The organism is Bradyrhizobium genomosp. III (genome assembly GCF_000261705.1).
Taxonomy (GTDB): Bacteria; Pseudomonadota; Alphaproteobacteria; order Rhizobiales; family Xanthobacteraceae; genus Bradyrhizobium; species Bradyrhizobium ottawaense.
Window position 1 is genome coordinate 1 of the sequence record NZ_AJQF01000403.1, and the last position, 57,671, is coordinate 57,671.

38 protein-coding genes, 1 tRNA gene and 5 pseudogenes (1 of these 44 running past the window's edge) are annotated in these 57,671 nt (G+C 59.9%); 26 read left to right on the forward strand and 18 right to left on the reverse strand.

Features of this window, described 5'->3' with window-relative positions; translation table 11 throughout:
* The coding region (locus IC66_RS42800) for a hypothetical protein (protein WP_157158134.1) at positions 1-248 on the reverse strand (248 nt) is incomplete at its 3' end.
* Between the two features lie 14 nt (positions 249-262).
* Positions 263-12,568, reverse strand: a complete 12,306-nt coding sequence (locus tag IC66_RS0132575) for a hypothetical protein (protein ID WP_038950471.1) — start codon at positions 12,566-12,568, stop codon at positions 263-265.
* A 148-nt stretch (positions 12,569-12,716) separates the two neighbouring features.
* Between IC66_RS0132575 and IC66_RS0132580 the strand changes: the two genes are divergently transcribed.
* On the forward strand, positions 12,717-14,555 hold the full coding sequence (locus tag IC66_RS0132580; RefSeq protein WP_011084387.1) for a hypothetical protein: 1,839 nt from the start codon (positions 12,717-12,719) through the stop codon (positions 14,553-14,555).
* Here IC66_RS0132580 and IC66_RS43820 read toward each other — a convergent pair.
* Positions 14,466-15,923, reverse strand: a complete 1,458-nt coding sequence (locus IC66_RS43820; protein WP_014498110.1) for a hypothetical protein — start codon at positions 15,921-15,923, stop codon at positions 14,466-14,468. The genes IC66_RS0132580 and IC66_RS43820 overlap by 90 nt on opposite strands.
* A 233-nt stretch (positions 15,924-16,156) precedes the next feature.
* On the opposite strand from IC66_RS43820, the gene tnpA reads away from it, so the two are divergent.
* The 4 genes from tnpA (at position 16,157) to IC66_RS49275 (ending at position 17,641) form a co-directional block, all read left to right on the forward strand.
* A complete protein-coding gene (gene tnpA, locus IC66_RS0132585; RefSeq protein WP_011084389.1) occupies positions 16,157-16,588 on the forward strand; it encodes an IS66-like element accessory protein TnpA in 432 nt (143 codons plus the stop codon).
* Positions 16,589-16,614: 26 nt separating this feature from the next.
* Positions 16,615-16,836, forward strand: a complete 222-nt coding sequence (gene tnpB / locus IC66_RS0132590) for an IS66 family insertion sequence element accessory protein TnpB (RefSeq protein WP_370141156.1) — start codon at positions 16,615-16,617, stop codon at positions 16,834-16,836.
* 181 nt (positions 16,837-17,017) lie between these two features.
* Complete coding sequence (locus IC66_RS0132595; protein ID WP_011084391.1) at positions 17,018-17,449, forward strand: IS66 family transposase zinc-finger binding domain-containing protein; 432 nt, start codon at positions 17,018-17,020, stop codon at positions 17,447-17,449.
* A 27-nt stretch (positions 17,450-17,476) separates the two neighbouring features.
* Positions 17,477-17,641 (forward strand): IS66 family transposase, encoded by a 165-nt coding sequence (locus IC66_RS49275; protein WP_014498108.1) that lies wholly within the window; start codon positions 17,477-17,479, stop codon positions 17,639-17,641.
* 39 nt (positions 17,642-17,680) lie between these two features.
* Here the strand turns inward: IC66_RS49275 and IC66_RS0132600 are convergent.
* Positions 17,681-18,335: pseudogene (locus IC66_RS0132600) on the reverse strand (IS66 family transposase); the annotation flags it as partial.
* Here IC66_RS0132600 and IC66_RS0132605 point away from each other — a divergent pair.
* Together IC66_RS0132605 and IC66_RS0132610 are read left to right on the forward strand one after the other, a co-directional pair.
* Positions 18,237-18,554 (forward strand): annotated as a pseudogene (locus IC66_RS0132605) (transposase domain-containing protein); the annotation flags it as partial. The pseudogenes IC66_RS0132600 and IC66_RS0132605 overlap by 99 nt on opposite strands.
* Before the next feature lie 40 nt (positions 18,555-18,594).
* A complete protein-coding gene (locus tag IC66_RS0132610) occupies positions 18,595-18,942 on the forward strand; it encodes an HAD hydrolase-like protein (protein ID WP_011084395.1) in 348 nt (115 codons plus the stop codon).
* A gap of 165 nt (positions 18,943-19,107) precedes the next feature.
* Here IC66_RS0132610 and IC66_RS0132615 read toward each other — a convergent pair whose 3' ends face one another.
* The 6 genes from IC66_RS0132615 to IC66_RS48535 all read right to left on the reverse strand — a co-directional run bounded on the left by IC66_RS0132615 (position 19,108) and on the right by IC66_RS48535 (position 25,408).
* On the reverse strand, positions 19,108-19,713 hold the full coding sequence (locus tag IC66_RS0132615; protein ID WP_011084396.1) for a hypothetical protein: 606 nt from the start codon (positions 19,711-19,713) through the stop codon (positions 19,108-19,110).
* Between the two features lie 290 nt (positions 19,714-20,003).
* Positions 20,004-21,125 (reverse strand): hypothetical protein, encoded by a 1,122-nt coding sequence (locus tag IC66_RS0132620; protein ID WP_014498105.1) that lies wholly within the window; start codon positions 21,123-21,125, stop codon positions 20,004-20,006.
* An 11-nt stretch (positions 21,126-21,136) separates the two neighbouring features.
* A complete protein-coding gene (locus IC66_RS0132625; protein ID WP_014498104.1) occupies positions 21,137-21,940 on the reverse strand; it encodes a hypothetical protein in 804 nt (267 codons plus the stop codon).
* The gene (locus IC66_RS0132630) at positions 21,937-23,670 is read right to left on the reverse strand and encodes an ankyrin repeat domain-containing protein (RefSeq protein WP_011084399.1); all 1,734 of its coding nucleotides are present in this window, start codon (positions 23,668-23,670) and stop codon (positions 21,937-21,939) included. Before IC66_RS0132630 ends, IC66_RS0132625 begins: the two co-directional genes overlap by 4 nt.
* A 510-nt stretch (positions 23,671-24,180) precedes the next feature.
* Positions 24,181-25,035 (reverse strand): site-specific integrase, encoded by an 855-nt coding sequence (locus IC66_RS0132635; RefSeq protein ID WP_011084400.1) that lies wholly within the window; start codon positions 25,033-25,035, stop codon positions 24,181-24,183.
* Positions 25,013-25,408, reverse strand: a complete 396-nt coding sequence (locus IC66_RS48535; RefSeq protein WP_011084401.1) for a hypothetical protein — start codon at positions 25,406-25,408, stop codon at positions 25,013-25,015. Before IC66_RS48535 ends, IC66_RS0132635 begins: the two co-directional genes overlap by 23 nt.
* Before the next feature lie 161 nt (positions 25,409-25,569).
* On the opposite strand from IC66_RS48535, the gene IC66_RS47250 reads away from it, so the two are divergent.
* On the forward strand, positions 25,570-25,758 hold the full coding sequence (locus IC66_RS47250; RefSeq protein ID WP_028170338.1) for a hypothetical protein: 189 nt from the start codon (positions 25,570-25,572) through the stop codon (positions 25,756-25,758).
* Between the two features lie 414 nt (positions 25,759-26,172).
* On the opposite strand, the gene IC66_RS0132650 is transcribed toward IC66_RS47250, so the two are convergent.
* A complete protein-coding gene (locus tag IC66_RS0132650; protein WP_161170732.1) occupies positions 26,173-26,577 on the reverse strand; it encodes a hypothetical protein in 405 nt (134 codons plus the stop codon).
* Between the two features lie 123 nt (positions 26,578-26,700).
* Here IC66_RS0132650 and ku point away from each other — a divergent pair, with 123 nt between their 5' ends.
* The gene (gene ku / locus IC66_RS0132655; protein WP_038950473.1) at positions 26,701-27,672 is read left to right on the forward strand and encodes a non-homologous end joining protein Ku; all 972 of its coding nucleotides are present in this window, start codon (positions 26,701-26,703) and stop codon (positions 27,670-27,672) included.
* Here ku and IC66_RS0132660 read toward each other — a convergent pair.
* The gene (locus tag IC66_RS0132660) at positions 27,659-27,895 is read right to left on the reverse strand and encodes a helix-turn-helix domain-containing protein (protein ID WP_011084405.1); all 237 of its coding nucleotides are present in this window, start codon (positions 27,893-27,895) and stop codon (positions 27,659-27,661) included. The genes ku and IC66_RS0132660 overlap by 14 nt on opposite strands.
* Before the next feature lie 98 nt (positions 27,896-27,993).
* On the opposite strand from IC66_RS0132660, the gene IC66_RS47255 reads away from it, so the two are divergent.
* Positions 27,994-28,437, forward strand: coding sequence for a hypothetical protein (locus IC66_RS47255; protein WP_014498101.1), 444 nt, complete (start codon positions 27,994-27,996; stop codon positions 28,435-28,437).
* A 288-nt stretch (positions 28,438-28,725) separates the two neighbouring features.
* Here IC66_RS47255 and IC66_RS0132665 read toward each other — a convergent pair whose 3' ends face one another.
* The 6 genes from IC66_RS0132665 to IC66_RS0132690 form a co-directional block, all read right to left on the reverse strand.
* Positions 28,726-29,325, reverse strand: coding sequence for a hypothetical protein (locus tag IC66_RS0132665; RefSeq protein ID WP_011084407.1), 600 nt, complete (start codon positions 29,323-29,325; stop codon positions 28,726-28,728).
* A gap of 72 nt (positions 29,326-29,397) precedes the next feature.
* On the reverse strand, positions 29,398-30,483 hold the full coding sequence (locus IC66_RS0132670; RefSeq protein ID WP_038950474.1) for a hypothetical protein: 1,086 nt from the start codon (positions 30,481-30,483) through the stop codon (positions 29,398-29,400).
* A gap of 944 nt (positions 30,484-31,427) precedes the next feature.
* Positions 31,428-33,848 (reverse strand): AAA family ATPase, encoded by a 2,421-nt coding sequence (locus tag IC66_RS0132675; protein ID WP_202557266.1) that lies wholly within the window; start codon positions 33,846-33,848, stop codon positions 31,428-31,430.
* Positions 33,849-33,860: 12 nt separating this feature from the next.
* Positions 33,861-34,430 carry a hypothetical protein gene (locus IC66_RS0132680; RefSeq protein WP_011084410.1) on the reverse strand — a complete coding sequence of 190 codons (570 nt, stop codon included), beginning with the start codon at positions 34,428-34,430 and terminating at the stop codon, positions 33,861-33,863.
* The gene (locus tag IC66_RS0132685) at positions 34,427-36,139 is read right to left on the reverse strand and encodes an SIR2 family protein (RefSeq protein WP_014498099.1); all 1,713 of its coding nucleotides are present in this window, start codon (positions 36,137-36,139) and stop codon (positions 34,427-34,429) included. Before IC66_RS0132685 ends, IC66_RS0132680 begins: the two co-directional genes overlap by 4 nt.
* 873 nt (positions 36,140-37,012) lie before the next feature.
* Positions 37,013-37,088 (reverse strand) — tRNA-Ile (locus IC66_RS0132690).
* A 647-nt stretch (positions 37,089-37,735) separates the two neighbouring features.
* Here IC66_RS0132690 and IC66_RS0132695 point away from each other — a divergent pair.
* The 16 genes and pseudogenes from IC66_RS0132695 to IC66_RS0132775 form a co-directional block, all read left to right on the forward strand.
* Positions 37,736-39,103, forward strand: coding sequence for an NtaA/DmoA family FMN-dependent monooxygenase (locus tag IC66_RS0132695; RefSeq protein WP_011084416.1), 1,368 nt, complete (start codon positions 37,736-37,738; stop codon positions 39,101-39,103).
* A gap of 32 nt (positions 39,104-39,135) precedes the next feature.
* A complete protein-coding gene (locus IC66_RS0132700) occupies positions 39,136-40,824 on the forward strand; it encodes an ABC transporter substrate-binding protein (RefSeq protein ID WP_011084417.1) in 1,689 nt (562 codons plus the stop codon).
* Complete coding sequence (locus IC66_RS0132705; RefSeq protein ID WP_014498067.1) at positions 40,821-41,783, forward strand: ABC transporter permease; 963 nt, start codon at positions 40,821-40,823, stop codon at positions 41,781-41,783. Before IC66_RS0132700 ends, IC66_RS0132705 begins: the two co-directional genes overlap by 4 nt.
* Entirely contained in the window at positions 41,780-42,661 is an 882-nt protein-coding gene (locus IC66_RS0132710; protein ID WP_011084419.1) for an ABC transporter permease, read from the forward strand. The genes IC66_RS0132705 and IC66_RS0132710 overlap by 4 nt, the downstream gene beginning before the upstream one ends.
* Positions 42,658-44,385 carry a dipeptide ABC transporter ATP-binding protein gene (locus IC66_RS0132715; RefSeq protein ID WP_014498066.1) on the forward strand — a complete coding sequence of 576 codons (1,728 nt, stop codon included), beginning with the start codon at positions 42,658-42,660 and terminating at the stop codon, positions 44,383-44,385. The genes IC66_RS0132710 and IC66_RS0132715 overlap by 4 nt, the downstream gene beginning before the upstream one ends.
* 288 nt (positions 44,386-44,673) lie before the next feature.
* Positions 44,674-44,856, forward strand: coding sequence for a hypothetical protein (locus tag IC66_RS47260; RefSeq protein WP_014498065.1), 183 nt, complete (start codon positions 44,674-44,676; stop codon positions 44,854-44,856).
* 751 nt (positions 44,857-45,607) lie between these two features.
* Positions 45,608-45,757, forward strand: a pseudogene (locus IC66_RS47865) (TrbI/VirB10 family protein); the annotation flags it as partial.
* Between the two features lie 821 nt (positions 45,758-46,578).
* Complete coding sequence (locus IC66_RS0132725; RefSeq protein WP_014498064.1) at positions 46,579-47,415, forward strand: HAMP domain-containing protein; 837 nt, start codon at positions 46,579-46,581, stop codon at positions 47,413-47,415.
* The gene (locus tag IC66_RS0132730) at positions 47,399-48,265 is read left to right on the forward strand and encodes a PAS-domain containing protein (RefSeq protein ID WP_011084426.1); all 867 of its coding nucleotides are present in this window, start codon (positions 47,399-47,401) and stop codon (positions 48,263-48,265) included. Before IC66_RS0132725 ends, IC66_RS0132730 begins: the two co-directional genes overlap by 17 nt.
* A gap of 1,070 nt (positions 48,266-49,335) precedes the next feature.
* Complete coding sequence (locus IC66_RS0132740) at positions 49,336-50,298, forward strand: ArdC family protein (protein WP_014498063.1); 963 nt, start codon at positions 49,336-49,338, stop codon at positions 50,296-50,298.
* A 105-nt stretch (positions 50,299-50,403) separates the two neighbouring features.
* Positions 50,404-52,518: pseudogene (locus IC66_RS0132745) on the forward strand (ParB/RepB/Spo0J family partition protein).
* A gap of 184 nt (positions 52,519-52,702) precedes the next feature.
* A pseudogene (locus IC66_RS42810) lies at positions 52,703-53,980 on the forward strand (SAM-dependent methyltransferase); the annotation flags it as partial.
* The gene (gene trbL, locus IC66_RS0132760; RefSeq protein ID WP_080593932.1) at positions 53,935-54,990 is read left to right on the forward strand and encodes a P-type conjugative transfer protein TrbL; all 1,056 of its coding nucleotides are present in this window, start codon (positions 53,935-53,937) and stop codon (positions 54,988-54,990) included. The pseudogene IC66_RS42810 and the gene trbL, both read left to right, overlap by 46 nt.
* A gap of 92 nt (positions 54,991-55,082) precedes the next feature.
* Positions 55,083-55,766 (forward strand): conjugal transfer protein TrbF, encoded by a 684-nt coding sequence (gene trbF, locus IC66_RS0132765; protein ID WP_011084433.1) that lies wholly within the window; start codon positions 55,083-55,085, stop codon positions 55,764-55,766.
* On the forward strand, positions 55,763-56,797 hold the full coding sequence (gene trbG / locus IC66_RS0132770; protein WP_038950477.1) for a P-type conjugative transfer protein TrbG: 1,035 nt from the start codon (positions 55,763-55,765) through the stop codon (positions 56,795-56,797). Before trbF ends, trbG begins: the two co-directional genes overlap by 4 nt.
* A protein-coding gene (locus IC66_RS0132775) for a TrbI/VirB10 family protein (RefSeq protein ID WP_011084435.1) crosses the window boundary here: on the forward strand, positions 56,794-57,671 show its 5' portion. The gene runs 325 nt beyond the window's last position; only the first 878 of its 1,203 coding nucleotides appear in the window; the start codon lies at positions 56,794-56,796; its stop codon lies off the right edge, out of view. The genes trbG and IC66_RS0132775 overlap by 4 nt, the downstream gene beginning before the upstream one ends.

Below are 57,671 nucleotides of genomic sequence, written 5' to 3' on the forward strand. Positions count from 1 at the left end.
TCGTTGCGGAAGTCGACGGTTGTTGCCGCCATCGCCAGCAACATCGGTTCCTGGAACAGGACGTCGGCCTGATCCTGGATGGGTACCTGATCGGCGCGCGCGGCCTGCAAGATCACTCGGATCGAACTATTTCGCGGCGGTTGGTCGGCCGCTTTGGGTTGCGAGCCGAGATCGAGCCAGGCCTGCCACAGCGCTCCGTTGCTGCCATAGTCAGGCCCGTCGATGCCTACCCGGCGAAATGCGGTCATGCGACCAGCCATCGCTACGCCCCTGCTCTTGCGATTGGATCAAACAACGGTACGGCTGTGCCGCGGTAGACTTTCACGCGCGGCGATCGCCCACTGCCGAAAATCTGGTCGGCAAGGCAGCGGTCCACAAATTTCACTAGGCCGGCCTTGTCCTCTTGCGGATCAGACGCGAGTTGATTGATCGCATCCATGATCGACTTGCGCTCTCCGTCGTCAGGTGGCTGCCGCAGCAATAGCGAGCAGACGCGGAGCCTTGCCATGGCGTTGCCATCGAGATCCCCCAGTGCTGCGACAATGCTCGGGTCGGACAGTGCTTGACAGGGCAGATGCATCTCCAGCACGGCGGCAACCCCGTCCTCAAAGGCGCCGAGATCGAGAATGGCGGTTGCCGTGAAATCCCTGGCTTCAACCGCCAGGATCAGTGCGTTGATCTTGGCGTACGTACCTGCCGCGCGGGTATCGACAGTGATCGGGATCGCGACAATCACATCGACAGAACTTGGCAGCGTCTTGGTGGTGGCGAGGCGATAGGCCGCCTTTGCGATGGAGCCGGACGCCGGCAGGACGGCTGGATCGGCCGGCAACACGGTGTTGAGCGGCGAATAGTTCGCAAAGCGGCTCTTGGCCTCCTTGCGCGCGGCAACGACGCGACGCATTTCGGCGCAAATGGGTCCGCTGATCATGGTCTTGAAATCTGCCGCGTTGTAACCGGTCCTTGGGATGAGAGCACGGACACTTTGGCGCTGCGTGATGCCGCCGGCGCTACTGGCGAGCGTCGGCCATGTCCATCCGCCAGTCTGGGTGGTGCTGACGTCGGCCGGCAGGGTCGATGGCCACGGAAGACCCGCGGCGAACGCGGCGGTGGTGAATTGTCTCGGCTGGTCTGCCGGCGGAGGCCAATTGGTGCGGGCCCAAAGATCAAGGAATTCCCAAATGTCCTTGGCTCCCACAATGGCCCGGTAGTCTTGATAGACATCGCGCCACGCCGCGACGGCTGCGGTAAAGGCCGGCCAGCCAGTGTTGACGGCGGGGACATGCACTTCGAAGGTGAGTGTCGTGGTCGGCGCAACGACCGGCCAGATTCCGGCCGCGCCAAAATCTTCCGGCGCAAGCACGAATTTGCGCAACGGGTCGCCGCCACCGCTTGTAGGATCCGTCGTGGCGATCGATGGCGCGAATTTTTCCGATGGCAGCGTCGCGTCGCCCTTTACCAGCACCGACGGATAGAGTTTCCAACATATCCCGTTGACGGCGGGCGGCTCGACGGGGGGAGACGTCGGCGACGACGGGTCGAACAAGGGGCCGACCAGGTTCATCCGGTAGCCGGATGCTGCGGCCGGCTGCCCGGGCACTGGTATGACTGGCCGCTGCTGTCCGATGATGTCGAGTTCAGCCGATGCGGCCGACAGCCCGGCGTCATCAGTCGCGACAACGCCGATCTCATAGCGCGCCACTGGATCGGGCAACATGAAGACGTCGGGAATATTGTTGGCTTGCAACCAGACTTTCCGCGAGTCCTGCGGCATCGAATCGAACAACCGCGCAAGGGGAAGACGGAAGGTTACCCAGACGCGATCGGGATTGTTCAGCCTTTTGACACACCAGTCAGGCGGCGGAGTGGGAGCATTGATGTCACCAGGCTTGGGCGGGACGCTCGGCCTCCACGGCAACGCGAGTTCGTAGTGCCCTTCCTCGATCGTCGCGACGACCGGCTCCGACACCACCACGCCGGCCGAGGCAAATGCTGCGACATGGGTGCGGAAGAAGAACGGAAGCGCTTCGGTGCGTAGCGCTAGAGCACCACGCCAGCCATCAGTGTAGCGGCCGGGGACAAAGTCGGTCTTGCCCTGCGGCGGAGGCAATTGCGCAAGTCCGCCGAACTCGTCGCTGCTGTCGATCAGCTTGAACGGGGCAGGGCGATGGTCCCAGCCGCCAAACGCCTCCGTGGTGTCGATATTCGCTTGCAGGTCGTTGGCCCAGCTCTGCATCGGGAATTCACGCCAGAAGCCGAACGAGACGGTCTCGAACGACAACGCGCCCTCGACGGTGACGTTGGCCTCGGAAAGAACTTCTTCCGGATGTCGTGAGTAAAGAAACTCGAGCACCTTGCGCGGCGCGGGATCGGTGGCGGCGGTCGGTGGCAGAATCTCGATGCGCCGGGCATCGACGAGGACCGGAGGCGCCAAAGGTTCGCTTCGCGGGATCACAACGTCGAAGAATCGCTGGCTCCAATTGTTCTCGAACTTTTGTTGTGCGTCGGTGCTGTCAGCCAGCACGTCGACCCAAGCGCCGCCGAGTCGCGGCGGCTTTGGCGGAACGTCGGGGTCAGTCGCGTGGGTCAGCGCATCGGTGAAAGCCTCGTACCTTCCGTATGGGCGTACCGCGTACCGCTTCAAGCGCCGCTTGCGGTCGTCATGCGTGAACAATACCTCCATCGTGCCGTCACCGGCCACGCCGACGCGCCAAGGATCCGGGCGTGTGACTTCGGCGATCGCGAACAACGGCATCTTCGTCCGCTCCGGCCGCGACGCAGGCCCGTGTTCGATGAAGCGCCGCGTCCATTCGGGAATACGCGCCACCACGGTCGGCTCGTCGGTTGCGTTTGGCCACCCATCCGGCAGGCGGCGCAGCGCGTAGCTGCGGAAGCGCTTGATTGCGTCCAGCAAGGACTTGTGCCCCCCCGGCCCGGCCAGTGCGCTGTACCGCCGTGCCGTCATCTCCGGGAAGCGACCGAAAGGCTGCACCTTGCAATCGTCGGGTGATGCGACCTGCTCGATGTCGGCGCCGGTGACCCATGCCGCGCCGGTAGGCTGGCCGAACACGGCCGCTGCATCGGCCAGGTTGACGGTGACGCGCGCAAGGGCTGCAATGTCGCCCTTCTTGAGTTTGCTAGCGTCGATTTCGAGCGTTTGCTGCTCGCCGGCGCCGTCGAGCATGGCCTCGCGCAAGGTCTTGACCGCATCGCCGGTATCGGCCTTGGCGATCAACGTCACGATCGGGGGTTTCGCCAGTCCGGACGAAAGATCGATAACCTCTGCAATGGCCACCAGCCCCTGGGCAGGATTGAGGCCGTTCAGATCGATTTGGATTTTCGCCTTGTCGGTACGGTCCGGGAAGGCTGACTTGATGGCGAAGTACGCCACGACCTTATCGATCGGCTGGCGGCTTCCGCCCCTTTCATCGCCGCTGTCGACCCAAGCGCCGGCAAATCTATCGACGGTCGGTCGCAGCGAAATCTGGACCAGCGACAACGCCTTATCGTCAAGAAGCGCAGCTACTTCGTTGGCCGCAACGCCACTCATGCCGCCGTCGAACGAGGCCAGCGACATGGTCCCGCCGGCGTGGGTGACGATATCGACGAACGGCGAGCCGAAATCGGTCAGCGGATATCTCCGCAGAATCTCATCAAAGGCGGTCCGCAGGATCTCCAGCGCATCGGCGGGAGGGACATAGTCACGGGCCTCGGTGTCGTAGAGCTTGAGGCCCGCGGCGAGCCCGAGGCTGCGCATGATACTCCAGCCGTAGGGATCGCGCTGCACCGGCGTTTCATCGAACCAGCCTGCGACCTCCTTTGCGCCGATCTTGGGCGATTGCTCCAGAACCGGTTCGTAACGGCGATACCGCGGTCCCGGCCTGGTCTGCGCCGCGATCTTGAACGGCTGTGGACCTGGACCGGGCGTACCTGGTGTTGCGCCGAGATTGATGACGAGTTTCGCCGCCGCCTGCTGCGCGCCAAGTGCTGCGACTTGTACGCCGTCGAGTCGCAGGGCCAGCCGACTGATCGCGGTCATGATCTGGTTGACGATGTCGGTCCGACTGGCTGCCGTTTTCCCTTTCGGAACTTCGAGCCGTAATTCGGTGATTTGACCCGCCGGCGGGAACTGGAAGTCCTGGCCGAGTTGGAAGCCGAGCGCCGGCACCAGGCCGCTCCAGTCTGCGATGGAGAATTGGACCGAGGGTCCGATGTTGGTTGCCGGGTCGGATAGCCACGTCTCGATCGCCTCTATAGCCGGCTTGGCCAGATCCAACTGAGGGTATCGCAGCCTGAGGCGCGGCGCGGTCTGATATCGCGCCCAGTCGATGACGTCGGCGAGCACGGGATGCACGGGCGGGTCGAGATCGATCTGCCAGTCGGTGCTACCAAGCACGATGTCCGGCGCGCCGGTCGCGCCGGGTTTGAGGGCCCGGACGGTGATGCGCGCGTTGCGGAACGGTGCGGGGTTCGCTTCAAATGCCGCGCGAATATCCGGAGCGTTCGCATTCCAGACCAGGTTTTGAAAGAGTTCGCGCAAGACCGCGGCGGTCCATTGTGCCTTCAGTCCTTCCGGATGCAGGATTTCTTCGGCTCCGTCGGCCAGAAGCCGCCGCACCTCGCCGCTGAGTTGATCGCTAATCTTGAGTGCAACGGCAATGCGTTCAGGCCGACCGTTGGAGAGCAGTTCGGTCAACAGCGGCTCGTCAACATTGATCGCCAGCGAGCGGCGCAAGATCCGCTCCGGCCAGACAAGGAAGGATTCCGCAGGTGAATACCACGCGCCCTGCCTTATGGAGCTCGACGCCAACAGCCGGCTGGTTTCACTTGGATAGTGCGCCTCGAGCTTGGCGAAATCAATGATTTCGGCTGGATCGAGCCGCGCCAGCGACGGCGGTAAGGCTTGAACGCGCGCCAGGTGGCCTGCGGGAGGATCACGTGTGAAAATCAGTGCCAGAATTTTGCCATTGGCGAAGGGAGGCTTGCCGCGTACGGGCTCGACGATGAGTTTGCGATAGCCGCGCGCGCGCACGCATAATTTGAGATCGAAGGTCAGGGCGTTCGCCAGATTGTCGATCTGGACTAGGCGGATCTGGCCTTTGGCAGCGTCGCCGGAATCGTCAAGCCGGTCCAGCGCCGCCAAATCGCCGCCGACGTAGATCGCATCCATCGTGCCATCTACGGTGTGGATGCGCAGTGCGGTGCCAGGATTGGCATCCACGGTGGAATTACTGAATGGGTAACGCAGGCTCAGCGCCGCCGGGGCACTGGTGGCGCCTTCGGCTTCGCCGGCGACATCGAGCTCGAAAATGTCGTATCCACCGAAGTACAACGCAGACCGCTTGGCACTATGGTCCGCGGCCAGCGTGTCTGATGCGGCGGGCCGGGCGTTCCATCGAACCTTCGTAGCGACGCGGCGCGCAGCATCGCGCATGCGCCGAACCGGCGGCGTACCTGTTGAGCCGTCGTTCCAGCCGAGCAATTGGGCAAGGGTGGCATCCTTGTCGGGGTGCAGGATGGTGACCCGGCCGGCGTCCCCATCGAGATCTTCCGACAGCAACGGCGCCGACTCGATTTTGACCGGGTGTTCGAATACTTCGACCGGCGCGGCGACCGCCGGTAAATTGTCCTTGGTAGCGACGCCGGTCAGATCAATCAGGATCGTTGCGTCCATCGGGCACCACGGCGGCTCAACGCCTTTAAGGCCGAGGTCAAGCTTGGGCTGGATCGCGAAGCGAACGCCGATCGGTCCGCTGTCGAGCCGATTCCGCGCTGTCCGTTTTGCTCCGATGGCCTCCCTGAAGCCATCCAGGTTATCAATCATGTACCCCGGCTTCGGCGGCAATGCCGCGGCCACGACCCCGGTCGGGTCGTCGAAGCTCGGCTCCTTTACCTTGCCTGCGTCGGGTCCGGGCAGCACTCCATCGGTCAAGGTGATGACGAAATCCCGGTCTGTCGGGCGCTTGATCGCGAAGTCGGCCGCGGACGGCCGTGCACGGGCGTCGCTCACCGCATCCGAACCATAGAGCCCGATCGGAACCGCAAGTTCATTCCGGACCCGCACGACGTAGGAGCGCGGCGACTTCAGGTCATTGCGCTTCTTCGGGTCGGCGGCCGGGTGGTCGGCAGCGTCGTCGATACCGAGCGTAAAGGTCGGTATGAAGGAGGCCGTCGAGGTAACGTCGGCGATTACCTGGTCTTTGCTGCCGCGATATTCGAAATGCAGCACCGCACGGCTGACACTTTTGCGCGCCGGCTTGACCGCTTCGGTTTGCAACACCAGCGGCGTCGGCGGTCCATCTGTGCCGGCCGTGTCGACCGGCACAACGACGTAGCGCAGCACATTGGGTGGCGGGTTCGGAATGTTCGCCGGTGGTCCGCCCGGCTTGCTCGCGGGTATGTTCGACGGCGGCAGCAGCAAGCGGCGCAGCTCATCGGGAAGGTCAGACAGATCGTCGACGAATTGCGCGTTGGGTCGCACGAAACGCCAAACGAAATTGGCGGTGACCGGGTCGCGCACCAGACGCATGGGACCGGCCGCCTTGGTCGTGATGCGCATCGGCTTGTACTGGCTGTCGACGCTATCCGGCGTCGTTACGACGCGCTCGATCCGGTAGTGCTTCAGGTTGAATTCAGGGTCGTTCCACACACCGGTCGATGCGCCGAATGCGGGCTCGAGGTCCCAGTCGAGCCGGATGCCGCTCGCGGTCGCTTCGATGACCGGATCGGCCAGCCTCGGCGCGCGCTCCCTGAACATCCGTTCCGGCGGATTGAAGAGATGGACGTTGCCATCGAGCGGAACGATCGAGCTGACTGCGGAATCCACGTTGAAATTTGCGACACGCGGAAGATCGTCGGCTGAAGCCCGTTCGAACAGCTTGTCGATGTCGCCTCGTTTCACGACAAAGGCAATTCCCATGGTCCGGATGTCCAGCCCGACCTCAGCCGCGCCCGCCTGCCAGGAAGCATCGGCGCCGGCCGCAAGCCTGGCTGCGGAATCGCACAACGAGGCGATCGCGGCCGAGCGTCGTTCCTCGATATCGTTGGCTGCGCGATATTCGATTCCGAGATTGATCTGATCTCGGCCCGCTTCGGTGAGCACTTGAGCGGCGGACTCGCGGTTATCCGGCAGTCTCTCGCGGTCAGCCTTGATATGCGTATTCAACGGCTCGTTCAGATCCGCCGCGCCGGCCGCGTTTGGCTGCCGAATGAAACATTGCGACAGGAACCGGCCCATCGGGAGCGCTTCGCCGCCGGACACGGCGATCTTCCAGTCCAGATTGTAAGTCAGCGGCACGGGAGTTGCCGGAGGGGTTCCGAATTGGATAGGCTGCTTGCCTGACTCGGCATCAAGTCGGAACAGATCGACGGGCGTCATCAAAGGAGTGCCGTCTGCTTTCGTTCGCGTCGATATGCGCAGCGCCGTCGGGTAAACACCGCCGCCCGACTCGAAAATCGTCGGCGGTGGGTAGAAGCTGCTGAAGGACTGGCCATCTCTGCTGGTCGGGAGTTTGTTGGTATCCAATCCGGTTTCGGTGTGATCCCGGGGCACGAAGACCATCACAAATCGCTCGTCGTCGCCGGTGCCTTGGTCGCCGGCGACCGGAAACAGCATCGCCCAATACGCGGTCGGCTGCAGCGGCCGCCCCTGCGCGGTCGGGGCCGCGCCGGGTGCGGGGGCGGTCACCGCGTCGTGCTTGTCCAGCGCGTCGTTGGCAGCCTGGTCGGCATCGGCTGCACTAGGTCCGCGCGGCAGCTCCGGTGCCGGCGGCGCGATGCCCTTTTCAGCGTCCGGCATCGCAACCGTAAGGCCAAGCTGCATGAAGCGTTCGACGCGCGCCCGTGCCTCGTCGAGGCGTCCGGGATTGATCGCAAACCCGATACCCAGCCGGATGTGACGACCAAACGCCCCGACGGCAACCGATGCCGCACCACGCGCTGCGATGCTGTTCGGCGTGGCGGCGGCCTCAAGTGCGATCGAGATCGTCAGCGAAATCGAAAAACCGACTTCCAGATGGATGTCGGTGAAACCGACACTGAACTCGAGCCATACGCGAACCTGCAGCGAAAGCGAGATGTCGAAAGCGATCGAGCCGTAGAACAGTGTTTCGCTGAAGCGCTTGACCGAGATGTACGCAATGAATTTTGCATCGATGGCGAAGTCCGCGCGCGCCGCCACAGAAGCGCCGAACGAGCGGCCGCCGACCTGGCCGCCAAATTGGGCGTAACCTCGGGCGCGGAAGGCGATGCCATACAGCATCGAGCCGTCCTCGATGCGGTTGATCAGCCCGCCCTCGCAGACGATCTGGAAGCTGCCGCCGCTCTGCCTCTCCTCGAACGTGAAACCGAGTTCGTAAGGCCAGCCGAATTCCTGGTGGAACAGCCCGGGACGGATGTATGTCGTCGCCGACCACCGAATGTTCTTCATGGCCTTGACGAGCGGCGCCGGCAGTTTTGGATGAGTACCCTCGACGTCGCCGGTGCCATCGGCGATTAGGCGCCCGAGAAACTCCTTGCGCGGGACTGAAAGGTAGACATAACCGCGCAGGGTCGGGTTGTTGCGCCATCCATCATTGACACTGGAATCATGCCAGTCAGCGTAGTTGCGTGCGATCCAGACCCGCGCGTTCAAGAAGAAGGTGAAGTCGCTGCGCAGGGCTGCGACGATGTCGAATAGGATCGGGTTAGGAAGCTCCTTTTCGCCGTCGGCGTTATATTCGGTTTCCTCGGAGGCGCTCTCGATCGTGATCAAGCCCCGTAGCGCCAGCGTGACGCGATTGCCCTCCGCCTCCGGCTCCCACGATTTTACCGAGGCAAGGTTGCCCTGGTATTTGGATATGTCGTCCAGGACTTTGATGAGGTCCTTGACGTTGGTCACCTGATCGGCGCGGTTGAAGGCGGCGAGCGTAAAGCGGTAGCCGAAGCCAAAGCCGACCTCCCGAAGATAGATCGGACCGACCGGGGTCGGTATTTCGATCGAAAGGTCGTCGGCCTCGCCATAAAGGAAAAACGCCTGGCGCAAATCGCCGCCCGGTTTGCGAAGCTCGAGGAAGCCCATCGCGGCGGACATAGCGCCCCAGCCCTTGATGGTCAGCTTGCCGGAAGCAAGGAAGCCGTGGACGGTGACGTCCTTTGGAAGTGCGCCCGGCGAGTAAAGACTCGGCAAGGTATCGTCCACGGTCATCGCCGTGCCTTCGATCGATGCCGCACCGCCGAAGCGTATGCCGAGCGTCAATCCGTCGAACCGGATCTGCGGGAGTGACTGGCCAGCCTTCGGCGGCGCGATCCATAGCTCGTGAAAATCAATTCTCGGGCTGACGATATCGCCGGCTTCGACGAAATTGACCTGTCCGGAAATCGACAATGCCGGCTTGCCGCCGAACGCCGGCGAAGCCGGATGGAATCCGATGCCGCGCAGCTCGAAGTTGAATAGATTGAAGAAGTTGAATCGCTTGGCCGGAACCACGGCGACCTGGAACTTAATCGCGCGCAGCAGCATCGACGAATCCCGAGCGAGCGGCGCCTTGTCCAGGGTGATGGTAATGCTACCGAGGTATTTCAGCAGCCCGTCGGTGAATTCGCCCTCCCGTGGCTGGAATACCGCGGTCCCAGTCAGGGTGAAGTAGAAATGATAGCCGGCGCCATTGCCGGTAAAGTTCTGAAATTCGAGGCCAAGCGCGGTGATAGTCAGCACGAACCGTGTGGCGTGGCAAACGATCGGATCGTTGGCCTTGTCGAGTTTGGCTTCGGCGCTCTGCACAATCAGCGAGCCGTCGCTTCCCCTTCCCATCGAGATGGAAATCGTGGCGTTGGCTTCGCCGACCAGTTCAGGAGGCAGTTGCCCGGAGCCTTTGATCGAAAATGCCTGGATTTCGCTGTTCTTGATCGAGAGCCCGCCGCCATCGAAGCGGAACGGCATGTCGACGCCGGCGAGTTGCACCGGAGTGTCACGGTCGACCTTGGCCGCCAGGTCGAGCCCGCTGCGCGACATTCCGAGCTCATCGACATGAAACACGATGCCGCGGCCGCCGCTGGCCACCTGGCCGTAGGCAAGGTCGAGCCGCGCCTCAGGAGCCAGTGAGAGGCGCACGTCGCCGCTCGAGAAATCCAGCCCGAAGAACGGAAATTTGCCGGCAGGCCAATCGGCGCTTCTGGGCGCATTCAGGACGATGTTGCCGTTCAGGCCAAGCAAACTGAAATCCGATTTGCTGGCTTCGCCGAAGATGCGGACCTTATCGCCGCCGGACAATCGTACGCTGAAATTCGTGAGGTCGATGTGGACGTTGAGATCGAAATCGACATTTGCGTCCTTGATTTTCAGCGTCACGCTGATCGGCAGATCAAAGGCACCGTTTCCGACCGGAACAGCAGATTTCTTCGCGGTGACCTGGATGTACTGGCCGAGCGCGTCAACAAACTTCGGCGTACTCTGTTTGGATGATTGAAGGAACGGCAGCAGCCTGTCGGTCTGAGCCTCGATGTTGACATCGACACTCGCCCAATCGAGCGGCGAATAGGTGATCGCGCCCGTCATGCGCGCGACCATCAAGCCCGCGGGCAGGCTGGTCCCGGCCGGCGGCATGATCGGCGTCGCCTGGACTGTCGCCTTGCAGGCCTGCATGAATTGGGCCTTGCCGCCACTCAGGCGGATGACCGCAATCGCCGTCGTAGTATTGAATTTCGCGGTGGCTTGGATCAGACGCTTATCAGCCCGTTTGCCGTCCGGGTCGGTATCCCTCACGGCTTCCACGCCGGCGTCGCGCGACAGCCAGAGATCGGTTCCCAAGGTTGCGAGTGAACCTACCGGCGGTACGGCCATCAGCGCGACGCTCGGCGAGCCATCCAGCTCGACGAGGAGCATCGGTTGCCAGTCCAGCGGTATGTCGATGCTGAGGCCGAGCTCCTGACCTGAAAAATTCCCGCCCGGCGCATTGACCCATGCCGGCGTGATGACGATTTGGCGCAGCGCATAGCTGCGCGCGTCGAGCCGCACCTCCACGACGATTGCGATGCCGGGGCCGCTCGTCCCGAGGGCCTTGATTGCATCCCACAGCATGCGCATCAGCTTCGCCAGGACCTCGGCGACCGCTTCGGCGACGCCGAGCAGCGAACTGGCGGCGGAGCCGGCCTGCTGCGCCAGCCAGCGCACTGCCGCCGCCATCATGTCCGCGAAACGTTCGAGCACCTTGAGAACATTTGACAGATCGGGGACGTTCGGACCCTGAACGTGGAGCGCCGACACGAACCGGACCAGCGCCTGGGCAAGATCGGCCGCTTCCTGCGCTGCCAGCGCGACAAGTTTGACCGGATAGGGTTCGACAATTTCCAGCGCGGTCAGTTGGCCCGACGAATTGCCGGTAAGGGTGTCGAACGTCTGTGAATAGGCGGCATGAACGGCGATCAGCAGTGCCGGATCGTTCTTGGCGCGGACCAGGATGCGCGGCATGTTGAGCGTGGCGGTGACGCCCACCGCCGTCGGATTTGAGAGGTCGACCGGGGGCATAGCGAGGCTCAGCTCCGAGGCCGCCAGTTCGATCTTGAACGGCAGCGCGTCGGGCTTTTCGATGGTGGTCGCTGGCAGATCGATGGGGGGCACGCCGGTCGGGATGACTTTCCCCGCAAGCGACAATGTGCCGGCGGCATCGAGCGTGATGCCGAAGCCGTTGATCGCAGCGATATCGGTAGTGTGGCCTGCGCTCTCGTAGATCAGCGTACCATCGCCGCGCTGCGCCGGACTGGTGGTGATCTCCAGCTGCTTCTGCGCGTTGATCGCCAGTGTGGGCTTGGGCGCGGTAGCCCATCGGATCGATATCGGCCACTTGCCGAGATCGAGTTTCGGAATCGGTAGATCGAACTTGAACAGATTGATCAGACCGCTCAAATCGAGCGCGGGCCAGCTTAGTTGGGGCCACGGGATCTTCGGCCAGCGCAGATGCAGCGCGGGAAACTGGGGCAGCGGGTGCAGCGATATCGAGGGCAGCAGATCGACCACTTCGTTGCGGGTCAGCGAGACCTCAAAGCGGACGTCAGCGCGGGTGATTTGGTTCGGCACCGATATCTGGCCAGTTCCGGTCAGCGTCGCGGTCAGCAGTGGAGTATCGTCCTGGCCAGGATCAAAAGCCGCAATGTCGATACCGAGATGGGCCTCGAAAGCTCCGGCCGCTGCGAACGGTATCCCGCTGATGCCGAAAAAGCCTGCAGCCGCAAGGTCTATCGATACGCCTTGAAGCGCTTGCCGCAGCGTGTCCCGTTCAGCTTCGGCGGCTGCGGCCAGCGCGAATGCCGCACTGTCTCTGAGGGACTTGATGTCCTTTTGGATCTGACTCCAGGACTTTAGCTTCCACGGATCGAGCGCGACATCCGCGTCTTCGATCAGGATAGATTCTAGTGGATGGCCGGGCGTCTGGGATGCATGGGACGGAATTACAAACGGATTGATTTTGATTCTTCCGCTGCCTTGCGGCGTCGTGACGAGAATCTCCTCGACCTTGAATGGATCGTTCGGGGTTAGGCCCGCGATGGTCAGCGCATTCGTTGCGCCGGAGAAAAAAATTATGCTCGCCGCCATCCACGCCCCCGGTGTCGGCATTGAGTTGGCGAAATATGCCAACAATTTTCAGTTGTATCTTGCCATTCAATCATAAATGATAGGCCATTGCCAAGCGACATCGTCAGATTTTTAGAAATGGTTTTTCAACCGCGCCGGGGGACGCAAGATGGCCGATCAGCAATTACTCGCGATCGTGTGGGGAGAGACCTCGGGGCTCGCGGCTAAGGATGGTAGCAATCAGACGCTCGCACGATTACACGCGGTGGTCGCTAAGCTGGCCGCCGCCGCTCAGCGCCGCGGTCTCGGTGGAAATCTGAAACAGCAACTGGCGCCGCGCGCCAACGACGCAGTGGCAATGGTCACCTACAACGCGATGTCGTCGACGGTGAGCGCAGTCGAGACGAACACGTATCGCGCCGAGATGGAGTTGCCAGCGCGCGCAGTGCTCTGGGAGGTCAACGAAAACGGCGCGCCGCCGCGCGACAATTTGCCGCCAACATCCGTCGCCTGGATGTTCGACGCGGATGTCACGTCCGGCGGCGATTTTGTTGCCGGTACCGGCGCCGATACGCGAACCTACCGGCTCTTTGAATCGCCCAAACTTCCTGCCGAGGACGAGTTGCCCTACGTCTCCGGTTATACCGATTCCGGTGTCGTTCGGCCTTCGGACCGGCGACGCTGGTATCGAAGCCCAGCTTGGGGGATAGGACTTTCCGGCGGCGCGCTTTTTTTTCTAGCGGCTTTCAGCTTGCTGTGGACCGCGAGCAGCTTCAGCCTAGCGTATGATCTGCTCGCGAATCGGCAGATCGAAGACGGTCAGAAGTTCAGCAGTTCCCTGCCGTTGCCGGCGTGTCCAGCTGGAGGGGGGCCGGATCAGAAGGCTTGCGAAACCGCAGCCGACACTCTAAAAGGCAAGAGCGGCACAGCGCTGGATGACGCGAGAAAGAGTCGTGACAAAAAACTGTATGACCTCTTTTCCGATCAAGGACCTACGTGCGTTGAACGGTTGACGAAATGGGCTGACGAAACGAAACCGCCAGTTGATCCGAAAACGAAGAAGCCGATTTCGGCCGACGATCAAGCCAAAAATCTGTTCTGCCTTGCCCTGCTCGGAGACGCGGTCAAGTTTGCTGCGCAAAATCTCGTCATCAAGGCCGACACGTGGGTCGGACACGCCGCACAATTCGTGGGTTGGTGGCTGTTTGGCTGGCATGTGCCGACGAGCGGAGCGCAGGCCGTGTCGCTTGGTATGCCAACGGCTCTGATGATGCTCGGCGTGATCCTTGTGCTTGTTGGGTTGGGCAAGGGCGTCAACGGTACTCCACTTGGTGCGCTGATCAGTCCAAATGGCCGATACTCGCTCGCGCTCGCCCAAGTGACCTCCTGGACTGTTCTCGTACTGACGAGCGTGATGGCGATCGCTATCTTCAACGGAGGTCTTGTCTCCGAGATGGTCCGTAATTTCCCAAGAGCGGTGAGCGACCTGCCCAATGCTGTCAAGAATGGATTCTTTCCGGATATCCCTACCGGGATCTGGGGTGTGCTGGGGATTTCGTTCGGGTCAACCGTCTTGTCCACGCTGATCAAGTCAATCAAGGGCACCGACGATTCGCCAACGGTTGTTTCGTCCGAGAGGTCGCAGCCAGTCGGCAGCGTGACCATGTTCAAGGACAAGGTCGCGGGATACGACCCGCGGCACCGCGCCTCCATTGCAGACTGGTTCCTGGGTGAAGACACCGACAACAAGGACAAGATAGACATCACGCGCGTGCAGATGGTGCTGATAACGTCCGGGCTGCTTGTCACCTACGGAAACGCGATCTTCGCGGCGGTCCGCGATCTCACTGCGCAGGAAATCTTGCTCGTGATCCAGAAGGTTGATGTCCTCATTGGCGCTTTGCCGCCGGTAGGAACGTCAATGGCCGCCATGCTGGCTGTCAGTCACGCCACCTATCTTGTGGCAAAGGCTGCTGACACGCCGTCGCCAAAACCAGTGCAGCACTAACCGCGCGGACTTTCCGGCATCGTTCGCCGATCCGCACGCCCAGACAATAGCCGGTCCAATCGGTTTCGCAAGCCTGCAAGCGCTTGAGGCGCGCAGTGTCGCGGTGCGTATCGCTCTGTCGCTCCGGGCATGGCAAGATGCGTAGCCACGATCGGCTTGATCAGGACGACTGGCTATCGGAAGCACCGGCTCTGGGTGAAGGCGGAAACTCTGTTTCCGAGACGGACGAATTTTGACGCCCTCAATGTCAGAGTTAGACTTAATGTTGAAGAGCGGATCCATCTGATCTGCTACCTCCAGCGCCCAACGCGCCCATTTTTCGAATTCTGGCACTTGCGCTACTTCTGATCTGCGTCTTGCCTCGACGTATTCACGTATTAGCCTGGCATTTCGCCAGTTCTTGGCCTCGGTTAAAAGCCCATCGCGGCGCGCCTTCTCCTCGGCTGCAATGCGTTCCCGTTCTTCGCGTTCAGCTTTCTCCTTAGCTTTGCGCCGTGCTTCGGCTTCCCCTTCCTCACGCTTGCGCTGCCACGTCGCCATCTCGGACTGCCATCGCCGCGATTCGCGTTCACTCACAACAGCAAGGCCGATCACAATTTCAGTCAGCTTGTCTTCGAGCTTACCTGCATCATCATCCATCCAACTCGAAATAATATCTGGATGGTGCCGACCACCTTCAGCCCGTAGCTCCAGCTTGTCCTTTGCGTCCGCATCGTCAGAGCGCCGGTTACGGGCCTGACGCTTCTTTGGGGAACCCAAAGTTATGCTGACGCCCGCAGGTCCGCGGATTGAAATCTCGCGTGCCTCCCGATCGCGGATGTAAGCACTTCCTCCCCCCACCCTGGCAAAGGCGAGAAAGATTGAGTTGAGAATGCGTAGACGCCGCCGTTCGTAGGATGATTCGAAACGAGGCTTCTCCCAATGGAAGGAGCTTGCTGCCATCTTCTGACGAATCGTTTCATCGCGATTGAGCAGTTTGGCGATGGCGGGATCTGCGCGCGTCAGGTCGCGGGATAAGCTTACTTTGCCGAGACGCTTCCGAAACCGCTCCGTCAGCACATCTATGTTCTCCGGTTCGCCGTCAATGCCGGGCTCACCGGTAATCCGAGCTTTTAGTTCGGGCGGCAATGCTCCACCCATTTCAATCAGATTGATCGTTGCGAGATCGCGCGGAGGAAGAGGCGTTCGCGTAACCTTTTGACCAACATGCAGCTTGTTCCAGTATCCGCGTTCCGGGATGGGTATATCCGCCTTGCCGCAGTGCTTGGCTATCGCCACGTCAGAAATGCCGATCGCTTTGCAAATTCGGCTCATGGCCTCCGGCCAAACCAATTCATAGAGTTGTTCGCGCGTTAAGCGTAGCGTCACTTGTTTCTCTCGCGGGATTCGGATTTAGGTGCTGCAACTAGGCCCTTTTGGCAGGCGCCGCTGCAAGCGATCGGATATCCGAAGTGCGAAGCTAAGACTAGAAATCCGAGCAGGCCTTGGCCCGACTATAGCGGGCATCACCATCGAACTAGGGTAAGCGGCGTCCTGCGGCCACGTTTCGGATGAAGTGGTAATCTGCGAGCCTGCGGTTAGTTTCGACCGCTAGGCGTAGAATGGACGCAGTGCATAGTGCTATCACGGAGCCGGTTCGGCGTCTGGAAGTCTTCACCGGCGCCGGTCGTCGGCGGAAGTGGAGCGACGAAGACAGGGCGTGGATTGTTGCCGAGATCGTTGCGAGTGGTGACTCGGTCTGTGCCGTGGCTCGGCGCCATGGATTATCGCCGCAGTTTGGTTGGCGCCGCCAACTGCGAGAAGCCGCGGCCGAGCGTTCCCGATCGGAAGACTTGCAGTTCGTGCCGGCCGTGGTAGGCGCGGTCGCGCAGACGCCTGTTCTTGGCAATGAGCGCAAACCGCCGCGATGCAAGTCCAGGTCCGACGTCGGAATGATCGAGATTGAGGTCGACGGCGTCACGATCCGGGTCGGCCGTGGCGCGGATGCGACGATGATCGCGGCCATCGTTCAGGCGCTGAAGGCTGGCCGGTGACCGGTCCATCCGGGACGGTTCGAGTGATGGTGGCGACCAAGCCGCTCGACTTCCGCAAGGGCGCAGAAGGGCTGTCCACACTGGTGCGCGAGAGCATGCTGGCCGAGCCGTTCTCGGGCACGGTGTATGTGTTTCGGGCCAAGCGAGCGGACCGGATCAAGCTGATCTTCTGGGACGGAACGGGTCTGTTCTTGTTCGTCAAGCGTTTGGAGAACGGCGTCGCTGGCCGAAGATCGAGGATGGCGTGATGCGTTTGTCGGCGGCGCAATTGTCTGCGCTGCTGGAGGGGCTGGACTGGCGGCGGGTCCATGAGGCACGGGAGACGGCGACACCGACGCAGCCCGGATAATTGTTAGCAGCGCTGCGGCGAAATGAATCAGACGCCCCGCGCTCGTCGCAAAGTGCCGCCGAGTGTGATCTGATTTGCTGGTGCCGAGCGACTCCCTGCCTGACGATCCTGAGATATTGAAAGCGATGCTGCTCGCCGAGCGGTGCGAGAGCGAGCGGCTGTGCCAGATCATCAAGGAATTGCAGCGCCATCGCTTTGGCCGCCGGGCGGAGACACAGCGCGAGGAGCAGATGCTGCTTGGTCTGGAAGACGTCGAGCAGGTCGCAGCGTGCGGCGAAGCAGAGCAGGATGCGAGAGCGCCCGAAGGTCGCGTAACACGGGCCCGCAATCGTCGCATCAATCGTGGAGCCCTGCCGGCGCACCTGCCGCGGATCGAGGTCGTCGTCGACATCGACGCCAAGACTTGTCCCTGCTGCAAGGGCAAGTTGCACCGGATCGGCGAGGACAAAAGCGAGCGGCTGGACCTAGTGCCGGCGCAGTTCCGGATCTTGGTCACCCGGCGGCCCAAATAGGCCTGCCGATCCTGCGAGGACGGCGTCATGCAAGCGCCGGCTCCGGCGCGGTTGATCGAGGGCGGGCTGCCGACCGAGGCCACCGTCGCCCAGGTTCTGGTGTCCAAATGCGCCGATCATCTGCCGCTGTACCGGCAGGTCCAGATTTACGCGCGGCAAGGCATCGCGCTGGATCGCTCGATGCTGGCGTGAGAGCGCATAGCGGATGGCCTCGGCGAGCTTGCCCTTCTGGCTGATCAGGGCGAGCTTTGCGCGTAGCCAATTCTGGAACGTATCGGCGAGTGGCCGACTCTTGCGCTGCCGGATGAGGCACCGCTCTTCGGCACTGCGGCCCCGGATGTTCTTCTCGATGGCGTAGAACTCGGTTGTGCTTGAGCGCCTCGCTGGCAATTGGCGCCGGGCCGGGGGTGGCGAGTTCGTAGAAGTTGCGCCGCATATGCACCCGGCAGAACGCGAGCGCAACGTCGCCGCGCTCGGCGAGCTTGCCGTAGCCGGCATAGCCGTCGACTTGAAGAATCCCCTTGAAGCCTTCGAGATGAGCGATCGGCCGTTCGCCTTGCGGTCAGGGGCGTAGACATAAGCGACGCATGGCGGATCGGCGCCCACTCCATGGCCGGTCATCCACGGCATAGGTCCACAGTTGCCCTGTCTTGGTGCGGCCACGGCCCGGATCGAGCACCGGCACCGTTGTCTCGTCGGCGAACAGCTTTGATCTTTGCCGGAGCGTGACGAGAAGTCGTTCGTGCAGCGGACGCAGGTGCCAGGCGGCATGGCCGACCCAATCCGTTGGGAGGGACTGACGCGCTTCATCGATGATGGCCGTATCGAACTCGACAAGAATGCCGTCGAACGCGCGATCCGTCCGATCACCCTCAATCGGAAAAATGCGTTGTTCGCAGGCTCCGACGGCGGTGCCGAGCATTGGGCAGTGATCGCCTCCCTGATCAAGACTTGCAAGCTGAACGATGTCGATCCGCTTGCCTACCCGACCGATGTCCTCAACAAAATCGTCAATGGGCATCCAAATAGCGAGATACATGATCTGCTGCCTTGGGCCTATGCTGACAAGCCCGAAATCATGGCTGTAGCCAATACAGTGATCTAAGGTTGGGACGACACTGAAACGGCAGTGGGACCTTTTGCAGATGCCAGATATCTGTGTCATTTTTGATCTGGATGGAACGCTCGTTGACAGCGAGACCCTTTGTAATCAAGCCTTTCTCGACCTGCTGCCGGAGTTGAGCGATCCTGCCGAGGTATTAGTCAAAAGATACCGTGGCAAAAAGCTCTCGGCTATTCTCGCCGATATCGAACATCGTATCGGCGGAAGCCTGCCCGATACGTTTGAAAACAACGATCGCGGGCGCGTCTCAGAGTTATTTGCACGCGATTTAAAGCCTATGCCCGGCGTTGTAGCGATGCTTGATAACTTGAGCCATTACAAGTGCGTTGCATCCAGTGGACCTCCAGCGTTGACGATTTTCGGCTCGTGACGGCTTTACGTAGGCCGTGAACCCACAAACGTACAGGGCTGACGGCTTGTCGAAGTCCGCTCTGCCCCGATAGCCGACGTATTGTTGCACAGCAGCGGAACGGCGAGATGGTCCATTAACTGACTTTGTCTACTTCAATTACGAAGCTGGACTAAGGCCGCATGCCTAGCGTTTGCCGCTTGGTTTGGCAGCCTTCCTCACCGAACCTCTCTTTGCTGCGATGTTTCCCTTCGAAGTATTTGAGGCCTTGGGCTTGCTGCTTGACTTCCTATTTCTGCTGATGCCGGCGTTGGGATCAAGAAAATTCGCCGCGCCGCGAAGTCGACCTGCAGCTCGTTCAATTTCCTCTATGGCCGAACTGACGGATTGAGGCGAAACCTGATAATCACCGTCGCGGGCCTCCAGCCCATACATGTATTTGTGGCGGCCAGTTCGAGGTTTGCCATCAATGAACACGTCGGCGCTGCGTAACAAGTAGCCAATGTGGGGAAGCTGCTTCGAGAATATGTCGTCCAACTCATCAGCGTTGGGAATTTTGAACACGCCTTGTAGGGTGTCGTTTGTGAAATTGATAAGTGTTGCAACTTGGTGCGACGATTCACGCGGCACCATGCCGTTCGCTAGTTGATCCTTGGTGGTCTCAAGAAGCTCTGCAATTTCTCGAAGGTTCTTCCCCAGACGCCCTTTATGCTTCGCGTCGATTTTGAAACCCGCCCCAACAAGCTCTTTTATAAGTCCAATGAATGTCTTGACGACTTTTGGATCGATCATTTGCGCAAACTCCGCCAAGTAACAAAGTAAAGTTGGTACGGCGCCAACGCGATTGTCGGCTCAGGGAATACACTCACCTTACATCACAGAGAAATTCCAGCAATTGGCTCGCATCGTCCATTTACGTCGATTTTGGCATGTCCGCATGTCCGGTAAGGGGGCAATCTCGGAAATGCCGATTGTCCGGCTTCCGCTGATTGAAGGCATCGGTTTGGACGTGATTCAAGCGTCCAAACCGGGGCCTCGAGTCATGCTGCATGAACTCTCGGACTTTGAATGGACCTCTAAGCCTAACCCTTGTTTAGAAACTCGCGTATCCGAGTGCGACTTGTTAGAAGGAAGCCAAGAACGCTGATGATTGCACCAAATGTGAAAGTGATTGTTGTATTCTTCCATAGCCAGTGAAGAAGGCTCGGCGTGAGAGTCGATTGGGTACCACGAACGTCTACGGCGTTGCCATTAAATGCCACATTCAGCGTCGTGGCCGTGGCGCTCAGTTCAAAAGCGCCATTTCCCCTAATTACCGAAAGTGCCTGTCCGCCGAAGGGGGACGTTTTTTCGTCGCCGAAGCCCAAAAATGCGACCGTCGCTGACTGGAGAAGGTTGCTGCGGCCATTCAGTATGCCATTGACGGGCACCCGCTTGTCGAACGCGATTAGGCCCATTTGACCGCTATATTGAATGACGGACAGACGTTCACCGGCTTTTGGCCGTCTCGTCAACAGCACTTCAAGTGCGGGTCCGCTCTGAAAATGAACATTCCTCTTTGCCGTGAGCGCTCCAGCTTGGAGAGGCTTGCCATCGCCATCGAGCAATCGAACAGCTGTGCCGTTGAGCGATAAGTCTATGCCGGACCCCGGACCGTGCAGGGACAACCGCATTAGATCGGAACCGAAAAGCTCCACGGAAAGTTCGTCATCCTTCGCGACGTGGATCTCGGCGATAGCTGCGTCTGCCTCAATCTTAAGTCGCTCGTTCTTTACGTTTAGCGGTAACGTGGCCCCGCCTCGGGCGTCCGTGACCGCTGCGGCTCCAGATATTTCGGTGATGTCGTATCCGACGAATGCTAGTCCTTCTCCCTTCAGCCTAACGTCTTTCTCGAATGCGAGACGAACACCTCGGGACGACGCTTCCATTGAAATCAGTCCGGCGGTGGGGTGAATGCTGAGCAATAGCGCAACCAACGCACATGCTATCCCGATAAGAAGAAACCATCCCCCTGGTCCTAGCTTGCCATCGCTCGCATCCGGCGCCTCGCCACTCAACGCAACTGTGAACTGGCTGAGGTGTATGAGTCTGTTGGCAGCTTCTTCAATTGCGTTGGCATCGTTGGCTCGACGGGCAGCGTCGAGTTCGGAGAGTGCCAATTGCTTCTGGCTTCGGGCCCAGTCCTTAGCGGCCTCCAGACCCATGCCGCGCCCCCTTATTTTCGAAAGGACAGGTAGGTACTACCTTCGACGAACTTCCCGTCAAGATTCTTGGTGCTGAAGGTAACCTCGATACAAAACATTCGGGGAATAGCAGCAGGTAGCGTCAATTCTATGGGCGTTGAAGGCGACGAGGATGCCAGGCTCAGAAGCTCGCGATCAACGGTGCACTTATTGGATAGGTCGGAGCGGCCGACGCTGACAGATACATTTCGGGCCGGCGCTGTAAGCATCATCCGAAGCGCGAGGTCGGACTGTTCGGAGGGACCAGCTGACTGTGGCTGGCGCAGAGCTATGGGGAAAAAGATCGTCTGTCCAGGTTGTGCCGGATCTTGGATCCGACCGACCAGGTCCAGGCTAGTCAGAGAGACACCAAGTGGTTTGGCAACATCGTCGAGCGGCCAAGCAACGGCCTTCGCCTTATCGAGCGCCGCGTCGAGACGATAGAAGTGTTGTGCTGTCCTCTCCAAAATGGTTGCAATGGCGCTCGCGCCTTTGGGTATATCGGCGGTGCGAGTTATCGTCACGGTCTTGACCAAAGTGAGGTCTACCCTTGGTAGGACTTCGAGACGCAATATCGCGACACCGACCGAGCCAGCTTGATCTTCCCGAATAGTCCCCTCGCATCGCTCCTCAGAGCGCCGTCCGTACGAACTCGCGCCATGTGCCGGCGATTGGTTGTCCATCGTAAGCACGGCACCACAGTCCATGGCGGCTTGTGACCGCTGAATGGACGAAAAGCTAATAACCGCGACCGGCAAGATGGTCATTAAGCGTGAGCCACTGATACAGGTGGTCATAGATTCTCGCAATTCCGTCGCTGAATGCGGAAGTCGCGTGCTTCGCTGAACTGGGTTTCTTTTAGCTTACTGCAGTAGTCCGTAGCCAGTTCTATCACCACGCGTCTGGCCTGCTGTTGTTGGACGTCTGTCAGCTTATAAAAGATAAGGTCACTGAAGATACGCTCCTTGCCGTTGCGGTACCCGAGCGGGCTACCTCCTCGCTTGGCTAGCAGCCGTGCAATTTGGAAGTTGCCGCCAAAAATCGCTGCTTCAAAAGGCGTTGGTCCATACAACCCGCCCTGATAGTCGCGAAGGTCCACGGGCACACCCATCGCTAGCAATCGCTCGACCAGTTCTGAATTTCCCACAAAAGCCGCGGCATGAAGCGGACTTCCCGTCACGTTATCGCCCACTAACCCTTTGCCAGCGCCGGTGTTCAGGAGTTTTTCAACCATGCTTGACTGCCCTTTGAGGATAGCAGAAACAAGCAGTTGGTCCTCGTCGCCTAGGCCGGCTGGCCTTAACTCGAACAAGGCTGCTGCGACGTCCTCTCTTCCAGCCTTGATCGCTGCATTCACTGGCGTAAGCCCGCCGCAGTTTCCCGTTACGAGCTCGCGGGAGTTTGCCGCTAGGATCATCCTGATCGAAGTCTCATCTCCCTTGCTGAGCGCGGTATTAAAAGGGCACGCGGTACCCATGCCTGCGTCCAGCATGATCTTCAGGGCATCGTAGCGCTGCGCTGCCATTGCCGCGCCAATAGCGGGGCCATAGTGAGCACGCGCGCCGGACTTGATCAAAGTCACGGCCATGTCGATCTGGTTCGCCCAACCGGCAACGGCAAGCGGTGGGTACGGGCTATTCTCATCGTTGAACTTATATGATCGATCGAGATTGATGCGCTTGGCCACGACCGCCTTAAATTTCTCTCGGTCGCCGCCATTGATGGCCCGTCCCAACCGCTCGCCGAACTTGAGTTCCTCGGCGTCAGTATAAATGTTCCACGGCACCCCGGCTTTTTCTGCAATTCTCCGAATCTCATCAAGCCTAAGCGCAAGCGCAAGCGATTCATCGCGCTCTCCCAGAATGTTCAATCCAACGACGTGTCCTTGCTCGTTGAAGACGACCGCGCCAGAGGTCCCGACTTGCGTCGCAAGCCTTTCAACCAGGATTCCACATGCTTTGGTTGTATAAGCGGTGTCGCAGACATCAACGACGACACCTAGCTGTTGGGGGATGATCGGCCGCTGTAAATAGCCCAGAAATGTCACAGCCGTACCGTTCGCTAGTTCGGCGGCGTCCGCCATTAACGTGTGCTTCGTTGTCCAGGTTTGAGGCTTAGGTACCGATAGGAAGGCGATGTCCTCGGAGCCACTGGTACCCGCCGCAGGCAAGGCGATCGGGTCTGCCCGGCCAAAGCTGAAAGGCTTCCCGTCGCTCGAATACCCCCCCAATTGGACGACTTCGGCAACCGGTGGAGTAAATACCCGGCAGTGGATTACGTGATCCGGCACCGCCAAGAAAAGCTTGTCGTCGTTTTCGCCAACGATAAACGCAAAGCCCTCCTTCGCGTTGCAACCCTTGAAGCTGGCGTTCACTCGAAGAAAACTGGCTAGCAGGGAGACTGCCGATGCCCTGAATGTGTCAGACGGGCGCTCCTGTGAGGCAGCACCACCTACCGAGGCTGACCAACTGATTGCGAGGACCAGTGCAACAATAACTGCCTCGCGCAACAATTCGCTCAACAGCACAGCCCTTCCCCAAGTCAAATTGGGACATTATTGTTTGTGCGAACTAGGCACTTAAGTCTATGAAATATAGCCGGATTTTTCTAGTTTCTTGCCCTCACTTAGCTGCCACGCGGTTGCGTGATGTTGGAGCGAAGCAAAGGTAGCATGTCTTGCCAGCATCAACCTTATTGCATTTTGGCCCGCCCGTCACGATCCGAAAGCGTGGACCTTTGCCCTCGGAGGATAGGCTAACGATTAGAGTGGTTGGTTCAACTAGTTCGCCGCTCGTTGGTCGTTTGATGGTCGGCGGATGGATCGGCCATTAACGGAACGGAGCCGGAATTTATCTTCAGGCCGTAGCTCAAACAGTGGTTGCTTGTCCGGCAAGATCGAAAAATGCTCTATTTTTCAATGGGAATTTCCTGATACTCTCTCTGCCTCGAACAAAGGTCTTCTGACGGACGTCGGGTGAGCTCGATAGTCATCAGTTCGGGTTGCACCAGCAATCCAATCCCCACGAACTCCATTCTTCTATCGACGCAGCGGCAGTACCGAATCGAAGTTGCCGCGGTTTCCTTCGATCTTCCTCTCTCGCTTGGCGATCTTCTCAACGGCGTCTGCGAGATAATCGGGGTGATGATGGCCGTAGGTGTTGAGCAGAACGTCAAGCGACATGCCTAGGTAGCCCGCTGCCTGCCACGGATCGGCGCCACGCTGCATCAACCAAGTCGCTGCTGTATGCCGAAGCGTATGGGGCGAAATACCCACGCCAAGGCCGGCCAGTCGCACGGCGGTTTTGAAGGCCGTCTTCACTGAGATGACGGGTTTTCCATTGAATTCCACGAAGTGTTTCGCGTGATGATCGATCCGGTGCCAACGCCTGAGATGCGCAAGCAGGCGCGGCGGGATCGGCACTGGCGGTTGCCGCTTGTTGGTCTTTGCGTCGCCCTGGCGGCGCCGATAGTATATACCGCGCTCCAGGTCGACAAACGCGCGGCCGACTGCCGGAATCGGCGAAGCGGCGGCGATAGCGCCGGCTCGCGACCCGCTGTAAACACCAATCAAAATGAACCGTGCCAGGTGCCGTAAGGGCCGCTTTCCGGTCGCGACTTTCTGGCCTTTCAGTGGCCCCCGCGACATCTTCTGCAGCTCGCGGTATCTCCAGCACGTCCAGATCAGCTTTGCGGCATCGGATCTCGTGAGCCACTTATCGCGGGGCTCGCCCTTTGCTGGCAACGTGATCTTGACGATCCCTCGATGATAACCTTCCGCCGCATGATGATTGATAGCTGCGCGTAGGTCTTCAAGATCGCGCCTTGAGCCGCCCTTGTTGCCGCGCTCCTTAGCGTATTGACGGCACTGCTCACCGTCGACCCCGGCTAGCATTTTTGCGCCCCACCAATCGTTCAGGCGCCCAATCCGCCTTGAACTTGCGGATGCCGGGAATCGTCTCTTCATCATCTTCAGCGACCTTGAAGCGATCGCGGAGCTTGGCGAGCTCTGCATCGAGGTAGATCGAGAGCACATCCCCGATCGGGATTGATTCAATGTCTTGGGCCTTGCGCTTGGGGGCGTATTTCGAGGCAATATAATCCTTTAACGCTTGCTCGGCGGCCGTAATTTCATCTGACGCGCAGCCTGTGCTGATATCCAGGCCGTTGTCTCGGATGATCCACGTTGCCCGGTGGGTAATCTTGCCGGCTTTGTCTCGTCGAGCGGCCTTGAGATGGAGCCTGGCACCCTTGCTTCGACGCGGCATAATTCCCTCATTCTCTCTATATAAAAGAGTGTTGTGTAGTCCTTGCCCGCAATGCGCTCGATGATGAGTCGTCCGCGGGCGCTCTCTCTGCGCAGTCCGGAAGCGGTCATCGAACCATCGGGGAATGCCACGGCCGCTGCTACAGCAAGACGGAGTGGATCGTGCAGACCAACGCCCTTCGGGCGCTTTGTTATCTCGATCATGTTAGCCGAATCGCGATCTGCGAGGGACTAACGGTGATCGAGCTTTATGCGGGCGGCATCGACGCGATTCTATTCGTCGGAGGAGTGCGCTTGCCGAGAAGCAAGGGGCAGATGTGGGGATTCGAAATGTGTGGCAACGCTGAGTAACGGCAACGTTCTGCTCAACGCTGCTGCTATTGCGAATCCTTCCGTTGGTGCTATCCGCCTCGAGATCGCCAGTGCCCATTGGCACATACAATCAACGCGCGGGCGATAGCTCAATTGCGACGAGCTGCTGTTTGAGCCGATATGGGCCGGCGCGGAGAAGGCTTGGTGGCGGCCGCGCCAACGTCGTCCTAGGTGCGGGTATCGATCACTTTCGTGATATGCCTCATTTAACTTTCAGTCCAACTGGTCTGTGGTTGCTTCGCTCGCTTGCTCGGTGAACGCACGCAATTTGGACGAAGCGTAATCATAGGCTTCGGGTTGCCGAGCTCCTTGCCAAGGGCTTTCCGGTCGCCGCCGGAGAGCGGCGTCGGGTGATGCTTCGGAGCCATCCGGGGCCGACGCAGGGGGGATCGGTCAAACCGGCCCGAAGGCCGGCCAGCAACCGTCCTCCTCGTGGCGGCCGGTTCGGTTCTGGCATGTGTTGTCCAGCAAACGGTGCCCGACCTCCTTCCAGCTCGCCTGTTGCCCGTAGAGACGGGCGGCATCCGCTTTCTGGATCTCAACAATGCGCTCGCACCTGCGGCAGGAAACCCGCAGGACATGCTGCGGCATCTCACAGAGGCGCTGGCCGGGGCTCGAACGTCCCGAAACCGCGGCCTGGTCATCGGCATCATCGAGGAGGGCATGCCAGTACTCGTCCGGCATGTCGTCCTTGGGACCGAGCGAACGCTCCCTCGCGGCTTTCTTTCCCATTGAGGCGGCTAGCTTTTCCATTTGCTTCGGGGTGGGCATTCGCCAACTCGCAGGCCGATCGTTCATCCCGGAATTAGAACATAAAGAGAACAAAAGTCGAGTCCGACGAAGGGAGGCTGGCCGAATTATTTGCCCCTGACATTGTCGGAACCAGCCGCTTTCGATCGTCTTGAGTCCGAGCCGTCCAACATGGAGTTCTGCGTACACGGCCCCCGTGCCAATTGGAAAGGCTTCCTGCGTCTGTCCCTCGTGACTTGTCCGGTGGCGCTGTACCCAGCGACTTCTGAGTCCGAGAAGATCTCCTTCAATCAGCTCAACCGCCAGACAGGCCACCGCATCAAGTACATCAAGGTGGACCAGGACACGGGCGACGAGGTGCCTAACGAGGACATCGTCAAGGGCTATGAACTGGAGAAGGGCCAGTTCATTGAAGTGACGAAGGAGGAGCTCGAAGAGATCGCGTTGGAATCGACCCGCACGATCGAAATCGATGAGTTCGTCGACAAGTCACAAATCGACCCGCGCTACCTGATCCGACCCTACTACCTTCGTCCGGACGGCAAGGTCGGCCACGACGCCTTCGCGGTGATCCGCGAGACCATCCGTGAAATGAACAAGGTCGCCATCGGCCGCGTCGTGCTGACCAATCGCGAGCACATCATTGCACTGGAGCCGATGGACAAAGGGCTCGTGGGAACGTTGCTGCGTTACCCCTACGAGGTCCGCAGCGAGCAGGAGTACTTTGACGAAATCCAGGATGTCAAAGTTACCAAAGATATGCTCGACCTCGCCAGGCACATTGTGAACCAGAAGGCAGGCACGTTCGATCCCGAAAAGTTCGAGGATCACTACGAAAGCGCACTGGTCGAATTGATCAACCAGAAGCGGGCCGGAAAGTTGATCCGCCCTAAAGAGCGGCCAAAGGGTGAGAACGTCGTTGATCTGATGGAGGCGCTACGGCAGAGCGTCGGGAGAGAGAAGGCGACGGAGCCTGCAAATGCTCCGAAGAAGTCGGCCAAGAAGCCGCGCAAGGCCGCAAGCGGTCAGAAGGAGATGTTGATGCCTATCGCCGGCAAGAAGCAGGCAAAGGAGGCAGGTGCAAAAAAGCAGCCGGCAAGGTCGCAGCGTCGGTCTGCCTGGCTCGGCCCTAACGTTTGTTGAGTTTCCGAACGACCTCGGCGGGGTCAAAGCCAATGGCTCGCCCCAACTCGATCAGCTCAACGACGTCTATTCGACGTTGCCCAGATTCAAGGTGGGTTACCCAGGATTGGTAGACCCCTAGTTTGTTGGCGAGATCAACCTGACGGAGTCCCGCGCCCTTTCTTAGCTCGACCAACATGGCGGCAAGCTTCTTTTGAATGGGCGAGGTAACCGTCTTGGGCATCTGGCCTCCGGAAGGGGGCCAGACACATAGAACGACTTTTCAGATACCGATAAATTAGGTATTAGCGGAGGGAAGCTTACGTTGACGGAGTTAAGTTATTGGCTCTTGCTGCTCGACAAGCAGTTGAACCCTTTGCCGAACGCGTATGTCTCGGAAATGCGGGAACGGCGGATGATCTTTATCGGTTTGGATACAGAATCAGTGAGACCGGGGCCATTGTCGCGGCGATCGAAATTCCCGCTGAGCTCTTAGAAGAAGCAATTTCATCCAACATGGCGTTGTCGTGCAGGCTTACCCCGGACGGCGATCTGATTCCTGAGTTCTCGTTTGAACGCGGTAGGACTTCTTCGAATGGAGCTCTCATATTGCCGATTGATCAACTCATCCGCGCGACTTTAACCCCGCAAAATCTTCACATGGACGAAGCAACGATCGTGAGCTTGACGACCATGCTTCAAAGACTGGAAGCATCGGTCAACGTCGTAAGAGATGCTCTGGCTCGTTGTACTGATAGAGCGAAAGATCAAAGTTTCGAAAATTGAGTTTCGAAGCACGGCTGAAAAAGAACTGGCCAGGACAGCGTAGTCTCGCGGCTGCTGACGCGCTTTCGTCGGAACGATTGGCCGTACGTACTGGCGCTAGTCAAAGAACGCGCCCCGCTGGACTTGCGGCGATACGTCAACCAGTGGGTGCAAGGGTCATCTCTTGATCGACGCTACGTTCTTGAAGCCGAGCGCCGGCTCCTGTCGTTTCGTATGGCCCATGGCGGCGAACGGACATCCTCGAACAAGCGAAGCAGGTCCTTGTGACCATCGCTTCGGCTATCTGGGTCAGCGCGCGGTCTTGTCGCTCCTCTTCGATCGATAGGCCTCAGCGGCCTCTTCCTTCGACTTTAATGGCTTGGCGTCACGATCGGCGCCACGCCGGTACCACGTATTGAACGATTCTTCATAGACCCGCCCGTGCGCCTGATCGACCGCCGTCGTTTCGAGCGATGCGATCAGTCCTGCGGCCTCGAGTTCGAATCTGGTCTTGTGGTCTTGCTCGGGATTGCTCCTAAGAATGTCGACCCATGACCTGATTTGCGCATTTGCGAAGGATGCGTCCGGGTCATGCGCGAACTCGTTTCGAATCTTTCGGATCGTGTGAAGTGCTGTGCATTCGTCTTCGTTGATCAGATGCAACGCGCGGCAGAGATTGATCTTGCCCGAGAACGTGCCGAGCGGTGGCGAGCTGCCCGCGAAGAGCTCTGTTCGCGCCTTTCCTGGTGCAAGATACGCACAAAGCACAAGTTCCAGCGCGCGGTCCAGCTCAGCTCCGACCAGAACCGCCATGCCACGTTCACTCTCGACGCCGAGCGTCCGTATCAGCTCGTAGTTGCGCTTCCATTCCGGGTCACTATTGATCAGTTCTTGATAGGCATTGGACATGCTCGTCGCCAGGATTGGGTTAGAGGGAGTCCCTGCGCAGGGCGCGATGCTGCAGAATGCCTCACACGCGTCTCAAGGTTTGGGCTCCGGCCGTTTCGCACGCATGTTCTGCGTCAAATATTCGAGTGCGATATTGCCGTCCCAGCCCCGTCGACCGAGGCCTTCAGGCGTCACTTCCGGGACCGGCCACATCACACCTGTAAAGAAATTCTCGATCCCGGCCGCGCCAAGGCGATCGCGGTAGGCGAGGTGCTCGGCATCTGTCTTATCGAACCGCGCGAATGCCGAACACGCGCCCGCGCAAATTTGCAACTGCTTCTCCTGCGCGGAATCGCCAAAGCGCGTTTGCGTGACGTTCATCGGAAACCGCGCCACCGTGCCGGGGTTCTCGAACTTGGCCGGCGGCATAGTTTCCGCCGAATAGGCGTCCCATATCCATTTTTGCTTGGACATGTTGGAGGATTGGTCGTGCACGACGCTCCACGGACCACTGTGCCGTTCGGTCCACATATGACCGAGCTGCACGAGGCCGGTCAGCGCGATATCGAGCGCGCGCTCGGGCATACGGCGTACGTGATCGTAGCCGAGGAGCATGAACGACACGGACAGATACCTTAAAAGCTCTTCTCGGGTGGGATCGCCTGTTGCGTGCCGGCGCGCCTTCTCGATCAGGAGCTGGCACTCCGTATATCGTTCCAGGGTTCGCGTACGGAGCATGCGCTGGAAATGTTCAAGGACCTTTCGCCTGAAACCTTTCGACCAGTAGGATTCCAGACAGAAATACAGCATGTTCGCCATACCATGATTTGCGCCGTCCTTATACAAGTTCAAGCCTGCCTCGTAAGCAAGGGGCTCCATCCACCAATCGACGATCAACGTCATCATGGCGAATTCCTTGTGGGCGATCCACGCCCCGGCGCGCAGAGGATCCTGCGCAAGTATCCCGATGAACTCGACGATCCTGTCTTGGTGACGGCCGCCGCGCGCGAGGCGGCTATATTTGAGTTCGGTGCTGCCCAGACCGCCAAAGGTCGAAGCGATGAGTCGATCCGCCTCGTCTTCGCTGAGGTCGTTGGTCGCCTGCAAGAAGATCGGCTGGTCTGCCGCCAGGAGGTCCTCGCCGGTAAAGCCTGTCTCGTCGACGTAATAGGTTCTCATAACCGATCGCTTGCAGTGCCATCTTTCTATCACGGGCCGTGCGGAGGATTTGCCTTGACCGCAAGAGTTTGCGACGGCGCCGCCGCTTAGCTCGGCTTAGGTCCCTCTTATAGGTCGCCATCATCACCGCATCGATCCCAGCCTCCGATTTGTTGCGCTCGGCGAAGTTCTCGTGGTCGTACGTGTAGCTACGGACCGAGATGATCTCAGGGCCCCTGACGGCCCGCGATGTCCAATGCAGCACAGCCGCATCGTCGCCATACCCCGCTTCATGAACCATCGTGGAAATGCATGAAAAATCAAGCCTCACGCCCGCGACTTGTATGGCATCGATATAGAGCGCCTCCATGTTTTCCGGAAGCGCAACCTTGGGCCAGCTTGCCCTGAACCGAAGCGGCTGGATGCTGTTCACGCCCGAGCCTCAGATTATCGCCGGGATTTTAACTGTGTTTATTAGGGGCGCGTGCGAAGAGCCGGCGCGAAGACGGGGCAGTATGTCCGCCTAATGGTTTATTTCAGACGTCGGGCGCTTTGGCGTCCAGCAGCTTCAATGGCCTCGCGCGTGTACTGAGGGCCTTTCTTGCGCGTGTATTGGCGCGCAGCAGGGCAGTGACCGTCAGCTTGCCGTTGATGTCCAGGAGTTGAGCTCGTCCCGCCCGTCTTGCCCTGCCGGATCTACCGTATTGCTCAACACCTGCGGCCACCGCCACGACAGCACGTCGAGCTCCTTTGCTTCCGCCGGCGTCTGATAAAGGCAGCCCTTCACTAAAGGAGTGTCGGCCGGCCCTGCTCGCGGCGCGGGCGCGCATGCTCCGCTGGTAGGCTGCACGTTAGTGACCGCTCGAACCTGTCGCGGCCGGAAGGCCGCGCCGCGGAAATCGCAGCGCTTGAACTGGAGCAACATGCTGCGCTGCAGGCCGTGGCCGGCAAGGCTGGCGTCGCTTTCATGCAGCGATTGCGCGATCGGGCCGAAATGACATCAGACTCCAAGGCGCGGTGGTCATTCCATCCGAATCTCGCCCTAATTCGATCGTAATCAAACGATCGCCGTTGTAGGTCGGGCTGAGCTCAAGCGTGAGATAGTCGAAAAGCTGTCGATCGTGCACCGCGATAATGATCTGGCGCCCATGCTGCTTGAGGGTACGCAGCAAGGCCGCAAATTGGGCAATATGCACGTCATCCATGCTTTGAACTGGGTCATCCAGAACCAACCAAGGCAAGGCTGGAGAGACCGAGAGATGAAGTCCGAGAAAAAGCGTCAGCGCAGCCGTATTGAGGTTGCCGGCACTCAACATAGCTCGCGGATTTCCACCTTTTCCGCCCGATCGATAATGTGTCTCAAGGACAGCTTCGACGGCTCGACCAGGAATGGACGGCAACGCGAAAGCCGGAACGAACGCCTCGTCCGGCGCAAGCCGAATAAAGAGGTCGCGCCACACAGCATTGAGCTCCTTGTTAAATACGCGCCGCGCCTCGTCTGCTCGTACCGCTTGCGCTTGGGCCAAGAGCCCCTTTGCTACGGCAATTCGGCGCTCCGACTCCTGCCGTAGCGCTGTCGTGCGCCGTTCGTCCTCGAACGCTGTCGCCAGGTCGATTGTGGCGTTATCGAGCTCGCGCTGATTTACTTCCAACTTGTCAAGCAGCCGCAGAGCTCGGTCACCCTGATCGCCCGACTTCGCTTCTTGTGCTGAACGATATTGAACCTGCGTGAGTATCTCATCGACAATCTCTTCTAATGGAACATCTGCAGGAAACGGCTGAAGTGACAACCGTTGCCCATAGGAGACGAGCTCCGCCCTCAACCCCGAGATCGAGGAGATCCGGCTTCTTAAAACGGAAAGTCGCTCCGCCGCCTGCTTTGCTTCCTCCCAGAGGCGCCCGCCGTTGCTTGCAGCATCTGCAAGACTATCGAGCGCATTCATCCACTCCGTCAGATCCGCCAATTCAAGTAAGATCGCATCGCGCCTATCATTGGGCAGGCGGCGAGCGAACAGATCCGCTTCTTGCCGCTGTGTCGCTACGACAGCCGCTGCGGTCGTTGCGCGGTCCCTCACCAACGCCTCGACGCGCCCTGCCACCGCCACCAACCGAGCAACTTCCTCGGATACATGAGAAGCTAGTTGTTCTTCGGAGATTTCAGCAAAATTACGAGAGCAGACGGGACATATCTCGTTCTCAATATGAGAGGAAATCGTCGCGAGCGCTTCCGCGAGCGCACGATTTGCACCTCCAGCATCTGCAAGCTGCTCATCGATGAGCTTCAGGCGCCCTTGCCCCTGTTGCACCGACACCTGCGCGCCCGACAACGAGCGAATGATCTCATCGTCGTTAGTCAAAGCCGTTTGAGCGCGACTTAGAGCAGAGCTGACAATTGCCAACGCTTTGGCGTGCGCCGTTGCTGGGCTGACGTCCACAGACACAACATCGGTGAACTTCTTCTGTATGCTTCGCAGCAGCACCTCGAGTTGTTGACCAGCGACGCTGCGCCAACGCGCAAATGCGTCTCGCGTAGCACTGCTCACCTGCTCTGCCGCAATCCGCTCTCCCTCCTCTTCCGACGTGCTGGCCTCAAGTAGCTGAGCCTTCGCCGCCGCAAGGTCTCGTCGAATTCGCGCCAAATCGGCGAGCTTCGTCTCACGCTCCTCGATATCGCTCTTGACGACGGCTCGTAACGCTTCGATGTCAATTGGACCGTCAGCAACAAACTGAGGCCCAAGCAATTCACGGAGATCATTCTCGGTCTTGATCATCTCGTCGCGGCAAGCTTGTTCGATCTCTGTCGCCTCGTCGACGCCCCGCTCCAGCATTGGAGCATCGGCTCGAGCCGCCCAAAAATGCGGCGCGCTTTCCCTGAAACGCCGCACGTCACCAGCGGCATGCAACCCGTCAATGAGGGAATCCAACGCGTCCAATCCGAGCATTTCCTTGACAAACCGAGTGAGAGGCGATGCCGTGTCTCGGTTGTCTTGGTGTTCGTAGATCTCCAACAGGCGCCCTAGAGTGACCTGCGCGAGATAGCATCTTTCAAGGTAGAATCGCGATTGGTCTCCATCCAAAAGCGCGGATCCGACGATCGCTTGTCCGTTGATCTCCAGAGACGCCTCTGTCTTTGATCCAACGCCTTCAGCCTGGATCGATACGCGTCCCAATCCATTCTTGGCCAGCTTGTGCGGCAAGTATGCCATGTAGTCGCGATCGAGGCGTGCGAGCGATGGCACACTGCCGGTTAATGCCAGTTCGATTGACGAAAGCAGGCTCGTCTTGCCGGTACCGTTCGGCCCATGAATAAGCACTGCCGGCGCATCAAGCGAGACCCCGGCTGGCCCGCGGATGCTGCGAAAATCCTCGACCTTTAGAAATTTCAAGCGCGGCGCCACCTATGGCTCCTTTTCAGACAAGAGATCTTCGAGGAAGGGAGCGTCGATCGCGTCTGCCAAATGCGACGCCACCCTCAGCACGCCCGCAGACGCAATTTCGACGAGCTCGAGCGCAAGCGGATCGTCAAAGCCTTCTAGAAGTTTCGCGCGGATCGCGATTGCCCTATCTTCGCTCGCCTTTGGCAAGGTCAACGGCAGCAGTACAGCCAGCCAATTGAACAAGTCCTGTTCGCCGGCTGTCTCTCCCACCGCTAGCACGCGCGCATGGCGAGCCAGTGCGGACAGCGTCGACGATTCCGGCCGCGGCCCAACGACAATAAGCGTCAACGGCCGACGCGAGCCCATCATATCGAGGGCGCGGCCAGCTCCCTCGACGACCTGCTGCAATCGCGCGGGTGTTTGGGCGAGTGAATCTCCGACCACGATAAGATCCGGGATCGGCGGTTCACCCACGAAGGCCGCAGCCGCGTCTATCTCAATTCCACCAATTTTCAAGGGCGTAGGGACGCGCTTGAAGTGCGCCGCTTCAAGCACGCTTGCGACGCGCTCGACGGGAATCGTCGTAGTCATACAGCGATCTCCGCTCGAAGATTCTTCAAAATCTCGTCAAGACTGTTGGAAGCGCCAGACAATCTGGACAAGCTGATCTCCCGCCGCCTCCTTCGCAAAGTCCGACCAGGTGGTGAGGTCGGGTGTCGGGCAGCACGCGCAGGCGCCTCATGGCTATGCAAGATAATAGTATCACTATCCTCTGCCGCGTATCCACCGGCAATCAGTCGGCTCGCCGATTGATTGTTTGCTGCGAAGAAGACTTCTGCAGAGCGCACCGCGCCGGCGAGCCGCAGCGCCCCACCCCCGGGATCGCTCAGGCCGCTCACCCTGCATTCCCAGAATCCCTCCGTCGCTGCGAGTGCCACGAGGGCAATCCCCAGTGCAAGCTCTTGAATCCCCGAACTGGAAAATCCGGGCTCGTGTAGCGATTTCGGGACGCTCGACATCGAGAGCGGACTATACAGCCCAGCGGCCGCATTGATTCGCCGGCCATCCCGAAAAAAGTTCATAGCGCGTCCCGCGAGCGAGAGCGCAGTCACCATGAACTGCTCGTACTGGTCCGGCAAGGCAGTTGCCGCAACCCCATTACGCAAGGTTCTCAACGCCGATCGCAACCGAGACTTCTCCGCGGCCGTCAACCCGGATGCTGATCCTTCAAGGAATGTTTCGAGCTTCGAGCAGACGACATGTAGCCAGAGGGCTGGCAGCAATGATCGACTGTAGGCCCGGAGCAAGGCCGACTTTTCGATTTCCTCGGACTTCGCAACATAGTCTGTCTTATAGAAATTCTGCAGAAGACTGAGCTGATCAGCCCCGACGGAATTTTCTGAAAGAACAACCGCGGGAGGATGAGTTGGGAACGATGCCGGCAGACTCTGCTGCGCGACGACAAAGATGTTTTGAATATTCGTGTCCTGCGCGGACAGCCCCAGCATCAATGTTGATTTTGAAATCGCAAGATCCAGGAGTTTGCCGGCTATGACCTTGTTTTCTGCCTTGTCAGCCCAGCCGTGGATCTGCGAGGCGCGACCAACGATGCGCTCTCGGTATCGCGCCTCGTCCTCGCCTCCGAGGACGGCGCAGCCATGAAATTTGTAGAACCTGGCCCTTGCGCTACTGTCCCTGACGTCCTCGGGTAAAATCCGGACCTGAAGCAACCCCACCGGAGAGCCTGCGATTGCGACAATTGCTTTTTCGATGAGCGCGTCCCAATTGGCGCTAGCAACATCAGATGCGACGCCCTCTGCAATTAAGGCTGCCAAACCGAAATGTTCCGGGCCAGGCGTAATTGAAGGGTCGCCGTAGCGTTCAACGACCTTTACCGCGTCCCAGACAAGATAGTCTGGCAATTCTCCCTGCGGATGCTGGTCTAGCATTCGCGAATAAGCGCCGGTCAAATTCTTCTTGATCCGGCCGAAGATCTTCCAGTCTGTTGCCGACTTGGCGTAGTCAATCTCCTTCCAATCCTCGGGCGAAAGGATCAAGTTAAGAATGCGGTCTAGGCTCCGGCGAAACTTGCAGGCGGCGTTCGTAGAATCAATCCGAATGCGCAAATGCTCGAGCACTTCACCAGCGACGCCCTCAAGACCGGGAAGCTTTCCAAGCGAGACGCCCGCACCGAGCCAAATCGCGTATTGATCATGCGCGATCCCGGCCGCAAACTCAGCGAAATCACCATCCAACAGAGCAAGGGTTTCGACGATCGTTATATCCAGGGCCGTCGGCACGGTCAGATATCCATGTCTCGTGGTCGAGCAAACGCGCATTCCATCATCACCGCTAGATCTCTCCCTCCCGTGCCTGCTTCGTTCATTCGACTACCGCATCAGCTTGGCAACTTACCTCCTTGTTAGCAAACCTTTTTGTCCTTTGAAACTGATCCGGAATTGGCTCCTTGTAACGGCCGACGATTCATCGAGACCTTCGAACCAAACCAGCCAGTGCCCGAGCAGCGCGGACGATAAAAGCGGATCGATCTGAGAACATTTACTCCGCCGAACAATCGTCAATATCTTCCAAAATTGTGCTGCTATTCAGAGAAGCGTCAGACGTCGACGCATTCGTTAATGTTCGGAAGCGACGATTGCCTGGTTCGAGACTCTGAACGCGAGCTTCCATGTTGAAAAGTGATTCGGTCAGGTCGGTATCTAGATTGTCATCAGCACTGCAGAGGCAGGGCCTGAACCGCCTTCGTATTTCACGCAGTCGTAATGAAAACTTGGTCAAATTTGGTCGGGGGACGATCGTAGGTGACTCGCCCGCCGCCCGGCACTGCGTCTCTTTGGCCGTCGCAGCGGTCCTGACTGATGAGGTTCAAGCACAAATTCGATGCGGGTCTATAGGTATGTCTTTCGGTACGGGAAAATGGGCGTTGAATTTCTGAGGTTCATACGTTTCTTGATCAGCTTCTCCGTCGGAGCACCATCCAACCGATGAGTGAACGACGAATACATCCAAGATCAACCAAGTCGGTCCGGCGCCATCAGGTGGATTGCAGTGTGCGAACCCGCGTGCGAACGAAAAGTGCACGTATCTGGTGCGGTTTCTGGTGCGGTCGTCGCGCTGAGGGCAGCGGAGAGCAAGCAAATTATTGATATTCTTGGTGGGCCCGGCAGGACTCGAACCTGCAACCAGACCGTGATGAGCGGCCGGCTCTAACCATTGAGCTACAGGCCCCGCCGCTGAAAGGCGACCGCGCGGCGGCGCCGGGATCGTCTACAGGTTGGCCGGCATTCCGGCAATCCCATATCGCTTCAAGCGAAATAGGGACTAGCTCGCAGTCGGCATTCAGCTTTGCAGGTCAAAGCTCGCGAGCCGCCGACCGGTCGAGGATCCTGATCCCGCGTTGCGTATTGTCGCCGTCGGACGCAGAATTCCTGAATCGAAAGCCCGAAAACAAAGAACTTCGACTTTGGCTCTACCGCGGCGAGCCGAAACAGTAGCGCGCGCTCAATCGGTCAGGGAACAGGCGCTCGTAGGCGGCAACACACGAGGTGCAACCCTGCGATGGCGCTTGAATTCGGCGTCCGGGAGCTCGTTTTTGTAGCGCATTCGTGTCCACGCGACTCTGAGTTGGTCGCTGCGTCGGTCCGTCGATGTGATGCAAACCAGATAGATGGGGCTTCTCAGTCACGGAGTTTATCGTTCCGCGCCATGAGGCATTCCCAACAGAAATTAATTATCTGGCGGCACGAATTGAAACAGGCATTCTTATTTTTCCTCCGCGGTTGACGCTGGTCGGCTACTCTACAATGTTGGAGTGCCATGACGCGTTCATGGCTACCGAAAATTGAGAAGAGTGCGATGCCGTTTTTGACCTTCCGGTGCACCTCTACACGAACCGCATGTGCCGCGTGATGACGTCAGTGCTTGAACGTGAGCTTCACCTTGGCTTGAACCTGCATGGCGCTGGGGGACATACCGCAGCGTGGCGGTGGCCCGGAAATTCTCCCGGCGCATTTTACGATATTGAGCATTACGTACGAGCCGCGAAGCACGCCGAGCGTGGAAAGCTCGACGCGGTTTTCCTCGCCGACACGCCAGCGCTCGATCCAGCAATCGACAAACACCCGCCGCTCAACGGCATCGAGCCGACGATTACACTTGCCAGCATTGCCCGAGAAACAAAATTTGTCGGCCTGATCGGCTCGGCATCCACCACCTACAACGAGCCATATAACCTCGCGCGCCGATTCCAGTCGCTTGACGTTGTCAGTGGCGGCCGTGCGGCCTGGAACGCAGTTACGACGTCCAATGTCTATACGGCCAGGAGCTTTGGCGGCGACGAGCTGTCACGTGATGACCGCTATCGCCGCGCCGAAGAATTTGTGGAGGCGGTGCGAACCCTTTGGCATGGCTGGGGAGAAGGCGCTATTATCCTGGATCAGGCCGCGGGGCGGTTTGGTGATCCGAGCAGGCTGCGGACGACGAGGCATGCCGGCGAGTTCTTCGACATCAGCGGGCCACTGACACATCCCGGCTCAAGACAGGGGCAGCCGGTTATTTTCCAGGCCGGCGGATCGGATCAAGGGCTTCAGTTCGCGGCCCGAAGCGCCGATGCCGTGTTCTCATCGACAGGCGATTTGGAAATCGCCCTGCGCGAGGCCGATCGCCTCAGGTCGTTTGCTTCTCAACATGGACGACGGGCGCCCCTTGTGCTGCCGGGTATCGTCACGTTCGTCGGCGGAACCGAAGAGGAAGCAATCAAGCGCAAGGCGGAGCTTGACGATCTAATCAACTTTGACGTTGCCCTTGATGCGCTGGCCAGTCGTTTCGGCTTTCCTGCCGAAAGGCTGAAGATCAACGAGCCAATCGACCTCAGCTTACTGCCGGGACATGCGGACGCTGCTTTTTCCATTGGCCAGCATCGCACTGTGGAAGCTCTCGTGCGCTCCGGCAAAACAGTCCGCCAGATCATCGTAGAGGCGCCTGCTTACGGGCACCGAGTGCTGGTCGGATCGCCGGAACAGATTGCCGCATGCTTCGAAGAGTGGTTCCGGGCTGGCGCAATCGACGGGTTCAACGTCATACCTGATGTTCTGTCCGACGGTACGCCTGCGTTCGTCGATCACGTTGTTCCCGTTCTTCAGCGGCGCGGCTTGTTCCGCTCGGATTATCGCGGCGAAACGCTGCGCGAGCACCTCGGCATCCCACTGCAGGGCGAGCGCACCGACCAGGTCTCCGCCGCCTGAGTGCTTCTCCTTTATCACATTCGGAGCTTATCATGTCCAAGCCGGCTGCCGCTCATGCGGCGTTTCTTCTCAAAAGTCTGAATCGTCGTGTGAAGTCTCGCGCCGCAGTCATCGCCATCGCGATGTCTGGCCTTTCGATTGCGGATCCGGTGCACGCGGAGGGCGCTTCGGCTGGCAAGCCGCAATCGGGTGGGACTATCCGGTACGGACACTTCCAGGAGCCGCCGTGCCTCTATGGTGGTTGGGTGCAGCAGTGGTACCTTCAGCGTCAATTCAGCGACAATCTGGTCGCCAGGGCTGAAGACGGAAGGATCCTGCCTTGGCTTGCGACCGCCTGGACCATCTCGGATGACCGCAAAACTTACACCTTCCAGATCAAGCCCGATGTCAAATTCACGGACGGGACGTCTCTGGACGCCCAGGCGGTCGTCGATAATATCAATGGATGGCTGAGCGACAGTCCGGAGCTCGAGAACCCCACAGCCGGTCCTTATCTCAGGGGCATCTTCGAGTCCGCGGCGGTTGCCGACCCGCTGACGTTCAAAATCACGTTGAAGACGCCGTTCGAGCCGCTGCTGAATGTCTTTGCGCAGTCCTCGCAAGGCATCTTGTCGCCGACGGCGCTTAAGCGTGGCAAGGCCGTGAACTGCGAAAGCCCAGTTGGTTCGGGTCCGTTCATCGTAGAGAAATGGAACCGCGGCAGGAACGTCATATTCCGTCGAAACCCAAACTATAATTCGGCGCCGGCCACTGCCAAGCATCAAGGCCCAGCCTATGTCGAAGGAATTGAGTGGCGTTTTCTCGCTGACCCCACGATACGCTACGGCTCACTTCTGACCGGCGAATCCGACGTTGTCTATCATATCCCTGCCGTCAACTGGCAGGATGCCAATTCCCGGTTCAAGATCGTGCGCCACCTCACGGGTGGAACGCCGCTTCGGCTTGCGTTGTTCTCCGAGAGACCGCCGTTCGACGACGTGCGTGTCCGGCAGGCTTTTGCTTACGCCTCGGACCGACGTGCTGCCGTGCAAGCGGCGTTTCTTGGCTCACTGCCCTATGAGGGCAATTTCGCTTTGAGCCAAAGCTCGCCGGAATATGTCAGCGAGCTCTCAAAATCCTATTCCTATGACATCGAGAAGGCGAACAAGCTGCTCGATGAGGCTGGCTGGGCGGAGCGCGATGCAAACGGCATTCGCAGCAAGAACGGCAAAGCGCTGATCATACGCATCACCTACACCAATGCCTTTTCGCCTCCCGACGGCGATCAGGTCCTGCAGATCATCCAGCAGCAAGCGAAGGCCGCAGGGTTCGACGTGCGGCTCCAGCCGACCAACCAGGCTGATTTCTGGGCAGGAAAGAATCTTGGTCCAAATGACTATGAGGTCGTTCCACTGTATTGGGTTGCGCCTGGCGCCGAGATCTATCGTATTTCGTACAAGCCTGACCTGAATGGTGTCCGCAATCCCTTCAATCCATCCCGCTATCAGGATCTGCCCCTGTGGGACATCATTCAGAAGGCTGAACAGGCTGGTGACAAGGCGCAACGCACCGCGCTTTATCAGCAGGCGGAACGGCGGATTATCGAGAACGCGCCGTCCCTGAGCTACACGGTTTTGGACGTCACCCTCGCTTTAGCCGATAATGTGAAAGACATCTGGCTCGACAGCGGGTCGGTGGGCGAGCCCGTTTTCTCGGACGCATATTTCACCGACAAGAAATGAATGCGGTGAAGACGATAGGCCATCAAAGCCTTTGGCTAGCGCGCCGGCTCTTGTCCGGCCTGATCGTGGTTTGGGCCGCGGCGACATTCACCTTCTTTGTGCAGTTTCTGATGCCCGGGGAACGCGCCCAGATCATCTTCAATGCAAATAGCGGAAACGTGGGAGAGATTCCTCGGGACCAGCTACTCGCCATCAATGCCAAATATGGCTTCGATCAACCCGTCTTCGTGCAATACGGAAAGTATGTAAGGGATGTGATGCACGGAGACCTTGGGCAGTCCTACGTCCAATATCAACCTGTCACAGACCTGATTGCGCGCCAGATCGGACCAACGATTGCGCTCGCTTTTGCCGCCATGTTGACCGCCTGGATCATCACCATCACGACCACGGTTCTTTTCGCCGGGCGTAACAACATATGGTCCAAGGCGCTAGGCGGGTTTCAGGTCTTCCTGGCAACCCTGCCGCCCTATTGGCTGGCGACAATCCTGCTGGTCGTTTTCGCGATCCAGCTTCGCTTGTTTCCTGTCGTGGGCGGCAACACCCTCATGGGCCTCGTTCTGCCTACGATGGCCCTGGCCTTGGAAATCTACGGCTTCCTTGGTCAAGCGGTCTTGAGCGGATTCACGCGGGTTCTTGATCAGCCTTTCATCACCTCATCGAGAATGCGCGGCACAGGTGATCTCAGCCTCCGTCTACGTCACGCTTTGCGCCATGCGGCCTTGCCGGGGATCACCCTTTCCGGCTGGATCATAGGCAAGCTGCTGTCGGGCGCCGTATTGATTGAAGCGGTCTTCGGCCGTCAGGGGCTCGGCGGCGTCCTTGTCGCAGCATCGTCCACACGCGATGTCCCGGTCGTGTCAGGGGTGATCCTGGTTTCAGCTGCGCTGTTTGTCGCCGCCAGCTTGATCGTGGATCTCACGATACAACTCGTCGACTCGAGGATGAAAGAGGCATGAGTTTCGCCAATGGCTCCCCGGGACATACAAAAGCGTTCATCACTGCAAGAGTGCTGACGGGCGCCCGTATGTTTCCGGTTCCGGTCTATATCGCGACTGTCTTCACGGCCTTCTTCCTCATCGCGGCGATTGCGCCGAAACTGCTTCAGACGCATGATCCGTTGGCGCTGAGCTTGATGTCACCTCTCAGGGCCCCTTCATTGACGCATTGGCTGGGGACGGACCAGTCCGGACGGGATCTCTATTCCCGCATCGTGGCGGGGACAGGTCAGTCTCTCTCCATTGGGCTGGGTGCGACTGCGCTCAGCCTTGCCATCGCGCTCATACTCGGCGTGACGGCGGGCCTGTCTGGCGGCTGGATCGACAACGTGCTCAGCCGGCTCTTCGACGCCCTGTTCGCTCTCCCCACTCTGTTCCTTGCGCTTCTCTTCGTTTCGTTGTTGGGCACCTCGGTCTCGACACTGATTATCGCGGTCGGCCTTGGAACATCGCCAGGATATGCACGCATGGTGAGGGTGCAGGTTCTGAGGGTCAAAGCTACTGGTTATGTTGAGGCGGCAAAGGCGTTAGGCCACTCGCCCAGGGGCATCCTGTTCAAGCATATCCTCCCCAACGCAATCAGCCCGCTTGCGACAATGTTCACGCTCGGTATCGGGCAAGCCATCATTTGGGCATCCGGCCTTTCGTTTCTCGGCTTGGGAGTTGCGCCCCCGTCATCGGAATGGGGCGCACTGCTCAATGCCGGGCGCAACTACGTAATCTATGCATGGTGGCTCGAGGTCATGCCCGGGATCGCCATCGCTACCTTCGCGCTCTCAGTGACTGTCATCGGCCAGTACGTGCAGCAACGCCTGGAAGGAAGGATCGAGCTTCCATGAACGTGACCTATCCCGCAGCTTCCTTCCGGCAAAATGCCACAAAGCCCCCGGCTAGCGACCCGTTGCTCACCGTACAAAACCTCAACGTTTCCTTCGGGCCGGCGCATTCGCGGCGAGCTGTGGTCAAGGGGGTCTCTTTCAGGGTTGAGGAAGGCCGGTGCGTCGCGATCGTCGGTGAATCGGGATCAGGCAAAAGCGTTACGGCCCGGACGCTGGTTGGTCTGACCGGGGCGCGATCTCATGTCCAAGCTGACCGCCTGACTTTTCAGGGGAAGAATATCGATCGACTCGGTGACAGGGAATGGAGAGCCTTGCGCGGCAAGCGCATTGGCTTTGTGTTACAGGACGCGCTGGTGTCGCTCGATCCGCTGAGACCGGTTGGCAAGGAGATCGGTGAAGCACTAAGTGTTCACCGTGCAATCAGGACACGCGCAGACTTGACGGAACGGGTAGTTGAGCTTCTGAATCTCGTGGGCGTGCCCGAGCCGGCGGTCAAGGCGCGGCAGCTTCCACATGAGCTTTCAGGCGGGCAACGGCAAAGAGCCTTGATTGCGACGGCAATCGCACTCGATCCAGCTCTTTTGATCGCAGATGAGCCCACGACGGCGCTGGACGTTACGATCCAGGCGCAAATCCTGGATCTGCTCAGCGAAACCCGCCAACGCGGCAAGGCCATGATTCTCATCAGCCACAATCTTGCCGTGGTATCGCAGATGGCCGACGAGGTTATTGTGATGCGACACGGCGAAATCGTCGAGCATGGCTCATCAGAACAGATTTTTGGTGACCCGAGACATGATTACACGCGGGGCCTCCTCAAGGCGATCCCATCCGTCCGGTCACGCGGGAGCCGTCTTTCGTCCTCGACGGCGCCGCGCTTCATCTCGGCTGAAGGAGAGACCAGAGCGCTGACCCAGTCGAATATGGCACAGCGTTGTAGTCCCCTGCTTGAGGCGGAACGGCTCGTCAAGCGCTTTCGCGGACCGGATGGCAAGCTGCGTACCGTCGTCAATGACGTCTCGTTTCGCCTCGGCCATGGAGAGACGCTAGGCATCGTCGGCGAGTCAGGGTCTGGGAAGACGACCGTGGCACGCATGGCGCTCGCGCTCGAAAGGCCGGACCAAGGAGAGGTGACACTCGAGGGTTCGCCGTGGACTGCAGCGACTGAGAAAGAGCGCCGCCAGCGGCGATCGGATATCTCGGTCATCTACCAGGACCCACTAAGTTCATTCGATCCGCGTTGGACCATCGAGCGTGTCATTGATGATGCCTTGGCCAGACGTAGCGGAAATCCCCTCGACAGAGCCAGTCGACAATCGGAGGTCAGCGAGCTGCTTGATCTCGTGGGTCTGTCACCAAACTTCAGGACCGGGCGTCCACTGGAACTGTCGGGCGGTCAACGCCAACGGGTTGCGATCGCGCGCGCAATTGCTCCGCGCCCCAAGATCATCGTGTGTGACGAGCCGGTCGCGGCACTTGACGTATCCATTCAGGCGCAAATTCTCGATCTGCTTGGAGATCTCAAGTCGCATTTGCGTGTCAGCTATCTATTCATCTCGCATGATCTCGGCGTCGTGCACCACCTCAGCGACCGCGTTCTTGTCATGCACCATGGCGTGGCCGTCGAAGCCGGTGGAGCGGACGACGTATTTTTACGGCCTTGGCAACCCTATACGAGGAAGCTGGTCGCGGCCGTTCCACAATTGCACTTCCAGGCGGCATAAATTTCAGAGGCCAGCCGCACATGTCGGCTCAGCGGGAGGGTGACTGCGCGGGCCAGTGCTGTGGAAGGCAGGAATGTCGGGCCGTGTCCATGCAGCATCCGCGCTGGCTGAAACCCCGTCCCCCTGTTCGGACCATGCAAATGCCCGTCCTCGAAGGGCTCCACTGCGAGACGTCAATCCACAAGATGCGACGACCGATCAGCGCACCGGGTCAGGTGGGTCTGGCGTCGTTTGGGCGACTCACGTTACCCATCATTCCCGACCACATCACTGCACAATGGGAATGAAATGTTTGCAGCAACCCGTGAACTGCCGGCCTCTGGTTACGCACTTGAAGTGGATGGCCGACTCAAGGCCGAATTTGCAACCAGAGACGGCGCCAGGGCAGGCGGAGAAGAACTCAAGAAGCGCTTTCCCATGCTTCAGATCAGGATCTATGACGCGCAGACGCAAGCGCGCGAGGACATCTAGATCCGCGGACTGGCGGATTTTTCCGATTCGCGTGTGCGGCTTCCGCCGCACCGGGCTCTCGTGGACCGAGCTGCCTTGCGTCTCGGCCGCCGTGCGGCGTCGATCCCTCGCGCTAGGAGATGCGGAGCTCCCCGCCGGGGGCACTCGGGAAAGGGGCTCGCCTCTCGGCGATCGCTATCACTGCCCCGTTCCCGGGTGCCGCTATTGAACCGGTCTCGTCGCTGCACTCGGACCCGCGTGCCCCTTCGGGTCGCTATGCTCACGCTCTCCGGGTGCCATTTTGCCTTGAGGCGATGCGCCCTTGGCGCACGCCTGGTAGGTTTGGGCCCCAAGGCACCTAAAGGCCAAGTCCCGAAGAATGAAATAGAAGGCCGAGCGCGTCGCAGATTTTGCATTCTGTCATCTGTGTGCGTGCAGCGCGCTCGCTAACCGAACCACGCGGCCGCTTGGTCAAGTGGCGTCGCTTCCGTCCGAAGAGGCTGAGAATAAGAGTTTTGGCCGGGTTTGCCGTGACGGGTCACAGGCCGCGAGAGAGGCTCGCGGCGCCCGCCGCGGAGATCCGCGATGCCCAGACACTATCTTCGGGCGTGCACTGGCGAGGACCAGACAAGCCTTTAAGGCAAAATCACCACAAAATTATCGGCGAGCTTGAAGCCGGCCACGTGCCGTGGGTGCAGTCTTGGGGGAGCCCAGAGGCGACGGCGTGCTTGGCCATGCCGAGAAGCGCCACGACTGGCCGTCAACATAGCGGCCTCAGGGAGCAAGGCTCATCGGCGGGTACCACAGCCAGGTCGCTTTTGGCCAGTCGCGCGTTCTGCTGGACTGGACGAGGCTGATCATGCCGAACGGACGTTCAATCGTCTTGGAGCGGCAGCCCGGCAAGGATGCAGCAGGCTATTCTGAACACAGCAGACTGTTCGAACCCATCGGAACCGCGGCATTGATACCGCACATGCTGGCTGGCGCAGTCGAAAACGGTCGGTGCGAGTACGAAGTGGTCAACGCAGAGCCGGTCGGGCCCGGGAAACCCCTGGCGTTGATTCGGAAAGCTCAAGCTGAGCAAGCGTCAAGATGAGCGGTGGCCAACGGGCCCGCGCGGAGCGCAGACCTGTTGACAGGGGCTATGGAGCCCCAGTTTGCCTTCGCCTTCACATTCGAAGGAACGAGCACACCGTCGACGCGAGGTGAAATTGCCTCCTGGTCGGAACTACCCGAGAGAGACAAGGTCGCGATTGGCGCCCTCAGTGCCGCGCAAAGAGCTCGCCGAGCGTTGCCTTGCGTCGACCAGGGAATCCTACGCGCTATTCATGCAAATCCTCGGAAAGAACGCGTTTTTCCAGCGTGATTGTCTGATAGTTCACCACCTTATCTCTCAGTCGTTGCCTGTCCCGCGCCATCGCGGCTGCTCTTTCAGGTGACGTCGCCCACTTGCGCGCCTCAGCAGGCCGGCCACTTGCAAGCGGACCAGCAGCCGTTATCGCGCGCCGTTGGAGTGCCTTGTGCGTTCAGGCCATCATCCCTGCCTACGCCGGCTGCCCTTAGACTTTGATCGCGGGGGCGACATATCAACCGGTGCAGCCGCAGCGCAGCCTCCTCAGACCGTTTCGCGAAGAGATGCTCTGGCGCGTGGGACCTTCGAAAGATAAACCGAGGCGAGGCCGTGAAGTCTCCGCTAGCCCTGCGGGACCAATTCTCTGCCATTCTAGACCGGATAGGTGCATCATGAACGCAGTGACGGTGGGCTTTGGGGCGCAGACCGCGACCACGACGCTGCAAAGGTTTGTCCGCTTTGTGCGCGGCTCCGGTAGCCTGAGCGTGGCCGACAAAGTCTATTCCATCGCCGGATTTTTGACGATCGTCACAATGTTTCTGTTGGTGATGTCGGTCCAATGCGTGCGCCTGCAGACGAACTATCGGCACATGCAGATCGATTCGGCGTCGGCTGCCGTCAATATCGGGCGCGTCAACGCCCTGATCTACGCGATCGTGATGGAGTCGCGCGGGATCTACATGTCCACCGAACCGGCGAAAGTAAAGCAATTCGCGGACGAGTTGGTCAAGTGCAGCGGCGAGCTCACGGCGGTGATGATGCGCTGGGGGCAGACTGTCCATCCCGACGATCTCGAGCAATTCGAGGCGTTCAAACAGCGAGTGATGCAGTTCATCGACTTTCGGCTGGAACTGGTGCGGCGGGGGCTCGAGATCAGTCCGGCCGCGGCTCGTGAATGGGACGATAACCAGGCCAATCGCACCGTGCGCAGCAAGCTCAATGCTGACCTCGAGGCACTGCAGCGATCCTACGATAAGCGAGCCCGCGAAGCCGACCAGCTTGCTGACGAGAACCGCTATGCGGCCTGGTACCTGTTCATGCTTGGACTCGCGGCGCTGGTCCTTGCCGCGATCAACGTCCTCGTCATGCGCGACTCCGTGGTCGGGCGGCTCTCCGATATCGCGCAAGCAACCGACCGGATCGCCGCAGGAGACATCAAGAGCGAGGTGCCGCATCTGATGCGGCACGACGAGATCGGGCATCTGGCCCAACATGCAGCACTTCCGTGATGCCATGCAAAAGATTCTAGAGCTGGAGCAGCTCGAGTTCAACACGGCGCAGCAACGCGACGCCGCTATAACCCAGCGCGACCAGTTCAACGACAAGTACCAGGCCAAGAAGTGGCAGTTATCGGCGGCGATCAACAGCATGCCGCAAGGCCTCATCATGCTTGACGGCAGGGCCAATGTCGTCGCGATGAACAATAACTATCGGCGGATCTACAATCTGCCAGAGACGATCAGGGCTGGCTCTACGCTGGAGAAAATCCTGCAGCATCGTATCAAGAGCGGGCTCTTCAGCGACGACATCGCGAAACATCTCGCGGCGATTGTCGATCGAATCGCCCGGCGCGAGCCGACCGCCTATGAGATCGCGCTAAATGACGGCCGCACCATCAATATCTACGAGCGTCCGATGGATGGCGGCGGGTGGGTGTCCGTGCATGAGGACGTCACCGACCTGCGACATGGCCAGCGGATGTTGGAGAGGACTGAGCGTCTGCTGGCCACCATTGTCGAGAACGTTCACGAAGGCATCATCGCCAAGGACGCGCGCACCTTGCGTTACCTCTTCGTCAACAAGGCGGCGGAGAAGATGATCGGCATGTCGCGGGCCGAAATCGTCGGCAGGACCGCGCGCGAATTGTTCTCCCCGGAGGCGGCCGACTTGATCGAACGGCGCGACCGGCAGTTGCTTGCCCAGAAGCAACAGTTCGAACCCATTGTCGATACTATCGACAGCCCCGTTCGCGGACGGCGTGTGATCTGTGCGCGACGGCTGCAGATTGGCGGCGCCGGAGAGCAGCCGCACACCTTCGTGACTATGGTCGAGATGGGAGCGGATCGCGAACGTCAATAGGGCGATCACACGTCGCCCCTCCTGAGTCGACCGCGCCGGAACTGGACTCGCGGGTACAGTGGGATGCTGCTACCCCGAGGAGGTATCCGGCGAAAAACGCCGGCATTGTATGCATCTGCGCAGGATTTTGTCTCTCCAGCGCTGCTCATTGCATCATTCGAGATCAAAACCTGGCTACAGTCGCCGATTAATCGGGCGACGCAACGCGATCGAGCGTATCGCTTCGCCACGAGGGCGCACAAAGAGCCGAGCTCGTGCGCCCGGTGCCCGAAAATGCAGCCACATTTAGCAGAAACGGTGCCGCTCTTTACGTGCGGGCACGATGTTGCCGCACGAGCGTCCGCCAAAGGAGGCGAAAATGCAGAATAGCTCTCATAGCTCCGAAAACCGAGGGTGCTGTGCGGTGTGTGGTGGAAGGTTCGGGCTGATCCGCCATTACTGGTGGCGAACGGCCCTTTGCTCCAGGAAATGCGTCGATCGCTTCAACGCCCGGCGGGAGGCAGACCAGAAGTGGCTGCGCCGGCTGTTGGCGGCTCCTGCAGAATGCGAGACAAGCCCGAACGGAGCGCATTGCGTGCCATGCACACAGCAACCAGTTGCTTAACTGCAGGAAGCTGCGGTGGACTTCCGAAATGAACGACTAAAGTCCATCAGCGATGCGAGAGTTGCAGGGGCTCCGGCTCATGCCTGCGTTTCTTCGGATAAACGATGCAGCCCTGCATTGTGTGGTTGAGCTGACCGAGCATCTCGCGCTAGGCTTTGGAGCTCCTCGCCGGGGGCACTCGGGAAAGGGGCTCGCCTGCGGCGATCGCTATCACTGCCCCGTTCCCGGGTGCCGCTATTGAACCGGTCTCGTCGCCGCACTCGGTCTCGCGTGCCGCCTTCGGCGTCGCTATGCTCACGCTCCTGCGGGTGCCATCTCTCGAAGGCGATGCGCCCCTGGCGCACGCCTGATCAGGCCTGCAGCCTGGCAGATTGCGAAGAGTCTGAGAGTAAGAGTGCAGGCTGGGTTTTCGTGACGGGTTAGAAGCTGCGAGAGAGGCTCGCGGCGCCCGTCGCGGAGAACCGCGATGTCAAATCCTACTGTTCGCGCGCGCGCCGGCCAGGACCGGGCGAACCTCTATAACGAAATTACCGACAAGATCATTGTCGAGCTTGAGGCCGGACGCGTCCCCTGGGTTCAGCCGTGGGGTACGGCCGCGGCGAAAGCGCCGTTGGCCATCCCGAAAAATGCTTCGACCGATCGGTCCTACAGCGGGATCAACGTCCTTCTGCTCTGGGGAAGCACGATCGAGCATGGTTACAGCGGTCAAAGCTGGCTCACGTTTCGGCAGGCGCTGTCGCTTGGAGGCTATGTGCGCAAGGGGGAGCGTGGCACCGCGGTGGTCTACGCCGACCGTTTCGTGCCGCGCGATGAGAAACAGCGCGCCGCCGAGACCGGCGACGAAGCGCAGGCCATTCCATTTCTCAAGCGATTTACCGTTTTCAACACGGACCAATGCGACGGACTCCCCGGCGAGATCGCGACCGCGGCTCCGCCACCGCCGCCAGGTCTGATCGAGCCTACCGTGGAAACTTTGATCAGGGCCACCGGGATCACATTTCGGATTGGTGGCGATCGCGCATTCTACGCGCCGGCCGAAGACTTCGTGCAGGTCCCGCCGCCGCAGGCCTATTTCGAGCCGATCAATTGGCACCGCACCGCGCTGCATGAACTCGGCCACGCGACCGGACATCGCTCGCGCCTCAACCGCGATCTTAGCGGATCCTATGGCACCAAGAAATATGCCTTCGAAGAACTGGTCGCCGAGTTGAGCTCCGCGTTCAGCTGCGCGTCGCTCGGGATCGTCCCGACCGTGCGCCATGCCGACTATATTGGCTCCTGGCTCGAAGTCCTGCGCGAAGACAATCGGGCTATCGTGCGTGCCGCCTCACAGGCGAGCAAGGCCGCGGACTATTTGCTCGGCTTCATTCCCGAGCCCATTGAGCACGCGTCGCTGGATTCGGCTGTTGCCGATCACGAGACGGCTTGATGCTTGGCCTCCTGTCGCCGCGCAAGAGTGAGAGGAGGGGGCGCTATTCGCGACGGGTTGGAAGCCGAGAGAGAGTCTCACGGCCGCCCGTCGTGGAGAGCCAAAATGACGAAAGCCGTACAAAAGATCACGCTGTCGCCTTCAAGGGACATCCCCTTCAACAAGCTCGTGCTCAGCCAATCGAACGTTCGCCGCGTCAAGGCCGGCGTTTCGATCGAGCAGCTAGCCGAGAGCATCGCGCAGCGTACGCTTCTGCAAAGTCTAAGTGTCCGGGCCGTCGTTGATCCTGATGGCAACGAGACCGGCATGTTCGAGGTACCAGCGGGAGGCAGGCGCTATCGCGCTCTCGAGCTCCTGGTGAAACAAAAGCGGATGTCGAGGACGCAGGCGGTGCCGTGCGTCGTTCGCGAAGGGGGCCTTGCCGAGGACGATTCGATGGCGGAGAACGATGAGCGGGTCGGCCTGCATCCGCTTGATCAGTTTCGGGCCTTCCAGACGCTCCGCGATCTCGGCATGAGCGAGGAAGACATTGCCGCGCGCCATTTCGTGAACCCTGCGATCGTCAAGCAGCGCCTGCGCCTGGCGTCGGTCTCGCCGAAGTTGCATGACGTCTATGCCGAAGACGGCATGACGCTCGAGCAGCTCATGGCGTTCTCAGTTACTGCGGATCACGCCCGCCAGGAGCAAGTCTGGGAGAACCTCAGCCGTTCCGGTTATGACGAGCCATACCAGATCCGCCGCATGCTCACCGAGAACACAGTGCGCGGGTCCGATCGCCGGGCGCAATTCGTGGGCCTCGACGCCTATCAGCAGGCGGGTGGCGGCGTTCTGCGGGATCTGTTCGAGCACGACGACGGCGGTTGGCTTCAGGATATCGTGTTGCTCGACCGCCTCGTGATCGAAAACTCAAAGCCGAAGCTGAGACGATTGCTGCCGAGGGCTGGAAGTGGATCTCAGTCGCCGTAGAGTTCTCCTACGGTCACACACAAGGCCTCCGGAAAATCGAAGGAAAATCTGTCGATCTCTCGCCTGGGGAGCGGGCCACCATCGATGCCCTGAACACCGAGCAAGCCAAGCTTGAAACCGAATACCAGGATGCCGACGAATTGCCCGAAGAAGTCGATCAGCGCCTCGGCGAAATCGAGTCGGCGCTGGCGGCGTTCGAGAACCGGCCGATGCTTTACGATCCGGCGGAGATCGCCCGGGCTGGTGTCTTCATCAGCATCGATTCCGAAGGACGGCTCTGCGTGTATCGTGGTTACGTCCGGCCTGAGGACGAAGTGCCGGCAACCGATCCTGATATCGCGCAGGCCGCCGATCCGTCGTCGAACGAAGGGAAGGAGCCCAGCACTTCAGTCCAGCGCACGGTCATCGCAGTCGCGGGTAGTGCGCCTGATGCCGAAGAAGAAGATGACGACGCGGCCAGGCCTCTGCCGGATCGGTTGATCACCGAGCTGACGGCGCATCGCACGTTGGCATTGCGCGACGCGCTGGCAGAAAATCCTGCGATCGCGTTCCAGCGGTGCTGCACAACTTCGTGCTGACGGCCTTTTACCGGTTCGCGTCATCCGGAAGCTGTCTAGAGATCGGCCTTCGCACGCCGAACTTTCCTGCCCAAGCTCCGGGGCTGAGGGAAAGCGCCTCCGCCAAGGCTGTCGAGGCGCGGCACGAGGCCTGGAAGGCGCGGTTGCCGAAGAGGGAGAACGATCTTTGGGATGCGCTAACGGCTCTCGATGGTGGTGCACAAGCATCGCTGTTCGCCCACTGTGCATCTTTTGCGGTCAATGCCGTCTATGAGCCGGCCAATCGCTACAATCAGGCTCGCGTCTCAGCACACGGCGTCCGCACGCGTCTCGACCGCGCTGATGTGCTGGCGCGGGCGGTCGGGCTAGACATGGTGCAGGCAGGGTGGAAGCCCTCCGTCGACAACTATCTCGGCCGGGTCACCAAGCCGCGCATTCTGGAGGCCGTACGGGAGGCTAAGGGCGAGTCGTCGGCTCAACTGATCGACCATCTTAAGAAGGCCGACATGGCCAAGGAGGCCGAGCGCCTTCTGGATGGCTCAGGCTGGTTGCCGGAGCCGCTGCGTCTCGTCGATCCCGATGCAGCGCCAGTGGGGCAGGAGGGCGAAGCGGGCCGGCTGCCCGAATTCCTCGCCGACGATGAGGATCAGGAAAACGCCAGCGACGATGATCCGCACAGCTCGACGCGGCTGAATGAAATTAAGGAGCGGGATGGCACGGCCGTCCCGCAGTAGCGCGGGGGACCGGCGTGCGGCGCCGGTCCCTATTTTTATGCCCGAGGTCTGAGAGGGAGAGCGGGCCGGGAAGGGTTTGAGCCGTCCAGGTCAGAGGAGAGCGCCTGGCGGTTCGACCCCTTCCTGCTCTCCGAAAGAATTCCTGCCATGACCGAATCTCTCGTCGGCGGCGCTGCCGCCGCGCCGCTTTCGTTGCGCGCCGCTGCAACTTTCACCTCCGCCGCCGTCAGGGCAGCGCGACAGCTCCTGACCGAGTTCGAACGCGGTAGGGGCATCGATGCCGCTGTTCTGCGTAGCGCCATGGAGGCTGCGTTCGGCGCCTCCGACGCGGCCGGCGCCTGGAACTGGAAGACCGCCTATGACGTCTGCGAGGCGGCAACCGTTCTGTTCCTTCGTAAGTTCGGACCGGCCATACGGGCCAGGGCTGGCTCGACGGCCGCCATGCTGCCGATGCTGGCGAAAGTCGCGAACCGTCTGCCGACCCACACGCGGCGTTCCGAGGACAGTCAGGCGCTTCAGCAATTCTCGACGCCGATCCCGCTTGGGCTGATTGCATGCACCGCAGCCGCCATTACATCCGCCGATCGCGTTCTGGAGCCTTCTGCCGGGACCGGTTTGCTCGCCATCTTTGCCGAGCTCGCCGGCGGCGACTTGGTGTTGAACGAGTTGGCCGAGAGCCGGGCGGGATTGCTCGAGCATCTATTCGCGGATGTTAACGTCACGCGGTTCGATGCTGCTCAGATCGATGACCACCTCGACGCGAGCGTTGTGCCGAGCGTCGTTCTGATGAACCCGCCGTTCTCCGCGGTGGCGAATGTCGATCGACGAATGGCGGACGCCGCCTTCCGGCACATCGCTTCGGCGCTCGCGCGTCTTCGCGATGGCGGACGCCTCGTCGCCATCGCTGGCGCGGGCCTTGCGCCGGATAACCCGGCGTGGCTAGAGGCCTTTGTTCGCCTTCAGGAGCGCGGACGGGTCGTGTTTTCTGCCGCGATCGACGGCGCCGTCTACGCCAAGCACGGCACTCAGACGGACACGAGGCTGCTCGTCATCGACAAGTTACCCGCTGCCGATCCGAAGGCATTTCCCACCTCGCAAGGCATGGCCGGCGATGTCCCCGCCTTGCTCGAGTGGGTCACCCAGCATGCGCCCCCGAGGTTGCCCGTCACTGCGCCGGTCGTAGCCGACGTCATTAGGCGCCCTGCAATCTCCCGATCGGCCGGCGCCATTGCACCCAGCCCCTCATCCACTTCGGGGAGCGCGCCAGAAGGTGTGGAGCTTGCGTACAAGATCGTCGAATGGTCGCCGCCGGAAAGCGCCCGCCTCACCGATGCGCTCTATGAGGAGTTCGGATTGCAGTCGATCCGTATTCCCGGATCGTGTGCACATCCGACCAAGCTCGTGCAGTCGGCGGCGATGGCGACCTCATCGGTAACTGGAACAGTCTGGCGCGCATCGTCTTCGAGAGCTTTGCCGGTCTTGGCCTGAAAGCATCAGGCGCAAGCCTCTCCGCATCGGATTTCCTGAGACCTGGAAAGATCGCTCAAGTCGGACTTGATGCCGGCCGACCGCTCCTCGATTCGATCTCCAACCTGATGGGCTACATCAGCTTTTTCGAAAATTTCGTCCAGATCGTGGTTCTTCTGTTCGCGTGGGTCGTGGTGCTGCTCGCCTTCTTCATTTTGGCGATCCAGCTCTTCGTCACCCTGATCGAGTTCAAGCTCACGACACTGGCCGGGTTCGTGCTCATTCCCTTTGGCTTGTTTGGCAAGACCACCTTCGCGGCGGAGCGCGTTCTGGGCAACGTCATATCTTCCGGCATTAAGATCCTGGTCCTGGCCGTCATCGTCGGCATCGGCTCCACCCTGTTCTCGCAGTTCACCGCAGGTTTCGGCGGTGCACAGCCAACCATCGAAAACGCGATGACGCTGGTGCTCGCGGCGCTTTCCTTGCTGGGCCTCGGTATCTTCGGTCCGGGTATCGCAAACGGCCTGGTGTCGGGCGGCCCCCAACTCGGCGCCGGCGCCACGATTGGAACAGGCCTTGCTGCTGGCGGCATTGTTGCGGCTGGCGCGGGACTTGCCGCTGGCGGTGCCGGTCTCGCTGGTGGTGCGATTGCTGGCGGCGCGCGCGGTGGCGGCGCTGTCATCAGCGGAGCAACAGCCGCCTATCGAAGCGGCGGCCTTGCCGGCGTCGCGGAGGCTGGCGCTTCGGCTGCGACGAGTCCTTTGCGTCGAGCAGCGGCCGCCTTCGGAGGTAGTCAAGCGGGCGAGCAGGGCGCGAGCGCACCGGCCGAAGGGCAGCCCGATTGGGCTCGCCGCATGAAGCGTGCTCAGACCATCCGGCATGGTGCCTCGGCCGCTGGCCACGCCGTCCGCTCGGGCGATCATGGTGGTAGCGGTTCCTCCGTCGATTTGTCCGAGGGAGAACGTTGAGACGCACCCCGCATCTCTGCCGCACACCAGCGCCTCAAACCCTTCCATCGCACGACTTGAAACCGATCACTCGATATCAGGGGCAACCATCGATGTTCAAACGGCCATCAGTTCACTACGGGCGCATGCCCGAGCCGATTACGCCTTATCAAAAGGCCGCGCAGGTTTGGGACGAACGCATTGGATCAGCGCGCGTGCAAGCCAAGAGCTGGCGCCTGATGGCTTTTGGCTGCCTGATGCTGTCAGCCGGTCTCGCAGGTGGCCTTGTCTGGCAATCGAGTCAGGGCTCGATCACGCCGTGGGTGGTCGAAGTCGATCATCTCGGTCAGGCTCAGCGGATTGCGCCGGCTAACATTGAATATCAGCCCACTGATGCGCAGATCGCTTATCATCTGGCACGCTTTATCGAGGATGTCAGAGGCCTACCGGCCGACGGGATCGTTCTGCGCCAAAACTGGCTGCGGGCCTATGATTTTACGACTGATCGCGGCGCCGCTGCGCTCAACGACTACGCGCGCAGCAACGACCCCTTTGCCAAGCTGGGTAAGGCGCAAATCTCTGTCGAGGTCTCGAGCGTCATTCGTGCGTCGTCGGAAAGCTTTCGGGTCGCATGGACCCAGCGCATCTACGACAATGGCGCCTTGAACTCGACCGAGCGCTGGACTGCAATTCTTACAATCGTGATCGAGACGCCGCGCGAAGCCGAGCGCCTACGCAAGAATCCTCTTGGCGTCTATGTCCGCGCCATCAACTGGTCAAAGGAGTTGGGTCAGTGACCAAGACGCCGTCTGACGTTCATTCGAAATGTTCCATTCAGCAAAACGGACTCAATTCGACTTGGCGCGGGTTCGTGAGCGCGAAGCGTGCACTTCTGTCCGCTCTTATGCTTTGCTCGTCCGTGCTCGGTGGGTGCGCGACATACATTCCGCCGGAGATCAGCTATGACACTGAAGTTCCTCCGCTGCCGGCGACGCCCGTGGCTCTCGACGACAGATTGCGACCGCTTCACGTTCCGCCGCTCTGGAAGCCGGCTCTCGGAGGCAAGTCGGCCGGGAAGGAAGAGGTCGAACCGGTGAGCCGGGTTGAGACGGCAAACAATGCGGCCAGGGTCGAACCGCGCAAGCGGGGGTATTTCAATGCGGCGCAAATCTACGCCTACAGTCCCGGGGCTCTCTATCAGATTTACGCCGCGCCGGGGCAGATCACAGATATCGCGCTCGAGGAGGGAGAACAGTTGACGGGATCAGGGCCGATCGCGGCCGGAGATACTGTACGCTGGGTCGTGGGCGATACCGAGAGCGGCAGCGGCGATACACGGCGCGTCCATGTCTTGGTCAAGCCGACCCGAGCTTCGATCGAAACCAACCTAGTGGTCAACACTGACCGGCGCACCTACCTGATCGAACTCCGATCCCGCGAACGGCCATACATGCCGTCTGTTGCCTGGTACTATCCTGAAACCGCACGGGAACGATGGCGTTCGGTCGCTCTGAAACCCGGTCTTCCGAACCCGGCGCAGCGCATCTCCCGCTATGCCATCGAAGGGGACAGTCCTCCCTGGCGACCGCTCGCCGCATATGACGATGGCCGCAAGGTCTATGTCGAATTCCCGCAAGGCATCGTGCAGGGCGAGATGCCTCCGCTCTTTGTCATCGGTCCAGACGGCAAGACCGAACTCGTCAACTATCGCGCTGACGGCAATGTATTGATCGTCGATCGGCTGTTTGCTGCCGCCGAACTGCGGCTTGGTGGTGAGCACCAGAAGAAGGTCAGGATTGTCAGAACCGGCGGGAGGCCGTCGTCATGAACTCTCGGAATGTAAACGAGCAAGCTATTCCGCCGGAGACACAAGTGGAGCCATCCGAGAGCTTCCGCTTGAGAGCAGAGCACACGCGCGTGACGCGGTTGTCGCGGAAGGTCTTGGCCGGCGGGAGCGCGGTTGCCCTGCTTGTCATCGGCGGAGCGGTGCTGTGGTCGCTGCAGAACAATCGCTCCCGCAATCAAGCGGCCGATGAGCTTTACAGTACCGACCACCACAATGTTGCCGACGGTATTACGACGCTGCCGAAGGACTATGCTGGCGTTCCGCGCCAGCCAATCCCGCAGCTTGGTCCGCCGCTTCCCGGCGACCTCGGTCGACCAATACTTGCTGCTCAAGGCCAGTCGCCGACGATCGGCACTGATCCAGACCAGCAGCGCCGGGATCAAGAGACTGAGGCAGCCCGCATCAGCCATTTGTTCGCTGCGACCAATGAAGGAGCGCGTCCGCCCACCGCTGCGGCGGTTGGAGGCGACCGCCTCGCATCACCAAGCGCAACGAGCACTGGCGAGGATAGATCTGCGCAAAACGGCCAGGACCGCAAGCTTGCCTTCGTGAATGCCTCCGTGGACCGTCGCATGGTAAGCCCTGACCGTGTCATCAGGCCCGCTTCACCATACATCGTGCAGGCCGGGACGGTGATTCCAGGGGCGCTGATCACCGGGATCCGATCGGACCTGCCAGGCCAAATTACCGCGCAGGTAACCGAGAATGTTTTTGACACGCCGACCGGTCGCTTTCTGCTCGTGCCTCAGGGAGCGCGTCTAATCGGCATCTACGACAGCCAGGTCACTTTCGGCCAGTCTCGCGTTCTGCTCGTCTGGACCCGGCTAATCATGCCGAATGGACGTTCTATAGTTCT

Bases quoted from the DNA above. Each gene is read 5' to 3' on its own strand.
- IC66_RS0132575 (WP_038950471.1), bottom strand. From the start codon at position 12,568: ATGGCGGCGAGCATAATTTTTTTCTCCGGCGCAACGAATGCGCTGACC.
- IC66_RS0132580 (WP_011084387.1), top strand. From the start codon at position 12,717: ATGGCCGATCAGCAATTACTCGCGATCGTGTGGGGAGAGACCTCGGGG.
- tnpA (WP_011084389.1), top strand. From the start codon at position 16,157: ATGGACGCAGTGCATAGTGCTATCACGGAGCCGGTTCGGCGTCTGGAA.
- tnpB (WP_370141156.1), top strand. From the start codon at position 16,615: ATGGTGGCGACCAAGCCGCTCGACTTCCGCAAGGGCGCAGAAGGGCTG.
- IC66_RS49275 (WP_014498108.1), top strand. From the start codon at position 17,477: ATGCAAGCGCCGGCTCCGGCGCGGTTGATCGAGGGCGGGCTGCCGACC.
- IC66_RS0132610 (WP_011084395.1), top strand. From the start codon at position 18,595: ATGCCAGATATCTGTGTCATTTTTGATCTGGATGGAACGCTCGTTGAC.
- IC66_RS0132615 (WP_011084396.1), bottom strand. From the start codon at position 19,713: ATGATCGATCCAAAAGTCGTCAAGACATTCATTGGACTTATAAAAGAG.
- IC66_RS0132620 (WP_014498105.1), bottom strand. From the start codon at position 21,125: ATGGGTCTGGAGGCCGCTAAGGACTGGGCCCGAAGCCAGAAGCAATTG.
- IC66_RS0132625 (WP_014498104.1), bottom strand. From the start codon at position 21,940: ATGACCACCTGTATCAGTGGCTCACGCTTAATGACCATCTTGCCGGTC.
- IC66_RS0132635 (WP_011084400.1), bottom strand. From the start codon at position 25,035: ATGCTAGCCGGGGTCGACGGTGAGCAGTGCCGTCAATACGCTAAGGAG.
- IC66_RS48535 (WP_011084401.1), bottom strand. From the start codon at position 25,408: ATGCCGCGTCGAAGCAAGGGTGCCAGGCTCCATCTCAAGGCCGCTCGA.
- IC66_RS0132650 (WP_161170732.1), bottom strand. From the start codon at position 26,577: ATGAACGATCGGCCTGCGAGTTGGCGAATGCCCACCCCGAAGCAAATG.
- ku (WP_038950473.1), top strand. From the start codon at position 26,701: ATGGAGTTCTGCGTACACGGCCCCCGTGCCAATTGGAAAGGCTTCCTG.
- IC66_RS0132660 (WP_011084405.1), bottom strand. From the start codon at position 27,895: ATGCCCAAGACGGTTACCTCGCCCATTCAAAAGAAGCTTGCCGCCATG.
- IC66_RS0132665 (WP_011084407.1), bottom strand. From the start codon at position 29,325: ATGTCCAATGCCTATCAAGAACTGATCAATAGTGACCCGGAATGGAAG.
- IC66_RS0132670 (WP_038950474.1), bottom strand. From the start codon at position 30,483: ATGAGAACCTATTACGTCGACGAGACAGGCTTTACCGGCGAGGACCTC.
- IC66_RS0132680 (WP_011084410.1), bottom strand. From the start codon at position 34,430: ATGACTACGACGATTCCCGTCGAGCGCGTCGCAAGCGTGCTTGAAGCG.
- IC66_RS0132700 (WP_011084417.1), top strand. From the start codon at position 39,136: ATGTCCAAGCCGGCTGCCGCTCATGCGGCGTTTCTTCTCAAAAGTCTG.
- IC66_RS0132705 (WP_014498067.1), top strand. From the start codon at position 40,821: ATGAATGCGGTGAAGACGATAGGCCATCAAAGCCTTTGGCTAGCGCGC.
- IC66_RS0132710 (WP_011084419.1), top strand. From the start codon at position 41,780: ATGAGTTTCGCCAATGGCTCCCCGGGACATACAAAAGCGTTCATCACT.
- IC66_RS0132715 (WP_014498066.1), top strand. From the start codon at position 42,658: ATGAACGTGACCTATCCCGCAGCTTCCTTCCGGCAAAATGCCACAAAG.
- IC66_RS47260 (WP_014498065.1), top strand. From the start codon at position 44,674: ATGTTTGCAGCAACCCGTGAACTGCCGGCCTCTGGTTACGCACTTGAA.
- IC66_RS0132725 (WP_014498064.1), top strand. From the start codon at position 46,579: ATGAACGCAGTGACGGTGGGCTTTGGGGCGCAGACCGCGACCACGACG.
- IC66_RS0132730 (WP_011084426.1), top strand. From the start codon at position 47,399: ATGCAGCACTTCCGTGATGCCATGCAAAAGATTCTAGAGCTGGAGCAG.
- IC66_RS0132740 (WP_014498063.1), top strand. From the start codon at position 49,336: ATGTCAAATCCTACTGTTCGCGCGCGCGCCGGCCAGGACCGGGCGAAC.
- trbF (WP_011084433.1), top strand. From the start codon at position 55,083: ATGTTCAAACGGCCATCAGTTCACTACGGGCGCATGCCCGAGCCGATT.